The sequence below is a fragment of the Arthrobacter sp. Y3225209 genome (genome assembly GCF_059090685.1).
This window is the reverse complement of the sequence record NZ_JBNHFW010000026.1, coordinates 1-48,836: the sequence shown is the minus strand read 5'-3', so window position 1 is coordinate 48,836 and position 48,836 is coordinate 1. Positions and strand designations below refer to the sequence as shown.

The following is a 48,836-nucleotide window of genomic DNA, read 5'->3' as shown; positions in this document are numbered from 1 at the left end:
CCGCCGTCGCACCCGCGCCGGTCCCGGAGCTGCCTGCGGTTCCGGAACTGCCGGTGGCGGAACTCCCTGCGGCGCCCGTGGAGCCTGCTGCCGTGGCGCCGGTGGCGGCCCCGCCTGCCGCTGCCGGGCCGGCGGCGCCGGAGCTGTCTGTTCCGGCCGGACCCGGACCGAGCCCCAGCGCGCCGTCGACCAGTTCAACAACGTCGCCGGGGGTGGCCGCCGAACGTAGGGACGCGGTGAAATCCTTGCGGATCAGCGACCGGGCCAGCTTGGCCAGCAGCTGCAGGTGTTCCTGGTCGGCGCCTTCCGGAGCAGCAATGAAAAAGACAATATCCGCCGGTCCGTCCTTCGCTCCCCAGTCCACCGGCGGGTCGATTCGTGCCATAGCCAGGGTTGCCTTGGTGACGGCCGCGGAGCGGCAGTGCGGAATGGCGATGCCGCCGGGAACACCGGTGGCTGTTTTTCCTTCGCGGGCCATCGCGTCGGCGTACAAATCGTCGTAACTCTGCGCGCGGCCGGCTGAAACGACGGCGCGGGCCAGGTGGGCAATCACCGAGCCTTTGTCTGCGCCAAGGTTTTGGTCAAGGGTAACCAGCTCCGGGGTGATCAGATCCGACATCAGCGTTCCTCCTTCGAGGGCGAGGCAGTGCTTGTCCCGGAGGCGGCAGGGCCGCCGGGACCGTTCAGGGCGGTGACGGTCACGGCCGCGGGGTCGGTGTCCGCGAGGGCAGGAAGCCGGGTTCCGGGCAGTGAGGCCGCTGCGGCACCGTGCGCCACGGCCTGCCGCAGGCAATCGGACGGGGAAAGTCCTGCGACTTCCGCCAGGAGGTACCCCGCCAATGCTGAGTCACCGGCCCCCACCGTTGACCGGGCCTGGACCGGAGGGCGGGAGGCGAGCCAGCTTCCCTCCGCGGTGACGAGCAGCGCCCCCTTCGCGCCCAGCGTTGCAAGGACGGCCCCGACGCCGCGCTCGAGCAGCATGTGGGCAGCACGGACGGCCAGCAGCGGGTCTTCCTCGAGTGCCGCTTCCGATGAGAACCCGGTGGCTTCGGCGAGTTCCTCGGCATTGGGCTTCACCAGATCCGGTCCCGCACCGTGCAGCAGTGCACCGGTCAGGGGCGGGCCGGAGGAATCCAGGGCAATCCGCGGGGCCTCCGGCCCCAGCCGGTCCCGTACTGCCGAGGCGGTCACTGCGTAGAAGTCCGGTGGCACGCCGGGCGGCAGAGAGCCGGCCAAAACCACCCAGGCAGGGCTGCCACTGCCGTCCTTCACAGCGCAGGCCCCCACCAGCAGGGCAATCAGGGCTTCCTGCTCCACCGGGTTCAGGGGAGGTCCGGGGGCGTTGACCTTGGTGGTGGTTCCGTCCGGTTCCGTGAGGGTGATGTTGCTCCTCAGCGGTGCCTCAATCGGCAGGTTGACGTACTCCACGCCGGTTTTCCGCAGGCCGCCCATGACCGGGTCCGCGTCCGCTCCCGGGAGAACGGCGACCGCCCTTACCCCGGACACCGTCAGGGCACGCGCAACATTGACCCCTTTGCCGCCGGATTCCTCCTCTGAGGCGGAAGCCCGCTGTACGGCGCCCCTTACCAGTGCACCCGGAAGCCCGACGGTCCGGTCCAGGCTGGGATTGGCGGTGAGCGTGATGATCATGAAGGGAATCCATCCTCGCCGGATATCCACGGAACGGCCGGTGGAGCACACCGGACCGTCCGGCAGGGCGGTTTCCGGCGCTTATTCCGGTGGTTATGAGGGCTTCTGATCGGATCCATGCACACCCGCAATCTGTGGCAAATACCACTGTTTATGCGCTGATGCGACTTTACTTTTGGTGCACCGCCCGTGGCAATGGTGGCGGGGCGGGGGTGCCCGTCGGGGGCTGCAAACGCGGGCGCCGGCGCTAGGCTGGCCCGATGGAAAACGTGACATGGTCCGCACCGGCGGACCGGCGCCGGGGGCGGGAGCTGGTTGTCCTGCTGCACGGCTATGGATCCGGGGAAGAGGCCATGGAACCGTTGTTCGCGGCGCTGCCGGAGTCAGCCGTGGGTGCTGCCGTCCGCGGCGGGCTGGAGGTGGGCGGCGGCAGCGGGTGGTTCCTGCTTGACCCGCTGCTTACTTCGGATTCCTCGGAGGTGCTGGAAGCTGCCCTGAAACTCCTTTCCCAGCTTGACCGCCTGCGCAGCGAATATGCCTTCAGCGGGGTGTCGCTGGCAGGTTTCTCGCAGGGAATGGCCATGGCCGGCACCCTGCTCAGGCTGCGGCCCCAGGAGTTCCGCGCCGTCGTCGGCCTGTCCGGTTTCATTGCCCCAAACCCGCTCCTGGCAGCCAGTGAACCGCTGCCGGTGCGGGTGCCTTTTTTCTGGGGGCGGGACCGGCAGGACTGGGTCATCAATGCCGATGCCGTAAACCATACGCAGGACTGGCTGGAGGAAAACACGGCACTGACTGCACGGACCTATCCAGGCATGGGACATTCCATCGGAGCGCAGGAAATAGCCGATGTTGGCGTTTTCCTTCGCCGCTATCTGAATTCCGACACACGCCAGGAAAAACCGCCACACGCGCGGTAACTAACACAGTTTGCGCCTTAAGGGAATTCCTGTCCGACTACTGACTAAGCATGCTGATCAAGTAGGCTGGAGGAAAGCGCTGCTCACAAGGCGGCGCTGGAAATCACTGTCACTCACACAGCAAGGAGAATCAAATGGGTATCATTGCGTTCCTTATTCTGGGTCTCATCGCAGGTGCAATTGCAAAGCTGATCCTTCCGGGTCGTCAGGGCGGCGGCTGGCTCGCCACTCTGGTCCTCGGTGTTATTGGCGCTCTGCTCGGTAGCTGGCTCGGCAGCCTGGTCATGGGAGACGGCGGCGAGCTCTTCAGCCTGACGTCGCTCTGGACCTGGGTCCTGGCCATCGTAGGCTCGATCATCGTTCTGCTGATCTACGGCTTCGTTACCCGCAAGAGCGGCAGCCGCGCCTAAGTAGTGCGTGAACGCCGCTGACGCGGCGTGCTGATTTGGAGGGCGGGGCCCGGCTGGAATATTCCACCGGATCCCGCCCTTTAGCTTTAAACAGACGAAAGATCCACGCCGGCACCGGATTTCCCCAAGGAGAGTTCTAGTGAAGCGACGCAAGTTCAATCCCGCAGCCAAACTGGCCGGCCGGGCCGCCTTCGGGCCGGACGGACAGCCCAAACCGCACGTGGTCCGGGGTATCGAACGCGCGATCGAAGTGCAGCGGCCCCTGGTGCTCGCCAATATCCGCCGGCTGCAGCGCAGGCATCCCTCAGCCGATGCCGCGGAGCTGATTAGCATCCTGGACCGGCACTACCTCAATACGGTGATGGGTGGTGGCGCAGCAGTTGGTGCCACCGCGGTTATACCGGCCGTAGGAACTGCCGCCGCCCTGGGCCTCTCGGCCGCGGCAACGGTCGGGTTCCTCGAGGCCACCGCACTGTATGCCCAGTCAGTGGCTGAGCTGCACGGCGTGCGGCTGGCGGACCCGGAACGTTCCCGCACGATGGTGATGGCCATCATGCTGGGCGAGGAGGGCACTTCCATGATGCAGTCGCTTGCCGGGCGGGGCAGTGCCTCCACCTGGGGCAGCACCATCGGCAACATGCCCTCGGGTGTGCTCGGCTCCGTAGGCGCAGGCATCCGGAAGCAGTTCCTCAAGCGGGTGATGGCGCGCCAGGGTACTGCGCTGCTGGGACGTGCCCTGCCGCTTGGTGTGGGCGCCGTCGTCGGCGGCGTAGGCAACCGTGCCATGGGCAAGGGCGTTATCCGCGCCACCCGTGCAGCCTTCGGCGAACCGCCCGCAACCATTCCCGGGCAGCTCGCCGGCGAGCTGGACCGCCTGGACAAGCCCGCCTAGCCAACCGGACGGTTGGCTCCGCCGGCGGAGCGAGGCGGCTAGCCGAAAACGGCGGAGGCGACCGTGAAGATGGCCAGACCGGCCAGGGAACCCACCACGGTGCCGTTGATCCGGATGAACTGCAGGTCCTTGCCGACCTGCAGTTCAATCTTCTCCGAGGTTTCCTGCGCATCCCAGCGTTCCACCGTTTCGGTGATCACACCGGCGATGTCGCTGCGGTAGGTGCGGACCAGGTAACCGGCAGCGTCCGCAACGTAACCGTTCACCTTCGCCGCAAGCTCCGGATCATTGACCAGGCGCGTACCGAAGTCCTGCACAGCAGAGGTAAAGTTCCGGGTCAGTTCGCTCTCCGGGTCCTCCGCAGCAGTCATCAGTGCGTTCTTGATGGTGGTCCACGTCTGCGTCATCAGTTCGCGGACCCGGGGATCGTCGAGGACCTGCTCCTTCACGGCGTCGGCCTTGGCCATGGTCTTGGGATCTTCCTGCAGGTCCCTGGCCACCCCGGTGAGGTAGTTATCCAGCGCCACACGGAGCTGGTGGTTCGGATTCTCCTGCACATCGAGCAGGAATCGCTCGGCCTGGACCTGCACCCGTTCGCCCACCAGGTCATCCAGGAACGAAGGAACCCACGACGGCGAACGTTCGGCTACCAGCCGGCTGATCACCTCGGGGTTTGCCAGCACCCAGTCGGCAAGGCTGTCCACGATCAGGTTCACCAGCTGATGGTGGTGGCCCTCTTCAAACACCCGCTGGGCCATCCGCCCGGCCGGCGGGCCCCACTGGGGATCCACCACATGCCGGCGGAACATGGATTCGAGGACGTCGCGGACGGCGTCGTCATCCAGTACGCGCAGTGCACCGCGGATGGCGGCGGCGCCTTCGGTAGCCACCCGTTCGGCGCCCTCGGGCCGGGCCAGCCAGGTGCCTGCCTTCCGGGCCACCTGCATGGAGTCAAGTTTGGTCCGGATGATCTCCTCGGACAGGAAGTTCTGTTCCACGAACTGGCCCAGGGAGGCGCCGATTTGGTCCTTCTTTTCCGGGATGATGGCCGTATGCGGGATCTTGATGCCCATCGGATGCTTGAACAGCGCGGTCACGGCGAACCAGTCAGCAAGGGCGCCCACCATGCCGCCTTCGGCAGCGGCCCGGACGTACGCCAGCCACGGATACCGCTCCTGCAGGGCGAAGGCAAAAAGGAAAATCACCGCCAGGGCAATCAGCAACCCTGTCGCCAGCATTTTCATGCGGCGCAGGGCGAGGGCGCGCTCCTCGTCGGTGGGGGCTGCGACGGCGCTCACGCGCGGGCCTCCTTCACGGACAGTGCCATTGTTGACGCGAGTTTCAATACCGCTCCCTAATCCAGTGAGGGGTCCGCGGCCGGTAGCTGAACACCGGAACGGCCCTGACCCAATCTAATCAGTGATTGGCTCGGGTGCGCTACGAGCACGGGATCCGGCCGGAGCGGTGTGGTTGAGTAGTGCCATGGCATCCCCGGTAGAGTTTTCTGCGGCGTTCCCCCTCCCGGATACCGTCACGGCGGCCACCGTGCCGCCCCAGCTGCCCTGCCCCATCGAGGACTACGCGCTTGTCTCCGATTTGCACACCGGCGCACTGATCTCGCGTACCGGCAGCATGGACTGGCTGTGCCTGCCCCGGTTCGATTCGCCGTCCGTTTTCGGTGCGCTGCTGGGTACCAGCGAACACGGCCGCTGGCTGCTTGCCCCCAGCGATCCGGCGGCCACCGTGACGCACCGCGGCTACCTCGAGTCCACCTTCGTGCTGCGCACGCACTGGCAGGCACCCGGCGGGGCGGTGCGGGTTACCGACTACATGCCGGTGGGGGACCGGCGGGCTTCACTGGTACGCCGAATCGAAGGCATCAGCGGCACGGTTGCCATGCGGCAGGAGCTGAAAATCCGTTTCGGCTACGGAACCGTGATGCCCTGGGTCTTCCGCGGTACAGACAGCGGCGGGGAACACCTCTCAGCCATCGCCGGTCCCGGTGCATTGGTGCTGCGGAGCAAGCACCTGCCCGTGGCCAGCAACCACAGCCACATCGGAGAATTCGAGGTCTCCGCGGGCGAGTGCCTGGACCTGGAACTGACCTGGTACCCCTCGCACCGGCCGGTTCCGCCGCCGCAGGACCTGGACGCGGCGTTGAAGCGCACATCGGCTTACTGGCAGGAGTGGGGGCACCGGCGTCTGGAATCCAGCGGCTACGAGCAGGCGGTCCGCCGCTCACTGCTGGTGCTGCGGGCCCTGACGCATGAGGACACCGGCGGCATTGTTGCAGCCCCCACCACCTCACTGCCTGAAGAAGCAGGCGGCGAACGCAACTGGGACTACCGCTACTGCTGGCTCCGCGATGCCGCCCTGACCCTGGTGGCCATGATGACGCACGGTTATCAGGAAGAGGCGCTGCAGTGGCGCAGCTGGCTGCTGCGCGCAGTGGCGGGAGATCCCGAGGACCTGCAGATCCTCTACGCGGTGGACGGCGGCCGGGAATTGCCCGAACAGGTCCTTCCGCAGTTCCCCGGCTACGGGGGTGCGGCGCCGGTGCGGCTGGGCAACGGTGCCGTGGGACAGTACCAGGCGGACGTGGTGGGCCACGTTATGGTGGCGCTGGCCCGGCTGCGGGACCGGGGGGTGCCCGAGGACCACTTCTCCTGGCCCCTGCAGCGCGCGCTGCTGAACTACCTCGAAAAACATTTGGAGGAACCGGACCATGGGATCTGGGAGATGCGGGGGGAGCCCCGGCACTTCACGCACTCGCGGGTGATGATGTGGGCGGCGTTTGACCGGGCAGCGGATGCGGCCAGGGAACACGGGCTCGAGGGCCCGGTGGAAGTGTGGGAGGGGCTGCGGGACGGACTGCGGCGCGAAATCCTGGAACGCGGCTTCGACCGGGAGCTGAACTCCTTCACCCAGTACTACGGCGGCGCCGGGGTGGATGCCTCCCTGCTGCAGCTGCCGCAGGTAGGTTTCATCGGCTACAACGACGAACGGATGCTGGGCACGGTGGCGCAGTTGGAGAAGCAGCTGCGCCACCCCTCGGGCCTGCTGCTGCGCTATGCCACTGAAACCGGTGAGGACGGGCTGCCCGCCGGGGAGAACCCGTTCCTGGCCTGCAGCTTCTGGCTGGTGGAGCAGTACGCGTACACCGGGCGGCTGCCGGAAGCCCGCCGGCTGATGGACCAGCTGGTGGGATACTCCAATGAACTGGGACTGCTCAGCGAAGAATATGATGCATCCAACGGACATATGGCAGGGAATTTCCCGCAGGCGTTTTCGCACCTGGCCCTGGTCCGGGCCGCGGACGCGCTGGCCGGCGCTGCGGCGCTGCCGCCGTCCGGGTAACCGGAAGCATTCACCGACCAAAGGAAACCGATGAACCGCAAGAGCCTCTCGGCTGTGGCCATGGCTGCCCTGCTGACTACCAGCGCCGTAAACCACTTCCGTAACCCCCGTTTCTACAATGCCGTGGTGCCCCGGAGCATCAGCACCGACACCGACGGCAAATACGGTGTGATGACCCGGCGGCAGTGGACCCATGTCAGCGGTGTCCTGGAGTTCGCGGCGGCGGCCGCCCTGCTGCTGCCGGCAACCCGGCGCACGGCGGCCACCGGTACGGCTGCCATGTATGTTGCTTTTATCGCCGGCCATATCAGTGCCCTGCAGCGGTCCTTCGGACCGCGCGGCGGGGATCGGGAGAAGCTGATCCACAGCCTGCGCCTGCCGTTGCAGCTTCCGCTGATCCTCTGGGCCTGGAGCCTGCGGAAGTAAATGTCCACTAAGCTCCTGCTCCTCGCTGACACGCATCTGCCCAAGCGGGCCAAGGCCCTTCCGGAGGAAGTCTGGTCAGAAATAGACGCCGCGGACATTGTGGTCCATGCCGGTGACTGGGTAAGCGAGGAGCTGCTCGACCAGTTGGCGGAACGCTCACGGAAGCTGGTGGCCTGCTACGGCAACAACGACGGCGCCGGCCTGCGCGCCCGCCTGCCCCTGGTGGGGCGGGCCCTGGTTGAGGAGGTGCGGCTCGCCGTCGTGCATGAAACCGGGCCGGCGGCCGGGCGGGAAGAGCGCATGGATGAGCAGTTTCCGGACACCGACCTGCTGGTTTTTGGACACAGCCACATCCCCTGGGATTCGGTCACACCGGCGGGTATGCGCCTGCTGAATCCCGGCTCGCCCACGGACCGCCGCCGGCAGCCGTTCTGCACCTACCTGCGCCTGGAAATCAGCGGAAGCGCCCTCACGCCCGAGCTGCGGCGGCTTCCGCTGCGGGAGGTCCGGCGGCGCTAGCCGGCTAGGCAGGGAGCGGCCCGCAGCCTCCGGCTCCGGCCACCGGTGGGGACAACAAAAAACGCCGGGCCTGCCCCCGGGGGGGGGGGCAGGCCCGGCGCTTGGCCGTGCATGTGAAGCAGCCGCTAAGCGGCCGGCATTCAGTCGCGGACGCCCGGCTGGAAGACCACCTTGATGCAGCCGTCTTCCTTCTTCTGGAACTTTTCGTAAAGCTCGGGGGCATCTTCCAGGGACGCCTGGTGGGTGACCAGGTTGGTGACGCCCAGCGGATCCGCGGAATCCTCCACCAGCGGCATCAGGTCATCGGTCCAGCGCTTGACGTTGCACTGACCCATCCGCAGGTTCAGCTGCTTGTCGAACATGTTCATCAGCGGCATGGGGCTGGCCGTGCCGCCGTACACACCGCTGAGGGAGACGGTGCCGCCGCGGCGGACCGCGTCAAGGGCTCCGTGCAGGGCGGAGAGACGGTCCGTTCCCGCGGTTTCCATGGCCTTCTGCGCAAGCTTGTCCGGCAGCAGGCCGACGGCGGTCTGGGCGGCCTTGCCGGCCGGGGAGCCGTGGGCTTCCATGCCGACGGCGTCCACTACGGAGTCCGGGCCGCGGCCGTCGGTCAGGCTGCGCAGCTCATCGGCGACTTCCTTGTGCAGGTCCAGGGTCTCCACGCCGTACTGGGAGGCGAGCTTCCGCCGTTCCTCGACCGGATCCACGCCGATGACGCGGTAGCCCAGATGCGTGCCGATGCGGGCCGCGAACTGGCCCACCGGACCCAGGCCGTAAACGGCCAGGGTGCCACCGTCGGGCACGTTGGCGTACTGGACGCCCTGCCAGGCGGTGGGCAGGATGTCGGAGAGGAAGAGGTAGCGCTGGTCCGGGAGTTCGGAGCCCACCTTGATGGGGTTGTAGTCGGCCAGCGGCACCCGCAGGAACTCGGCCTGTCCGCCGGGAACGGAGCCGTACAGCTCGGAGAAGCCGAAGAGCGCGGCGCCCATTCCCTTCTCGCGGACCTGGGTGACCTCACACTGGGTCTGCAGGCCCTGGCGGCACATGTAGCAGTCGCCGCAGGCGATCTGGAAGGGGATAACCACGCGGTCACCCTTCTTCAGGTTGGTGACGGCGGAGCCGACCTCTTCCACGATGCCCATGGTTTCGTGGCCGAGAATGTCGCCCGGCTTCATGTAGGGCATCAGCACCCCGTAGAGGTGGAGGTCCGAACCGCAGACTGCGGTGGAGGTGACGCGGATGATGGCGTCAGTCGGTTCCTGAATCACCGGATCCGGAACCTGCTCGACGCTGACGGAGTTTTTTCCCTGCCAAGTAACTGCTTTCACGTGCGATCCTCCTGCTGGTTGCATGCTGAGTACGTTGAAAGAACTAAGGCCCATTCTGCCAATTGATAAGCGTACTGACAAAACGGCTGCGTTTCGGAACTACTCAACAGGGCCTGCCACAGGTTTGCCGCGGTGTCTGGATCGACCGGGAAGGCCGCTAGGAACCGGGGCTGTGTCCGGCAGCACGCCCGGCGGGGCGGGGGCGCCCGGCGCCGGGCTGAATGCGCGGTGCGGCGAGCACGCTCCGGTCCCGGGCCAGGATCATTTCAAGTGCACGGGCATTGTCCAGGGGATCGCGCTGCAGCGCACGGCTGTCCTGCGGGCTGCTGTCCTGCGGGTTGCTCTCCTGCGGCCTGCTGTCCAGGGAGTCGGTTCCGACGGGCGCCGGACCGTCCTCCGTTCCGCCCGGCCTTCTGGTGATTTCCACCGGTCCGTCGATTTCACGGACGGCTGCGGCGAGAACGGTGAAGGCGTCGGATTCAACCCGGACCGCGCGGGTGAGGTTGACGCAGATGCTGGCCCCCAGCGTGGCTGTGTGCCGGAGGATCCGGAGCAGGGTCTCGCAGTTGGAGCCCGTGAGCGATCCCCGTACTTCCACCGATGCGGTGGCATCTCTGGTATCCACGCGTACCAGTACGCGAAGCGGCTCTTCCATGTCATCTCCACGGAGACGCGGGTCCCGGCCACTGCTTAACCGGGTCTGCCACCGTACCAACGCGCCATGCGGCCTGTCAGCAGGTGCCCGGTCTTTGGCCTGCCCCGCAGGGCGGATCCGTTATCGGGAAACACCTTCCATTAGAAGACGGGTTCCTGTTCCAGGTTCCCGACGACGGCGGCGGTGGCTTCCGCGATCGCTTCCTCCTCGTCCGTGGGCACCACCAGGGCGGGGATCACTGAATCCTCCGTGCTGATCCGCCTGGCCTGCTTTCCCGTTACCAGGTTGGCTTCGGAATCGAGCCGGATACCCAGCGGGCCGAGCTGGTCCAGCACAAGCTGCCGGAATTTCCAGCCGTTCTCGCCAATTCCGGCCGTGAACACCACCGCCTGGGCGCCTCCCACGGCCACGTGGTACGCGCCGATGTATTTCGCGAGCCGGTAGGCGGCGACGTCCAGCGCCAGCCGGGAGCGCTCATCGCCCTGCTCCGCAGCTGTCTCGATGCTGCGCATGTCGGACTGTCCGGCCAGCGCGCGCAGGCCGGATTCGCGGTTCAGCAGGTCATCGAGGGTGTCCGCGTCGTAGCCCTGCCGGGCCAGGAAGATGAGGATTGAGGGATCCACATCGCCGCTGCGGGTGCCCATCACCAGTCCTTCAAGCGGGGTGAATCCCATGGAGGTATCAATGCTCTTTCCGTTCCGGATAGCCGCTACGGAAGCGCCGTTGCCCAGGTGCGCAATCACGGCGTTGAACCTGGCGGGATCGATGCCAAGGAACCGGGCGGCCGTCGGGGCTACGTAGCCGTAGCTGGTGCCGTGGAATCCGTAGCGGCGGATGCCGTAGCGGCGGTAAAGGGTGTTCGGCAGGGCGTAGTGCCAGGCCCGTTCGGGCAGGGTGCGGTGGAATGCGGTGTCGAAGACCGCCACCTGCGGGATTTTCGGCCACTTGTCATGCACTGCCCGGATGCCCATGGCACTGGCGGGGTTGTGCAGGGGCGCCAGCGGGCTCAGCCGTTCAATGGAGCGGACAATTTCATTGTTGATCAGCACGGGCTCGCTGAAGCGCTCGCCGCCGTGGACCACGCGGTGTCCCACGGCGTCGATGCTTCGCCCGTCCAGTTCCTCCCGGAGCCGGCCGGCCAGTTCTTCGAGGGCAGCCGCATGATCCGGAACCACATCCCCGATCCGGTCGATGATGCCCTTTGTCAGCAGCTCTTCCGTCTCCGTTTCCCGCACCTGGTACTTCAGTGACGACGAACCGGAATTGATTACCAGAACCAGCATCAGTCCTCCTGCGCCTGGACCGCGGTGATGGCCACGGTGTTGACGATGTCTTCAACGGTGCAGCCGCGGCTGAGGTCGTTGACGGGTTTGCGCAGTCCCTGCAGGATCGGCCCCACCGCCACGGCTCCCGCGGACTGCTGGACTGCCTTATAGGTGTTGTTGCCGGTGTTCAGGTCCGGGAAGATGAACACCGTGGCCTGGCCGGCCACCGAGGAGCCCGGCACCTTAGAGGCCGCCACGGAGGCGTCCACGGCGGCGTCGTACTGGATGGGCCCTTCCACCGGCAGGTCCGGGCGGGCGGCGCGGACAAGCTCAGTGGCCTGGCGCACGCGCTCCACGGAGCCGCCTTTGCCGGAGGATCCGGTGGAGTAGGACAGCATGGCCACGCGGGGCGTGACGCCGAACTGTGCGGCGGTGGCGGCGGATGCCAAGGCGATGTCCGCCAGCTGCTCCGCATCCGGGTCCGGATTCACCGCGCAGTCCCCGTACACCAGCACGCGGTCAGAGAGCAGCATCAGGAACACGGAGGACACGATCTTCACGCCCTCCCGTGTGCGGATGAACTCCAAGGCGGGGCGGATGGTGTTGGCCGTGGTGTGGGCCGCCCCGGAGACCATGCCGTCCATCCGGCCGAGCTGGACCATCATGGTTCCGAAGTATGCCCCGTGCAGCATACGTTCCGCGGCGTCTTCCAGCGTGACGCCCTTGTGTTTGCGCAAGGAGGCGTACTCCCGGGCAAATTCATCCCGCAGGGCACTGGTGGCGGGATTGATGACGCTGATGTTGGACAGGTCAATGCCCTCGCTGGCGGCCAGCTCCCGGATCTGCGCCTCCGGCCCCAGGACGGTCAGGGCGCATACGTCCCGGCGGCTGAGGATTTCCGCGGCCTGCAGGATCCGCACGTCCAGCCCTTCGGGCAGGACAATCCGCTGCCGGCTGGCGCGGGCACGCATGATCAGCTCATTCAGGAAGCGCAGCGGGGTGGTCGTGGCGGGGCGGGGGAGGGCGAGCCGCTCAAGCAGCTCAGCCTCATCCACATGCCTGGACCAGGCGCCCAGTGCCGCCGCGACCTTCCGCCGATTGCCGCTGGAGATTTCGCCGCGGACCTGGCTGACCCGGCGGGCCGTGGTGTAGGTGTCCGCGCCGACGTCGAACACCGGGAAGGGCGCGGAGGCCAGCAGTCCCAGGATGGCTGGTTCCACCGGCAGGCCGCCGGTGAGGATCATGCCGCTGGCCACCGGGAAGTCGGAGGAGATGGAGGAGGCGAGGGTGGCCACCATAACGTCGGCACGGTCCGCCGGGACAATGACCAGCGTGCCGTCCGTCAGCTGGGGAAGGAAGTTGCTCACGGTCATGGCGGCGACCTTCACTGCGGAGACGTCGCGTTCAAGGGAGGGACTGCCGGCCACCTGTCGCGCCTGCAGGGCCTTCTGCACCTCGGCTACGGACGGCTGGGAGATCTCGCTTTGTTCCGGCAGGACGTAGACCGGCCGTCCGCTGTTGCCCGGCCGCATGGCAGCACTGATGTCATCAAGCTCCGACGGCGCGGCACGGTTGACCATCATGGCCAGCAGGTCGCATTTCGCCTCGGCGAGCTGGCGGCGGGAAACATCCACGGCGTCCGCGGTTTCCGCCGCGGTCATTTCCTGGGCATTTACGACGGCGAGCACCACGGTCCCCAGGTCATTGGCCAGCCTGGCGTTGAGATCGAACTCCAGTGCAACGTCGTGCCCGGAAAGGTCCGTTCCCTCCACAATGACCACATCGCAGTGGGCGGCAATCTCGCTGTAAACCGCAAGGCAGCGGGCGTCCACTTCGCCCCGCTCACCTGCCACCAGCAGCGCGCGCAGCTGCGCGCGGGTCAAACCGCCGCGGCAGGTGGCCGGGCCAAGATTGAACCGGCGCTGCATCAGTTCCACCATCGGGTCTGCGGCGGGATTATCACCTTCAACAATCGGCCGGAAGAAGCCCACCCGGTCTGCATGGCGGCCCAGCATGTCCGCCAGCCCCAGGCTGATCAGGGACTTGCCGGAACCCGGCGTCATGGCACTGACATAGATTCCACGGGCCATAGCTGCGTTTCCGTTCGTTGCCGGGAGGGCACGCGCCCGGGCGCCTGAGGCGACCCGTGGCGTGCATCACATCAATAGTCGCAAAAGCATCCCGGACTTGCCAGCGGACACCGTGGAGGGACCCTGCCGGCCGGCTCTTCGTGGACTCTCCCGTCTCAGCATGTGAGACTGACATAAGTGCCGCAGAGCGCCGAGCCTACGATTAAATGGTTAGATTTCCTCAAAACCCAAGGCGAGGACCCCCGTGAGTCTCTTCCGTACCAAACCCATTGAGAACTCCCTGGCGGATGCCGATGAGCCGGGGCGCCGGCTAAAGCGTTCGCTCACCACGTGGGACCTGATGATCATGGGTGTCGCGGTCGCCGTCGGCGCCGGCATCTTCTCGGTGGGGGCTAAGGCCGCCGCCGAGTTTTCCGGACCCGCCGTGACGGTCTCCTTCATCCTGGCCGCCATCACCTGCGCGCTCGCCATCATGTGTTACGCCGAGTTCGCCACGGCCATTCCCGTGGCCGGTTCCGCCTATGTGTTCAGCTACGCGACCATGGGCGAGCTGGTGGCGTGGATCATCGGCTGGAACCTGATCCTTGAACTGTTCACCGCCGCGGCGGTGATCGCCAAGTACTGGGGCATCTACCTCAGCGAAGTGTTTGCGCTGATAGGGCTGGACGTTCCCGCGACCCTGCACTTCGGGCCGATTGACCTGACCTGGGGTCCGTTCCTGATTGTTACCGTGTTCACCATCCTGCTGGTCATGGGCACCAAGCTTTCCGCCCAGGTGGGCAACGTTTTCACCATCATCAAGGTGGGCGTGGTGCTGTTTGTGATCGTGGCCGGGTTCTTCTACGTGAAGGCGGAGAACTACACCCCGTTCATCCCGGACTCCGTTCCTACCTCCGGCAGCGGCAGCGAGGGTGTGCTGCAGCAGTCCCTGTTCTCCTTCGTCACCGGAGCTGCCCCGGCCCAGTACGGACTCCTGGGAGTGTTTGCCGGTGCCGCCGTCGTCTTCTTTGCCTTTATCGGCTTCGACGTTGTTGCCACCTCGGCCGAAGAGGTCAAGGATCCGGGTAAAACCCTCCCGCGGGGCATCTTCGCAGGCCTGGCCGTGGTGACCCTGCTGTACATCGGCGTGTCCCTCGCCCTGACCGGCATGGTCTCCTACACCGACCTGGCGTCGGTGGAGTCCCCGAACCTCGCCACCGCCTTCTCCCTGGTGGGCAACAACGGGGCGGCTGCGGTGATTGCCGTCGGTTCCCTGATTGGACTCACCACCGTGATCATGGTGCTGCTGATGGGCCTGGCCCGCGTGGTGCTGGCCATGAGCCGCGACGGACTGCTGCCGCGTGCCCTGTCCCGGACCAGTGACAAGCACGCCACGCCTGCCCGCCTGCAGATCCTGTGCGGCGCATTGGTAGCCCTGGTGGCGGGGTTCACGCAGGTGGACGTGCTGGAGGAAATGATCAACATCGGCACCCTGTCCGCCTTTGTGGTGGTCAGCCTGGGCATCCTGGTGCTGCGGAAGAAGCGCCCGGACCTCCGTCCGGCATTCCGGGTGCCGTTCGGGCCGGTAATCCCGGTGCTTTCCGCTCTGCTCTGCCTGTACCTCATGACCAACCTGGCCGTGGAAACCTGGATCTACTTTGCCGGCTGGCTGCTGATTGGCTTCCTGCTGTACTTCGCCTACGGCCAGCGCCACTCACGGTTGAATGAGAAGTTCAGCAGTGTTGCCGCTGCCGAATCCGCCACGGACACCTCCGGGGCCTGAGCCCTGCGCATGCGCCGGACCGGCTCCAGTGGCAGACTGGGCGCATGCTTGTTGCCTTTTCTGTTGCCCCGTCCGGTGCCGGCCCGCTCACGCGGCCCGGCGGACCTGCCCAAGATGCCTCGGTGCATGACGCCGTCGCCGCAGCCGTAAGGATTGTCCGGGATTCCGGCCTGCCCAATTCCACCGACGCCATGTTCACCACGGTGGAGGGGGAGTGGGATGAGGTCATGGACGTGATCCGGCGGGCCACAGAAGCAGTGGGACAGTACGGCAGCCGGGTCTCCCTGGTGCTGAAGGCGGACATCCGGCCGGGCCATACGGGCGAATTGGCCGGCAAGGTCCAGCGGCTGGAAAGCGCCCTCACAAAACTGGATGACCGGAGCGGGCACGCCTAACGCCGGATACGGCAGAGCGGGAGCGGCAGCGATGCAGGACTGGGAACAGGTGCAGGACTACCTGGACGGCCAAGTGGTCCAACCGGACGCCGCCCTCACCGGGATTGTCACTGCAACGGCGGACGCCGGGCTTCCGGCCATTGAGGTATCCGCCGCCCAGGGCAAGTTCCTGATGCTGCTGGCCGGTATCCGGGGTGCCCGGCGGATCCTTGAGATCGGCACCCTCGGCGGTTTCAGTACGACCTGGCTCGCCCGGGCACTGCCGCCCGACGGCGAGCTGGTCACCTGTGAATACGAACCCCGGCATGCCGAGGTTGCCCGCGCCAACCTGGAACGGGCCGGGCTCGGCGGCCTGGTCACCATCCGCGTGGGCGAGGCCCTTCACACGCTGCCCACGCTCGCCGGGCCGTTTGACCTGGTTTTCATCGATGCGGACAAGGTGAACAATCCCGTCTACCTTGACTGGGCGGTGCGGCTCTCCCGACCCGGCAGCGTCATAGTGGTGGACAACGTGGTTCGCGGCGGCAGCGTGCTGGATCCCGACGGCGACGCCGCGGTGCAGGGGACACGGGAAGTCCTGCATCTACTCGGCTCGGACCCGCGCCTGCAGGCGACCGCACTGCAGACGGTCGGGCCCAAGGGCTGGGACGGCTTCGCGCTGGCGGTAGTGCAGTGACGAAATCTGCCATGACACGGGATCCGCGGCGGTCAGCGAGCCGGAGCTACTGCTCTGCCCGCGGCCCCGGAAGCCCGCTGCGGGTGCTGGCAGCCCCGGCGCTTAAGCTGGAGGCATGAGCTTTAGCATCCGGCGTGCCACGCCAGACGACGCCGCGGACTTCGTCTCCGTACATCTGCAGTCCTGGCGCGAAAGCTATGCACACGTCCTCGGCGAGGAGGTCTTCCGGCGCCGGGAAGCGGACCGCAGCGCCGCCGTCGAACACCGGCGCGCAGCTCTGGCCGAGCAGGCCTCGGATCCCGCCATCCGGACCTGGCTGGCCCATGCCGGGGACGGCAGGCTTCTCGGCTTTGCCTCCGCGGGCCCGGCCCGGGACGAAGACATCCGTGCTGCCCTGCCGCTGGAGCTGTGGTCCATCTACATCCTGGCCGAGGCGTACGGCAGCGGAGTGGGCCAGGCCCTGCTGGAACACACCGTGGCAGACGCACCGGCCTATGTCTGGGTGCTGGAAGACAATGACCGGGCGCAGGCGTTCTACCGCCGGAACGGCTTTGTGCCGGACGGAACCGTCAAGGACCTGCCCCAGGTCTGGGCCGGGACCGGCATGGTGGAAATCCGCATGGTGAGGAACTGATGGGGCGCAAGCGGCCCGGTAAGAACCCCGTGGAAACGTCCGCGCCCGGAGCGGGGCCGGTGGCTGGAACCTACCCCATCGACACCGGAACCTGTGAGCTGGTGCCGGACTCCTTCGCCTCCGACAGCTGGATCCTCATGGTCAACGGGGTGCACAGCTCGCACATTGACCTGGCAGACCCGCGGCACCTGGATTTCGAGTACATGCGCTGGATTGCGGCCCTGGTGGAATCCCGCTGGCGCCCGGATGCCTCCCTGCGTGCCCTGCACCTGGGCGGTGCGGCATGTTCCCTGGCGCGGTATTTTGCCGCCGTGTATCCGGGTGCGCGGCAGGTCGCCGTCGAACTCGACGGGCGCCTGGCCGAGCTGGTCCGCGGCTGGTTTGATCTGCCCCGGGCGCCGCTGCTGCGGCTCCGGGTCGGTGAGGCCCGGGCCGTCACGGAGACCCTGCATGACGGAAGCCGGGACCTGGTAATCCGGGATGTGTTCGCCGGCGCGAAGACGCCGGTGCCGCTGACGACGGCGGAATTCACTGCGCATGCCCGGCGGGTGCTGGCGCCGGACGGGGTCTACGTAGTGAATTGCGGGGACACTCCGGACCTGCGCGGTGCGCGTGCGGAGGCGGCCACCATCTGTGCCGCCTTCCGGTACACCGCAGCCATAGCCGATCCGGCCATGCTGAAGGGCCGCCGCTACGGCAACATCATCCTGGCCGGCAGCGATGCACCGTTTGCCGAGGATCCCGGCCTGCCTCGTGCACTGCTCGGCGGCGGCGTGCCGGCGCATCTCTGGGATGACGCGAAACTGCGCAGCTTCGCCGCCGGTGCCCGGATCCTGCATGATCCGGTGAGTAGCTAACCTCACCTCAAGTGTCAGCCTGCTTACTAATTTAGTAGGGTGGAAAGACGCTGCCGTCTCCCGGCAGCCGGTCTGAACCACGATGGAGGCTACATGTCTGACAAGAGCACATCCGATCCCGACCTGCCCATTCCGGGCGCACCGGCAGCCTCGGCCCCGTCCCTGGCCGAGCCGATCGAACCCCGCGAGCCGTTGCCGCCCAAGCCGGACCAGGACGGACCGGAGACCGTGTCCCCCACCGGAGTTCCCACCGGCGCGCCGAAGTCCTCCAACGCCCAGAGCGGACGGTACCTGACCACCGCCCAGGGGGCACGGCTGCGGGATACCGACCATTCCCTCAAGGCCGGTCCTCGCGGGCCGGTACTCCTGCAGGACCACCACCTGCGCGAAAAGATCACCCACTTTGACCATGAACGCATCCCGGAGCGTGTAGTCCACGCCCGCGGTGCCGCAGCTCACGGCGTATTTGTGGCCAACGGCGCCGCAGAAGGGGTGACCCGCGCCGGTTTCCTGGCCAGGGGAACGGAAACACCGGTGTTTGTCCGCTTCTCCACGGTGTTGGGATCCCGCGGCTCCGCCGACACGGTCCGGGACACCCGGGGCTTCAGCACCAAGTTCTACACGGACGAGGGCAACTATGACCTGGTTGCCAACAACATTCCGGTCTTCTTCATCCAGGACGCCATCAAGTTCCCTGACGTGATCCACGCGGGCAAACCGCACCCGGACCGTGAAATCCCCCAGGCGCAAAGCGCCCATGACACTTTCTGGGACTTCGTCTCGCTCCACACCGAAGCGCAGCACCACACCATGTGGAATATGTCCGACCGCGGCATCCCGCGTTCCTACCGCACCATGGAAGGCTTCGGCGTCCATACCTTCCGCCTGGTCAACGCCAAGGGGGAAACCACCCTGGTGAAGTTCCACTGGAAGCCGCGTCAGGGCGTGCACTCCCTGGTCTGGGAGGAAGCACAGATCATCAACGGCATGGATCCTGATTTCCACCGCCGGGACCTGGCCGATGCCATCGAAGCAGGCGCCTTCCCGCAGTGGGATCTGGGCATCCAGGTGTTCCCGGACACCGAGGATGAAATGTTCGAGGGCATCGACCTGCTGGACCCGACGAAGCTGGTGCCCGAGGAACTGGCTCCGGTGCAGATCATCGGCACCATGACGCTCAACGCCAACCCCACCAACTTCTTCGCGGAAACCGAGCAGGTGGCCTTCCACCCCGGCCACCTCGTGCCGGGCATCGACGTCACCAATGATCCGCTGCTGCAGGGCCGGCTGTTCTCCTACATCGACACCCAGCTCACCCGGCTGGGCGGACCGAACTTCAGCCAGATCCCCATCAACCGCCCGCACGCCCCGGTGAACGACATGCTCCGCGACGGCTTCCACCAGGATGCCGACCATGCGGGTGTGGCCCCGTACCAGCCCAATTCCCTGGACGGCGGCTGCCCCTTTATGGCCGGCGCCGACATGGGTGCCTTCATTGACGTTCCGGCCGAAGTGCCGGCGTCCCGGAAGGTGCGGGAAAACCCGGCCAGCTTTGATGACCACTACAGCCAGGCACGGATGTTTTTCCGCTCGCTGACCCCGGTGGAGCAGGACCACGTGGTTCAGGCCTACACCTTTGAACTGGGCAAGTGCTACGAGGAGAACATCCGGCTGCGCCAGCTCCAGTCGCTCGCCAATATCGACGCACGGCTGGCCGCAGAGGTCGCCATGGGACTGGGCCTCGAAGCACCGGAACCGGAGCTTGCCGTGGAAGACACCGCACCCAGCCCTGCCCTGAGCCAGATCGGCGGCTCCTGGCCGGTGGCCGGCCGGATAGTCGGTGTGGTGGCGGATGACACCACCGACCTCGGTGCGCTTTCCGAGGTGCTTGCCACCCTGCAGGCGGAAGGAGTGGTTCCGCTGGTAGTGGCTCCCCACGGCGGGAAGCTGGGCGGAGAGATTACCGTCCAGCGGACCTACCTGACGGCCCGTTCCACTGAGTTCGACGCCGTGGTGGTGGCGGCCTCGGGTGCTCCGGCGACCGACGCCGTCGGCAGCCTGGACGCGAAGGCCGGCAATCCGGAGGGTCATCCCTCCCTCGACCCGAGGGTGACGCTGATGCTGGCCGAAGCCTTCCGCCATGCAAAGGCCATCGGCGCCTGGGGCGACGGCAGTTCCGTCCTGATGGCAGCAGGCATCCCCACTGACGCCCCCGGTGTTGTGACGGGGGAAGCTGCTGAGGTGACTGCCGGACTGACCGGCCTGCTGGCCGGCCACCGGGTCTGGGAGCGCACCGTCGCCGCCTAGCCTGCGGGCCTGCGTTTCCGTACGGGAAATAGAAGAGGGGATCCCCGGCTCACGCCGGGGATCCCCTCTTTGGCTATGGTCCGTGTCTAACGGCGGACCCGGATCAGGTCACTCAGACGCCGAGCAGCTCCGTGATCGGGCCTACGCCGAAGTACAGTGCGAAAGCTGCGGCGACCACGTACATCAGGGGATGCACTTCGCGGCCGCGGCCCTGGAAGAGGCGGATCACGGTGAAGGAGATAAACCCGGCGCCCAGGCCGTTGGCGATCGAGTAGGTGAACGGCATCAGCGCGAAGGTCAGGAAGGACGGCAGGGCCAGCCCGATGTCGTTCCAATCGATCTTGCCCACCTGCGAAACCATCAGGTAGCCCACAACCACCAGGGCGGGGGCCACGGCCTCAAACGGAACCAGGTAGATCAGCGGGGTGAGGAACATGGCCACGAGGAAGAGCAGGCCGGTCACCACGGAGGCCAGGCCGGTCCGCGCGCCTTCACCGATACCGGCACCGGATTCCACGAAGATCTGGTTGGAGGAAACACCGGCGCCGCCGCCTGCCACCGCACCCGCGGCATCAACCAGGAGTACACGCTCCACGTTGGGGATGTTGCCGTCCTTGTCGATGGATCCGGCGCCGGCGGCCAGGCCCACCATGGTGCCCATGGCGTCGAAGAAGATGCTGAGCAGGATCACGAAGACCAGCAGCGAGGCGGCGATGCCGCCCAGGGTCTGGAAGGATCCGACCAGGCTGACATCGCCGATCAGGGAAAGATCGGGGGCTCCCCATTCGGGTGCGCTGGGTGTTACCAGCGACCAGCCGGTGGCAACGCCGGCGCCCTGGCTGCCCGGGCTGGCCAGCCACTCGACGAGTACGGCGAAAACAGTGGAGGCCAGGATGCCGATCAGGATGGCGCCGCGGACCTTGCGTGCCATCAGCACAATGGTCAGCAGCAGGCCGAAGACGAACACCAGGGTAGGCCAGCCGAGCAGTTCCCCTCCGTTGCCCAGGCCCAACGGAACCGTGGTGCCGGCCTCGTCCAGGTTGCGCCGGACAAAACCGGCGTTGACCAGTCCCACGAGCGTTACGAAAAGACCAATGCCCACAACAATCGCGGTTTTCAGGCTGGGCGGCACGGCACGGAATACGGCTGTCCGGAAGCCGGTCAGCACCAGGATGACCATGGCGAGGCCCGCAATGACCACCAGCCCCATCACATCCGGCCAGGTCAGGCCGTCATTGGAAGCCACAGTCACGGCCACGAAGGCATTTACGCCCAGGCCGGTGGCGATAGCGAAGGGGTGCTTGGCCCAAATGCCCATAATCAGGGTGAGGATGCCCGCAACGAGGGCCGTTCCGGCGGCAATGGCCGGCCCGGGCATGGTGTTGCCCATGGAGTCTTCGCCGCCAAGGATCAGCGGGTTCAGTACCACTATGTAACTCATCGCGAAGAAGGTGGCCAGACCGCCGCGCACTTCGGTGGCAACGGATGAACCCCGTTTCGTGATCTCGAAGTAGCGGTCCAGCTTTGAACCTTTTTTGAGCATGACGCGTCCTCTGAACTGACGGTGGGATGAAGTGAGGGAAATCCTGCACTTTGATCTTATCGCGGCCCCGGAGGCGTCCCCGGCCGGGGGCGGCTAGGCTGAAACAGTGAGGAACTTCGTACGTAACAGACCGTCCCTGTCCGGTTTCACCGCGCTCGCCGCCTTGCTGTTCGCCGTATTCGCAGGGCTGCTGCTGTCCGCGCCGCCGGCGGCAGCACACGATGAGCTGACGGGCTCGGTTCCCGCCGACGGTGCGGTGCTGGACTCCGCACCCGAGGCGGTGGAGCTGACCTTCTCCAACACTCCGGCCGCAATCGGCTCCGAGGTCAGGGTACTGGCCGAAGACGGCACTGACTGGGCGGACGGTGATGTGCGGATCCTGGACAACACTGCCACCCAGCGGCTGCGCGACGGCGCGCCGGCGGGCACGTACACCGTGCAGTGGCGGGTAGTGTCCTCGGATGCCCATCCGATTGAGGGGACCTTCGGCTTCACCGCCGCGGGAGGCGAAGCTGAGACGGCCCCTGCTGCAGGCCCGTCCGTGCAGCCGTCCGAGCCGGGCGATTCCTCGCAGTCGCCGGTGCTGAACCAGGGGGAGGACACCGGTCTCTCCTGGCAGGTAGCCGTCCCCGCCGTCGTCGTGCTTATCGCCGTCGCCGTTTTGATCGCACTGATTGTCCGGCGGCGGTTGCGCGAGGACTGACTTTCGGCCCGTCCGTAGGCAGAATCACACCCGCGATGGCTTCGCCGGCGGCTTTGGCCTGACGCAGGAGTTCACTGACCGTGGGCAGCATGGTCCCGCCCACGCCCACAAAATAGACGCCGGCCTCCCGCAGGGCGGTTACCGTTTCGGGCCAGGTGGCCACCCCGGCGGCTTTGGTCATCTTCCGCAGATCGGAGCGGGAGCAGCTGGTGAGGACAATGGTGTCGGCCAGCAGCACCCCCCGTCCCGTACGCACCGCCCACCTCCCCGTGCCGGCCACGGGGGAGGGGCGTAGCCCTGAGGGTGCAGCCCGGCGCAGATCCCTCGCCGGGGAGTCGCCGCGGATATCCAGCTGGTGGCTGGCAGCGTAGCCCTGCAGAATCCGGCGCAGCTGGTCCCGCTTCGTGTAGGGTTCCGGCTCCGCCGCCGCTCCCCGGATGGCCTCCGCATCCGGAACCGGGCCGTGCACCACAATGGAGTCCACGCCCTGCCTGCTCAGTTCGGCCGCTACGGCCATCCCGCTGAGTCCGCAGCCAATCACCACTGTCCGGGTCCGTTCGGGAATCGGCGTTTGACGCCCCGCGCCGTTGCGATCAGGGTTCATGCCGGTGTTGTCCTTCCGTCGGGTCCGGAACCTCCCCACAGGCCGCTGGCTCTGGGAGCGAACCATATAGCGGACCTCGTCGCAGCGGTAGCGTGTTCTGTTGCCGCAGCGCGGTACGCTACTGCTAAGGACAGCCGGACGCTGATTGCCGGTTGGGTACCGGAAGGAGCAGCACGTGACTGATTCGACCTGGGGAACCGGACCCGGCGCAGACGGGCCCGCGGGCATCGTGGTGGGCATCGACGGATCCGATCAGAGCATGTGCGCCCTTTTCTGGGCCGCCCGTGAAGCCCGGCGCAGGCAGTGCCCCCTTCACGTGGTGACGGCATACACGGTGCCGATCTTTGCCGCCTCTTCCATGGACGCCGGATACACCACGGTGGATGACGAGATGATCCGCGACGGCGCCCGGCAGGTGCTGGATGACGCCGTGGCGCGGATCAGCCACTACAACCTGGAAATCATTCCCCGCGTGGAAACCGGCGACGCCGCCGCGGTCCTGCTGGAATTGTCCGAGGATGCGGACCTGATGGTGGTGGGTTCACGCGGACGCGGCGGATTTGTCGGCCGGCTGCTGGGTTCCGTGTCCAGCGCACTGCCCGCCCACGCAAAGTGCCCCACCGTCATTGTTCCCCTGCGCACCGCCGGGCGCCTGCCGGATTCGGGGGTGAAGCCGCCGGCCAACTCACCGGATCCTGATGCCGTGCACCAGGCCGTGGTGGTGGGCGTGGACGGCTCGGAGCAGGGCCGCGCGGCCTCGCTGGTCGCGGCCGAACAGGCCCTGCGCATGAACCTCCCGCTGCGCATCCTGTGCTCACTTCCGCCCTTCAGCGGCTCGCTGGCCTGGGTGCCCGCGCCGCTGGACATCGAGGCCCTGCATGCGGAACTGCACGAACAGCTCGACGCCGGCCGCGACTGGCTGCAGAGCCACTTCCCGTCATTGGAAATGACCGTGGAGCTGGTGGATGGGGCGCCGCCGGAGATTCTGGTGGAGCGGACCGCGAAGGTGGAACTGCTGGTGCTGGGTACCCGGGGCCGTGGCGGCTTCGCCGGAATGCTCCTGGGCTCCACCAGCCAGAGCGTGCTGCACCATGCCAAGGGACCGGTGATGGTGGTGCCTGATCATGAGGACCCGCGGCTGCTGGACCGGCGGGACTTCGGCCCCATGGTGATGGAGTAACCCGCAGCCCTAGGCGTGCTGCTGCCCTTCGTGGACCGCGTGGCTGGCGGGCTCCAGTTGGAAGGTGCAGTGGTCGGTATCGAAATGGCTGCTGAGGCACCGGGTCAGCCCGTCCAGCACCCGGTCCATGCCTTCCGGGGTGAGGTGCTCCTCGTCCACCACCACATGCGCGGAGAACACCGGGACCCCTGAGGTAATGGTCCAAATGTGGATGTCATGTGCATCCGCTACGCCGTCGACCGAGACGATATGGTCCCGGATCAGCGCAATATCCACGCCGGCCGGGGTGGCCTCAAGCAGCACGTCGATGACTTCCTTCAGCAGCGACCATGCCCGGGGCAGGATCATCAGGGCAATCAGGATGGAGGCCCAGGTGTCCGCCTGCTGGTAGCCGGTGAGCATAATAACGACGGCGGAAACCACCACTGCCGCCGAGCCCAGCAGGTCCCCGAGCACTTCCAGATAGGCCCCGCGTACGTTCAGGGACTCCTTGCGGCCCGAATGCAGCACCAGCAGGGAGGCCAGGTTGGCCAGCCCGCCCACGATCGCCGCGATGAGCATCAGCCCGGTGTGGACCTCCGTCTGGGACCCCAGCCGGCGCAGGGCCTCGATGAAGATGACCGACGCGATGACGATGAGCAGCACCGCATTGGCCAGCGCTGCCAGGACCTCGGCGCGCTGGTAGCCGTACGTCCGCCGGGCTGTGGGCGGGCGCGCCGCAATCCACGCAGCCACCAGGGCAATGGAGACACCGGCAGCGTCCGAGAGCATGTGCCCGGCGTCGGCAAGCAGCGCCAGTGAACCGGACAGCAGCGCGCCGGCCACCTGGATCAGCACCACGGACATAGTGATGATGAAAACAATCAGCAGGCGGCGGCGGTGCTTCCCGGTGGCGGTGACGGGGCTGAGGCCGTGGCTGTGGCCGGAATGGTCACTCATGGTTTAAGGCTAGCCCCAACCGAGTTCGTGCAGCCGCTCGTCATCGATGCCGAAGTGATGGGCCACCTCATGAATGACGGTGATGCGGACTTCATCTACTACTTCATCCCAGCTTTCGCACATGCGCAGCAGGGGTCCGCGGAACACCACGATGCGGTCCGGCAGCGAGCCGGCATCCCACCAGGAGTCCCGTTCGGTCAGAGGTGTGCCTTCGTACACGCCCAGCAGCTCGGTGTCCGGATCCTCGTGCGGGCCCGGTACGTACTCATCCTCAATGAAGATGGCCACGTTGTTCATGGCGCGGGAGAGATCTGCGGGAATGGTGTCGATGGCGGCTTCCACGCAGGCCTCGAACTCGTCGGCACTCATCTGAATTGGCACCCCTCCACTGTAGTGGCGTGTGCCTCACCGGAGGCGTTTTGTTTATTCCGGAAATAGGCCCTATAGTTTTAGAGTCCACAACGGAGCGAAACGACTGGTTCACCGGCCGCTTCAATCCATGTGTGTTCTGTTGGCCCCCATCGTCTAGCGGCCTAGGACACCGCCCTTTCACGGCGGCGGCACGGGTTCGAATCCCGTTGGGGGTACTCAGGAGTGGTAATTCAACCGGATTTCATCTGGTAGAGTTGACACTCGTGAAATGCAAGGCCCTGTAGCGCAGTTGGTTAGCGCGCCGCCCTGTCACGGCGGAGGTCGCGGGTTCAAGTCCCGTCAGGGTCGCTCGGATTTTCTGAAGCGATTTGGAAGATCTCGGTGATCATCGGTTGATGATGCCAGGCTCTGTAGCTCAGTTGGTAGAGCGTTCGACTGAAAATCGAAAGGTCACCGGATCGACGCCGGTCGGAGCCACCAGCTAAAACCCCGTAGCTGTCTCGGAAGAGGCAGGACGGGGTTTTTCTTTGTGCCCGGGCAGATGGCAGGCCCACCCGCCGCCCTGCATGGAGCAGCTGCCCACCCGCCGCCCTGCACAACCCGGGGCCGCCGGGATACGCTGAACCCATGGATGAGCTCCGGAACACACCAGCGCCCGTTGCCCCCGCGCACGCCGCCCCCGTCACCACACCCGCCTCCGCGGCTGCCGTGCCGCCGTCGGACACAGCCGGCCTCCCGGACGCCACCGGAATCGGCGGCCGTACGGCGATCAGTGAACAGGCCGTGGCCAAGGTCGCTGCGATAGCCGCCCGCTCCGTTTCCGGCGTGTATGCCCTCGGCAATACCACCGGACGCGCGCTGGGAGCCGTGCGGGACGCCGTCGGCGGCTCCAGTGCCACCCAGGGCGTGCATGTGGAGGTGGGTGAACGTGAAGTTGCCGTGGATATCAGCCTGGTGGCGGTCTATGGCACCGCCCTCACCACGGTGGCCAACAACGTCCGCGCTGCGGTCTACGGAGCGGTGGAGCAGCTGGTGGGCCTGCGCGTGGTGGAAGTGAATGTGGAAATCAATGACGTCCACCTGCCTGCCGAATCTGCTGACCCCGGCACCAAGCCTGTGACGGGCGCCAAAGCGGTATAGGGTCGAAAGCAGGTTCCTCGCAGGAGGCGCGGGTCGCGAGCGGATTATGAGGCAGGGGAAATGAAACCAACAGTGGTGGGAATGGCAACCGGGGCCGTACTGGCCTTCGCCGCGCTGATCTTCGATTTCTGGGGCTTTATGCTGACTGCCCTGTTCATAGCGGTGGGTGCGCTGCTGGGACGTGCAGCGGAAGGCAAAATCGACTTCCGCAGCGTCACTGATGCGCTCACGGGCCGCCGCTCCTCTTCGTGAGCACCGCCGTTATGACCGCAGCCGAGACCGGCGCGGTGCTATCCGGGCATAACCGGATCAGCACCCAGGCGCTGACCAGCACCGCTCAGGCAGCCGCCTCCGAATATTTCGGCGTCCCCGCGCAGCAGGTCCGCGTGCGCTGGGCTGATGACCGGGGGCTGCTGGCCCTGGCCGTGTCCCTGCCCATTGCCCTGCCCCCGCTCCAAGTCCTGCAACAGCACCCCGGCATGCTGCACCGTGCCGGAGGCACCGTGTGGGAACGGGCACATGCGGCCAAGCCCGTGTTGCTGCAGCGGATCTCCGAGCTCACCGGGTCCATGCTGTCCCGGGTTGATGTGCGCATCACCGGTGCGCTCCTGTCCGAAGGGCGGCGGGTGCAGTGAAGCGGGCGGACAGGGAACTGACCGGCCGGATCCTGCGGCGCGAAACCCATTCGGCGCGGACCCCCGCGGCCGTGGCTGCCGCTGTCCTCGGCATCCTCTTTTGTGGCTACGTGCTGCTTGAATCCGTGCTCCAGGCACTCGGCCAGCCGGCCTGGCTGATTGATCCGCCCACCTTCGGGCACTGGCTGGCGGGTCTGCCCGCCGGCACCGATCCGCTCATTCTGGGACTCTCCGGAGCACTCATCCTCTTCGCCGGCCTCCTGTTCTTCCTGCAGGCGGTGCTGCCCGGCCGCCGCGCCCGCTATGCCCTGCCGAACCCGCGCGCCGCCGTCGTAGTGGACGCCGAGGTGCTGGCCGCATCGCTGGCCCGGTGCGCGCGGCTGCAGGCGGGTGTGACCCCCCAGCAGGTGCTGGTGACGGTGGGACGGACAGCCGTTGATGTCCAGATCCGGCCAACCTCCGGCATCCCGGTGGACGATGAAGCCATCCGCGCGGCGGTGGAGGACGAATTGCTGCTCACCAAACTCGATCCGCAGCCGGCCGTCCGCGTACGCATTGCCCCGGTGGGGGTGATCGGCCAGTGAATGCGACACCGCGTGCCCTGAACCGGCTCCTGCTGGGACTGCTCGGGCTGATCATGCTCGGGGTTGGAGCCGGCCTGCTGCTGATTTCCGCCTGGCCGGCTGCGGCGCGGGCCTGGCAGGCCTATGCTCCGGATGCCATGGCATCCATTGGCGCCGTGCTGGGCAGGACCGCCATTCCGGGGCTCGGCGGCAGCTGGGTGTGGGTGGGGCTGGCGCTGCTCAGTTTCGTCGGGATTGTGCTGATGATCCTGTGGATTGCGGCCCAGGGCGGCGGGCGCACGTCAACACTGATTTCGGAGTACAACGACGACGGCGCTCCCGGCACCGTGGCCCTCAGCGGTAACGTGGCGGAACAGGCGCTGCGCAGTGCACTGCAGGAGGACCCGGACGTGGCCGGTGCCGCAGTCAGCACCTATTCCATGAAGGGCCGCACCGCCCTGCGCGTCCGGATCACCCCGCGGCAGGGCGCAGCTCCGCATCTTATTGCCGCAGATGCCACTGCCCTGGTGGAAACACTGGACACCGCCCTGGGCTGCCAGACCCCGGTCCTGCTGAGCCTGGAGTCCGGCCGCCGCCTGCGGTTCAGCCGCGAGGACCGGGTCCGCTAAACGCGGTGCCCGCCTAGGACGCCCGGGCGAGCTGGCGGATGGGGATCCACCGGGACGCCAGCCGGCGGTAGGCGGCAGCTGCCCCGCCCATGTCCCCTTCGGCCAGGGATTCAATGCCCAGCCGCACGTCGGACGGGGAATCGTCGGGGAAAACCAGGTCCGCCACCGGGCCGTAGTCCAGTTCCACGACCGCCTCCGGATCGAAGACCTCCAGCCACTCGGTCAGTGCTGCCAGCTCATCCAGCAGGTCCAGCTCCGGGGCGGCTAGGGCCAGGGCAGCAGAGGCAGCGCGTGCCCGTTCGATGGCCTGCGGCACGGGGGCGGACAGCCTGACCGTCTGGACCCGCCCGTCATCCTCCACCACTTCGGTGTGATCATCCTCGTGCAGCAGGACAAACCAGCCGAAGGGAACACCCCAGGTGGCGGAGCGGGTGTGCAGCTTCGCCAGCGAGTCCGCGAAGGAATCCGGGTCCAGCCGTGCTGCGTGGGCCTCGCGGGCCACCTCGGGAACCAGGACGTCCACCAGCGGGCCGCGGATGGACTCGCCCAGGGATTCGGCGGCCAGGGAGGCGCGGACCGCCAGCTGGTTGGGGCAGTACAGCCGGTTGGTGATGCCTTCCTCGGCCGGGAAGTGCAGCACCCGGACCAGATCGGTGGCATTGTGCGGGAACGGGTCCGAGACCACCCGGACCAGCCGCCGGACAGCGTCGGTGCGCTCCAGGATCTCGGTTTCGTGCCGGCCCCGGGCGCGCTGTTCCATGATGGCCAGCTGCGCGGCGTCGTCGAACGCATCCAGCGGCTCGTAGACCCGCAGGTAGGAGACGAACGGGAACGTCCGGTACAGGGACTGCTGCGGCGGCCGCGCCACGGCTAGTCCAGTTCCACAATCACGGGAGCGTGGTCCGAGGCGCCCTTGCCCTTGCGTTCTTCCCGGTCAATCACGGCACCGGTGACGCGCTTGGCCAGGGCGGGGGAGCCCAGGACAAAGTCGATGCGCATGCCCTGGCGCTTCGGGAAGCGAAGCTGGGTGTAATCCCAGTATGTGTATACGCCGGGCCCCGGGTTGAAGGGGCGGACGACGTCGGTGAAGCCGGCGTCCAGGAACTCGTTGAAGGCCTGCCGCTCGGGTTCGGTGATGTGCGTGGCGTTCTGGGCGCGGAACCAGTCGATGTCCCACACGTCGTCATCCTGCGGGGCAATGTTCCAGTCACCCATAAGCGCCAGGTTCAGGGACGGATCCGCAGTGATCCACTCGGCTGCATGGTTTTTGAGGGTTTTCAGCCACTGCAGCTTGTAGGGCATGTGGGGATCATCCACGGCACGGCCGTTGGGAACGTACAGGCTCCACACCCGTACCCCGCCGCAGGTGGCGCCGATGGCACGCGCCTCGGCCACCGTGGTTTCCTCGGTCTTGCCGAAGTGCGGCTGGTCCGGGAAGGTGCGTTCGACGTCGTCGAGCCCCACCCGGGACGCGATCGCCACACCGTTCCACTGGCTCAGCCCGAAGTGGGCCACCTCGTAGCCGTTCTTCTCGAACAGTTCCCAGGGGAAGTTCTCGTCCTTGGCCTTGGTTTCCTGGATGGCCAGGACGTCGACGTCGGAGCGCTGCAGCCACGCCTCGATGCGGTCGGCACGGGCGCGGATGGAGTTCACATTCCAAGTAGCTATCTTCACAACTGCTACGTTACCGAATCCGGCCAGCTCCCACACTGTGGCCGTGGCCGGCCGGGCCGTTCCGCCTGCTGCCCCGCAGCCGGGCAGCGGAGAGCTGCCCGGCCGGGTGCAACGGCGTTATTTCCACCAGGTGTCGCTCAGCATGACCGGTACGGTGCGCTTGTGCCGGGTCATCAGGAACCGCGCTTCGATCTTTTCGGCGTCCTCAGCCGGAACATCTTCGCCTTCGAGGTAGCCGTCGATGGTGTCGTAGCTCAGGCCCAGCTCGGTCTCATCCGTCTGGCCGGGCTTACCGTCCAGCAGGTCAGCGGTGGGTGCCTTCTTCACCAGCCGCTCCGGTGCGCCCAGCTCGGTGAGCAGGGCCCGGTTCTGCCGTTTGTTCAGGCCGGAGAGCGGCAGGACATCCGCACCGCCGTCGCCAAACTTGGTGAAGAATCCGGTGACGGACTCCGCGCCGTGATCGGTGCCGATAACGAGCAGGTTGTGCTGGCCCGCGACAGCATACTGGGCGGTCATGCGGACCCGGGCCTTGATGTTGCCCTTGTTGAAGTCGGTGATCTTCTCGCCGGTCATCTTCACGTACTCGTCTTCAAAGCCGTCCACGGCCGGGCCCACGTTGTAGACCAGGGACTCGGACGGGTTGATGAACGCCAGGGCTGCCTGGGCGTCCTCTTCGTCATGCTGGACCTTGTAGGGAAGGCGCAGGGCTATGAACCTGGCCTCGGTGCCCTCGGCCGTCAGTTCGTCCACGGCCAGCTGGGCGAGCTTCCCGGCCAGGGTGGAATCCAGGCCTCCGCTGATGCCCAGGACATAGCCCTTGGTATGTGAGGCCCGCAGGTACTCCTTGAGGAAGTCCACCCGGCGCCGGATTTCCCCGGCGGCGTCAATGGAGGGCTGAACTCCCAATTCGGCAATGATTTCCTTTTGTAGTTCACGCATGGACCTCAGCCTATATGCGACTCTTCTCCGGCGCCCGGGAAAATGACGGGATTGAGGTGCGGCACCTGCCCGGCGGGCGGCGTCGCAAAGCGGCTTAAATCGGGAGCCGCAGGGGCTGCCGGATAGGATTAAGGCATGACATCGCCCGCGATCGCCCCGGCCCGTACCCGCCTGCTCGACCTGATCATGGAACTGGCGGTGGTCCGTGGAAAAGTGGTGCTGTCCTCCGGTGCCGAAGCGGATTACTACATTGACCTGCGCCGCGTCACGCTGCAGCACGAGGCGTCCCCGCTGGTCGGCGACGTGATGCTGAACCTGCTCGATGAAGCGGGCATCGAGTTCACCAACGCCGGCGGCCTGACCATGGGGGCTGATCCCGTGGGTACGGCGGTCATGAACGCTGCTGCGCGCGCCGGCCGCGCCGTGGACGCCTTCGTGGTGCGCAAGGCACAGAAGTCCTACGGCATGGGCCGGCAGGTGGAAGGCCCCGACGTCGCCGGACGCAACGTGGTGGTCCTGGAAGACACGTCCACCACCGGCGGGTCCGCACTGACCGCCGTTGAGGGCGTGCGCCGGGCCGGCGGCAATGTGGTGGCCGTGGCAGTGATCGTGGACCGGGACACCGGAGCCAAGGAACGCATCGAGGCTGAAGCCGGAGTGCCTTACCTGTTCGCGTTCGGCAAGGATGAACTCGGACTCGACTAGCGCCGCACCGTTCGGCGCAGACCTTCCTGTTCCGGAACCCGCCCGGGAGGCAGCGGAAACCCTCCGCAAGGCTGCCGAGCTGCACCGGGTCTCGCGCCGCCGCTTTCTGGCCGGTTCCCTCGCCGGGCTTCTCCTCAGCGCCGATCTGGGCATCACGCACCGGATTCAGCGGTACCGCGAGGAACTGGAGATCCTCCGGGTCGCCGATGAAGACGCCGAGCGGAGCTTCCCGCGCGCCATGTGGTTCCTGTTCCCGGGATACAAAACCAGCTGGGAAGAAGCGCACTGGATCCTCGGATCGCTCCGCCCCGCCCTGACCACCCGCGGCCAGCTCGCGGGCATCGGCTACTCCAACCTCGGGCTGAAACCCGGAGACATCCTGGAGGCGGTCCACGCCTACATCCGGAAACACCGGCTCGAACGCATCTACTTCTACGGGCACAGCTTCGGCGGCATGCTGGCCGTGCAGGTGGCTGCCGGGCTGCGGGAACGCGGGATCGCCGTCGAACTGATCATTCTGGATTCCAGCCCGGCCGGAAAGAACGATGTGCGGGACCGGGCAATGTTTGAGGGCACCGTATTCCTGTACGACGCCGGCTACCGGATTCCCATGGGCATGCGCGGCGGATACGAGCTGGGGGAGCGGGTGATGCACAAGAACGAACGCTCCTGGCACACCATCGGGGAACAGACGCTGGCTCAGCTTTCCCCGCTGGCGCCCTCCACCACGCTCATCCAGTCCCAGGCGTCCTATATTTACCACTTCACCGCTCCGCGGTTCGGCGGATCCCTCGGGGACACCAAGGTGGCGTTCATTGGCAACCCCGAAGACAAAACAGTGAACTACTACTCCACCAGATCCGCGTGGAAGGCAGCCCTGGGCGCGAACCTGGTGTCCGACTCCACGGTCACGGAGGGGGCCAGCCCCGCCCACGCCAGCCCGCAGTGGAGTCCGGGGGTGTATCAGGATGCGCTGGCGGAAGTGTTCCGCATCGTTGACCCGCCCGAGCCGACGGATGGCCCGGAGCCGCTGGAATAGCCGGCCCCGGGTGCTCCCGGATGTCCGGCCTAGACGGTATTGATCAGATCGGCTACCGAATTCATGATCTGCGTGGGACGGAACGGGTACCGGTTCACATCCTCGCGCTGGGTAATGCCGCTGAGCACCAGCACGGTGTGCAGCCCGGCTTCGATGCCGGCGACGATGTCCGTGTCCATCCGGTCACCGATCATGGCGGTGGTCTCGGAATGCGCGTCGATCTTGCGCATCGCGGAGCGGAACATCATCGGGTTCGGCTTGCCCACAATGTAGGGCTCCATGTTGGTGGCCGCAGTGATCAAGGCCGCGATGGCGCCGGTGGCCGGCAGCACACCCTCCTGCGAGGGGCCGGTAACGTCAGGGTTGGTGGCAATAAACCGGGCGCCGCCCAGGATCAGCCGGATGGCCTTGGTGATGGTGCCGAAGGAGTACGTGCGGGTTTCACCGAGCACCACATAGTCCGGGTTGGTGTCCGTAAGGATCATGCCCGCCTCATGGAGCGCCGTCGTCAGCCCGGCCTCACCCACCACAAAGCAGCGGCCGGGCGCGCCGGCGTTCTTGACCTGGTCCTTGAGGAACTCGGCGGTGGCCAGGGCGGAGGTCCACAGGTTCTCCTCCGGCACCTCCAGGCCCGAGGCCCGCAACCGGGCGGCCAGGTCCCGCGGGGTGTAAATGGAGTTGTTGGTCAGCACCAGGAACCGCTTGGAGGTTGCCACCCAGCGGTCAATGAGCTCCGCGGCTCCGGGAATCGGATGGTTCTCATGGACCAGCACGCCGTCCATGTCCGTCAGCCAGCACTCAATGTTCTCGTTTTCGCCCACGGTCTCCCATTTCTCGCATACATCGTTGTTGCCTTGCTTACCTGCCGCCGCGCCAGGGACCGGAGTCAGAGGGGACGCGGCGGACCCTGCCAGTCTTTCACCTTAGGCTGGAAGGGTGATAGACAGCCCCGAAGAACTCCCCGTTGACGCCGCAGACCCGGCCGCCGTTCCCCTGCACCAAGTGGGCGTGGGCCCCTGGGAAGGTCCGCTGCCCGATGGCGGTCACTGGGACCCGGAACTGCTGGCCAACGGCGATGCCCGCAACGTGGTGGATGAGTACCGGTACTGGAAGCATGATGCGATCGTGGCGGACCTGGACACCCGCCGGCATCCGTTCCATGTAGCCATTGAAAACTGGCAGCACGACTTCAACATCGGCACCGTGGTCCGCACCGCCAACGCGTTCATGGCCAAGGAAGTGCACATCATCGGACGACGCCGGTGGAACCGCCGCGGCGCCATGGTCACCGACCGCTATCAGCACATCCGCAACCACCCGACGGTGGAGGACTTCGTCGAGTGGGCGCGCAGCGAGGGCCTGAGCATCATCGGGATCGACAACTTCCCCGATTCCGTGCCGCTGGAAACCTACGAACTGCCGGAAAACTGCGTGCTGGTCTTCGGCCAGGAGGGCCCGGGCCTCAGCCCGGAAGTCCACGCTGCGGCGGATGCGACGCTGTCCATTGCCCAGTTCGGTTCCACCCGCTCCATCAATGCCGGGTCCGCCGCCGCCATTGCCATGCACGGCTGGATCCGCCGCCATGTCTTCGGCCAGAAGGTGAACTAGGGGACGGGCACCGGTTCCGTCCGCCGCGGCACGTTATCCGGTGACATCACCTGCTGCCGGCAGGATACTTATGGCTAGGATGTAGGAAGCCAACGAGGGCGCCAGGCCCTGCCACAATCGACCTTGGAGTCAGCATGCCTATTGCAACCCCGGAGATTTATGCCGAGATGATTGACCGCGCCAAGGCAGGGGGCTTCGCCTACCCGGCCGTCAACGTCACCTCATCGCAGACACTCAACGCGGCACTGGCCGGTTTCGCCGAGGCCGGATCCGACGGCATTGTCCAGGTATCCACCGGCGGCGCAGCCTACTGGTCCGGCGCCTCCGTGAAGAACATGGTCACCGGCTCCCTCGCGTTCGCGGCCTACGCCAAGGAAGTAGCCAAGAGCTACAACGTGAACATTGCGCTGCATACCGACCACTGCCCCAAGGACAAGCTGGATGACTTTGTCCTGCCGCTGCTGGCCGCCTCGGAGGCCGCCGTGAAGCGCGGCGAAGACCCGATCTTCAACTCGCACATGTGGGACGGTTCCGCCGAAACCCTCGAGGACAACCTGCGCATCGCCCAGGACCTGCTGGCCCGCACCGCGGCCGCCAAGATGATCCTCGAGGTGGAGATCGGCACCGTGGGCGGCGAGGAAGACGGCGTGGAGAACGCCATCAACGACAAGCTTTACACCACGGTCGCAGACGGCATGGCAACCATCGAAGCCCTCGGTGACGGCAGCAAGGGCCGCTACATCACGGCCCTGACCTTCGGCAACGTACACGGCGTGTACAAGCCCGGCGGCGTGAAGCTGCGCCCGGAAATCCTGAAGGAAATCCAGGACGCGGTGGGCGAGTCCATCGGCAAGGAACGCCCGTTCGACCTGGTCTTCCACGGCGGCTCGGGTTCCTCCGCCCAGGAGATTGCCGACGCCGTCTCCTACGGCGTCATCAAGATGAACATCGACACCGACACCCAGTACGCCTACACCCGGCCGGTGGTAGACCACATGCTGCGCAACTATGACGGCGTGCTGAAGGTGGACGGCGAAGTGGGCAACAAGAAGCAGTACGATCCGCGCGTCTGGGGTGCCTCGGCAGAAAAGGGCATGGCCGCCCGTGTGGTGGAAGCTGCACAGAACCTCGGATCGGCAGGCAAGGCGCTCTAATGTCAGACGAATTCCGCAAGAACCTGCTCGGCCCGGACGCCACCTACCTGCCCGAGGAAACCGACGTCGTCGCCCGCCTGGAGGCAGGCGACGAAGCCGTGGACCTCGCCGCGAAATTCCCCACCTCCTCGCAGGTGTGGGCCACGCTGGCGGACGAGGCGTTCGAAGAGGGCCAGAATGTTGAGTCCTACGCCTACGCCCGCGTCGGCTACCACCGCGGACTGGATGCCCTGCGCCGTGCCGGCTGGCGCGGTGTCGGTCCCATCCCGTGGTCGCATGTCCCCAACCGCGGCTTCCTGCGCTCGCTGTACGCGCTGGGCCGTGCGGCGGCCGCCATCGGTGAAGCTGACGAAGTGGACCGGATCCGGAAGTTCCTGGATGACTCCGATCCGCAGGCCAAGGCTGCCATCGAGGGCCAGCTCGCCTAACTGCATTCCGTGAGAGCCGGCGGTCCCCATACCGGGGGCCGCCGGTTTTTTCATTTTCGGGGCTTGGGTGCTTCGGTTTTTAGGCGGTTCCGGTTTTTGGTGTGCTTCAGGTTTGCGATGCCGGACGCATGGAGGCGAGAGCCCGCAACAGGTCCGTGTACGCCGCCTCCGCCGCCCCATAGGTGCTGTGAATCAGGACTGCGTCCGGACGGGTGCGGAGCCCGGACGCCAGATTCTCGTACATGGATTCCAGCAGGGCAGATCCGCCTTGGCGCTCCACCAGGGCGGTGATTTGCGCGTGCCACGGGGTATGTTCATCTGCCCCACGGTTTGCGAACCGCTGGAGGGAGCCGGCTTTGGTGTCCGTCAGGACAATTTCGAGGAACCCGGCCCCGGACGTTTCGGCCGCCCCACGGAACACGGCAATTTCGGCGTCGTTGTCGAAAAACTGCGGCATGACGACGTCCCGGCCGGTGGACAGATGAGCCGCTGCCATGCCCACCGCAATCGGACGGACGATCTCTCCGGCCTCTTGGAAATCCTCCTGCCAGCCACCGATCAGGCAGCGCACCTGGTCAATGTCCAGGTTGAGGCACCCCGGATGCCGATCGGCGTACATCCGGGCGAGGGTGGACTTGCCGATCCCGGGCGGGCCATTCAGCAGAATCAGATCAGGCATGCCGTCCCCTTTGCCGGACAGGTTTTTCGGTTGCGCGCATGGGCACACCCTAGCGTCCCCTTGACTGAGCACAGTGACGGAGGCCTGCCGTAAGGTAGGGCGGGGTCTGCCCAAGCATGCGCGGAACGCCTACCCTGAAGTCCGGAGGGGAAGGGGTGCCGTTTTTATGGACACGTTCGAATTCCGGAAGACCTACCCGGAGCTCTACGCGCCCGGCCGCACGGATTTCACCCTGGTGCAGGTTCCGTCTCTGCAGTACCTGGCCGTGGACGGGCACGGGAATCCGAACACCTCGCCGGAGTACGCCCACGCCTTGGAATGCCTGTATCCGGTGGCCTATACGGTGAAGTTCCGGTCCAAAAAGGAACTGGATCAGAACTTCACCGTGGGTCCGTTGGAAGGACTCTGGCGGGCGGAGAACCCGGAGGCGTTTGTCCGCGGCGACAAGGACTCCTGGGACTGGACCATGCTGATCCCGCAGCCGGAGTGGATCACCGCGGAGATGGTCGAGCAGTCAGGGGCTGAGGTGGCAGCAAAGAAGGACCTTCCCGGGGCGGAACGGGTGCGGCTGCTGCGCCTGGAGGAAGGGCTGTCGGCACAGATCCTGTTTATCGGTCCTTACGACGACGAGGCGCCGGTCCTCGCGCGGCTGCACGACACCTGGATGCCCGAACGGAACTTGGCCTTCAACGGCGACCATCACGAGATCTACCTGAACGATCCCCGCCGCACCGCTCCGGAGAAGCTCCGCACCGTGCTGCGCCAGCCGGTCCGGCCTCTCTGAGCGGTGCCGGGACCTTTCAGCAACTGGTCTCAGAGCCCGGCAGATGGGGTTGGGACCTGCGGTACCCAGGACGCGTACACCACGTAATTGTCATCGAATGTCCCGGTTTTCGGGTCATAGCCGTCACAAGTGATGAGTCGTAGTTCCGGGCCTGTGGTGTTGCCGTAGACCTTCTGCGTTGGGAACGCGTCCTTGGCATACTGCTCGGCGGCCCGCACTGCGAATACGACGGTACTTCCGTCCTCACGAGCTATCTCGATCCGATCTCCGGACATGAGGCGGCGCAGGTCGGCGAAGATTCCCGGTCCGCCACCCTCCGCATTGACGTGGCCTAGAAAAACCGCGGGACCGAGCTCCCCCGGAGTCGGAGAATGTTCGTACCACCCGGCGGGAGAACCCGGTTCGCCGGGCGGAACCTCCAATGCGCCGTCGTTGTCCAGCCCCAGACGGATGACCTTGGACTGCGCACCGATCGAAGGGATGGACAGCGATGCCGGTGAGGACTCTGCCATGGGAGTCGGGCCCTGCGCAGCGGGTCCCGGGGAAGATGGGTTATCTGGAGCGGGAAGGGATGTCACCTGCGGGGAGGGCACGGGCGGGACCTGTATCTGCCGTCCCGTCCCCTGTTCGACGTCTTCCTGAGCGGTCCCACAAGCTCCGGACAGCAGCAGCGGTGGAAGCAGGAGTGCGGCCGCCGCAGTTACCTTCAGGCCCCTGCAGCGGCCGCGCTTGGCCGCACTCCTCATGCTGATTCGTTTTCGCTGGCCGAAGACGATGGCATGAGCTGTCCTACCTGTGGATAGAAGCTATGCAGCACGACGGCGGCGCACCACATATGCTCCGCCTGCAGCGGCGAGCACCAGGCCGCTGCCCAGGGCGAGGAATCCGGCGTTGGATTCCTCAGGTTCCTGCGTAATGCCGGTATTGGCCCCGCCGGCTGGAATCTGTCCAACCTGGCCCCCTGGAGTGCCAGGCGTAGTGGGAACCATCGTGGGTGGAACGGTGGTCGGGGAAGGAGTTGGAGTCGGGGAGGGGGTGGGCGGTTGCTCTTCTTCGCATCCGATCCCGTCACCGTCCCGGTCGAGACCTGGATTGAAGCGGGGATCGGAGGAGGGGATATTCGTTCTTCCGTCTGCTAAAGCCTCGTCGCAGTTTGCGTATGGGGGAAGGGTTGCCGTTGGGGGATGCATTGCCAGTGCCGGTGTGGCCGTCAGAATTCCGAATCCCGTAACGGCTGCCAGTGTGAGGCCTGCTGTCGTCTTTTTCATGTGATTCCCTGCTTTCTGAGTAAAGAAGGGCACCCAGGTCCTGGATGACTCTGAAAGCGTAAGGATCCGGGAAAGCAGCGCGCTTCCCCTAAGTACGAAATTGGGTCCGGCAACACCGAATTAGTTCGTGTAGGCAATGGTTGCCCTTGTACAACAGCTCGGGCACATGAAACCAGCGTAATCAGCGGAATTGTGCCCGTGATGCCGTCAATCTGTCGGGTACCCGGAATCACGATTCCTACGCAGTTTCCCGTCTCCCTGAATGTTGATAGTGCAGATAATGCGACCTTGGAGTACTGCTGGCAGCATTATCTGCACTATGAAACCTGCTGCACCAAGAAACCGGCCAAGCCGGGCCCTCAGGGAAGGATGGTGGTGGTGACCGCGACAATCTGAGGGGTGGCCGGCACGGAGCTGAAACCGAACTTCACCGGAGGATCAACCGGCCGCAGCGGACCCAGATCCGCCCCGTCCCATGCGGCGTCCACACCGGTAAGGGAACGGATGGACCGGACACCGTAGAACTCGCGCCGTCCGCCGCCCGCAGACCCTGCCGTCTGCACACCGGGCACCAGCAGGGCCGCCATCGGACTGATGATCCGCAGCCACCAGGGGGCGACGGCGAGCGGCGCCGGCACGTGCTCCAGCAGCCGGCCCAAAACCGTTACCGGCCCCAGCCGCACGTCCAGCCGCAGCGGCCCGGCGGCCACCCGCAAGGTGCCCGGCGCCAGCTCCGCGTGCACCGGTGCCACCACGGTCCGGTCAAAACGGTAGGTAGCGTTCACGTAGTCCGCCACGGTGTCGGAGGGGGCCAGCAGTGTGCGGAGGCCGGCGTCGTCCTCCACCATCACATCGGTGAACGCGCCCAGCGGGGAATCCTGCCAGTGCCCCACCACAAAACGGGTGCCGGAAGCGGTGCCCAGTCCGGCGATATAGCCGCGGAATCGGTCCATGACGCCCACGGTACCTGCGGGAGAGCGTATTTTCGGGTGAGCGAAAGCATGATCGGCTAAACTTGGCAGGTAAGAGCCCCGCAACTTGCGCTGAGGTAGGCCGTTACGGCAGCACCGGCAAGTTCAGGGGCGTTCTCATGCACGGTAGCGGATCTGCAACCAAGCAGGTTCCCGCCGTAACTAATGGGGGAGGATCCCATGCCAGCTATAGTCATCGTCGGCGCCCAGTGGGGCGACGAAGGTAAAGGTAAGGCCACCGACCTGCTCGGCGGCCGCGTCGACTACGTCGTCAAGCCCAACGGCGGCAACAATGCCGGCCACACCGTCGTCGTCGGCGGTGAAAAATACGAACTTAAGCTGCTGCCTGCGGGCATCCTCAGCCCCAATGCCATTCCCGTGATCGGCAACGGCTGCGTGGTGAACCTCGAAGCTCTCTTCACCGAGATCGACGGCCTGGAATCCCGCGGTGCGGACACCTCCAAGCTGCGCATCTCCGCCAACGCCCACCTGGTGGCGCCGTTCCACCAGGTCATGGACAAGGTCACGGAACGGTTCCTGGGCAAGCGTGCCATCGGCACCACCGGCCGCGGTATCGGCCCGGCCTACATGGACAAGGTGGCCCGTCTGGGCATCCGCGTGCAGGACATCTTTGACGAGTCCATCCTGCGCCAGAAGGTCGAAGGCTCCCTGAAGCAGAAGAACCAGCTGCTGCTGAAGGTCTACAACCGGCGCGACGTCGACGCCGAAGAGATGGTGCAGTACTTCCTCTCCTACGCGGACCGGCTGCGGCCCATGGTCATCGACTCCACGTACGAGCTGAACACCGCCCTGGACGAGGGCAAGGTCATCCTGATGGAGGGCGGCCAGGCCACCTTCCTGGACGTGGACCACGGCACCTACCCGTTTGTGACCTCCTCCAACCCGACCGCCGGCGGCGCGTCCGTGGGCTCGGGCATCGGCCCCACCCGGATCACCCGTTCCGTGGGCATCATCAAGGCGTACACCACCCGTGTGGGCGCCGGACCGTTCCCCACCGAGCTGTTCGATGACATGGGCCTGTACCTGCAGAAGACCGGCGGCGAATTCGGTGTCAACACCGGCCGTCCGCGCCGCTGCGGCTGGTACGACGCCGTGCTGGCCCGCCACGCGTCCCGCGTCAACGGTTTCACGGACTACTTCGTCACCAAGCTGGACGTGCTCACCGGCATCGAAAAGATCCCGGTATGCGTGGCCTACGACGTCGACGGCGTGCGCTTCGACGAAATGCCGATGACGCAGACCGACTTCCACCACGCGAAGCCCATCTTCGAATACTTCGACGGCTGGACCGAGGACATCACCGGCGCCAAGACCCTGGAGGACCTGCCGGAGAACGCCCGCAACTACGTGCTGGCGCTTGAAAAGATGTCCGGCACCCGGTTCTCCGCGATCGGCGTGGGCCCGGACCGGGACCAGACCATTGTGGTTCGGGACCTGATCAACGACTAGGTCCGCACGCTCCGTCCGAAAGCCCCGCAAAGCTGCGGGGCTTTCGCCGTTAACGGGCGGACGGTTAGCCCTGGGCGACTTCCTCGGCGGAACGGCTGAGCACGCAGAATTCGTTGCCCTCCGGATCGGCCAGCACCACCCAGTCCACCTCGGACCCCTGTCCGACGTCGATGCGGGCAGCACCGAGTGAGAGCAGCCGGTCCACTTCCTGGGCCTGCGTGCTGCCGTCGGAGGCGCGCAGGTCCAGGTGCAGCCGGTTCTTGACGGTCTTGCCCTCGGGTACGGGAATGATGTCGATGTCCGGTCCCACCCCGTCCGTTCCAACCAGGGAAATGACGTCGGCGTCGTTGGTTTCCTCGATCCGGTAGCCGAGCGCCTGGGTCCAAAACTCCGCCAGCCGCCGGGGATCGGCTGCGTCGAGGGCTATGGATGAGATGACACTGCTCATGGAGGGGCTCCTGACTTCGTATGATGGGTGGCCCGAAGCTAACAGCACGCAGGAGGCACCGTCAATGGAAACGCCGCTCGCGTCGGACGGGCACATCCGGGCCATGGCAGCCGCTGGGCTAGAGTTTTGGACCATGGACGGAATCAGTGAAGAACTCATTGCCAGCCTGCGGCGTGCCGTCACGGCAGCCCCGGAGGACACGGCGCTGCGGCTGCATCTGGCCCAGCTGCTGCTGGACGGCAACCGGGCCGTGGAAGCACTGGGACAGATCAACACCGTCCTGGGCTCCGAGCCCGCAAGTGCCTCCGCCCTGGCATTGCTCAACCGGGCAGCTGCCGCACTGAGTTCCACCGTGCCCGACGGCGCGGCTTCCGACGGCGCGGCTTCCGACGTCGCTCCCGCCCCCGAAACGCCCGCCCCCGACGCGGGAAGCGATGACCGGCCGGATTTCGACTGGGAGCGGGCGGAATCCGACATCGATTCCACCCTGCCGCCGCCCTTCGTGGAACCCGGGCGGATCAGCATGGGGGAGGACGGCGAGCCGGTCGCCATTACCGAACCCGAGGTGCCGGCCTTGACACTGGCCGACGTCGGCGGTCTTGAGCCGGTCAAGCAGCGGCTCAACGAATCCTTCCTGGTGCCCATGCGGCACGCCGACGTGGCCAAGGCGTTTAGGAAATCCCTGCGTGGCGGACTGCTGCTGTACGGGCCGCCCGGATGCGGCAAAACGTTCCTTGCCCGCGCCGTTGCCGGCGAGCTCGGCGCCGCGTTTATGTCCGTGTCCATTACGGACGTGGTTGACCCGCTGATCGGGCAGACAGAGAAGAACCTCAAAGCCATCTTCGACTCAGCACGTGCACACCAGCCGACCGTCCTGTTTATTGACGAGGTGGACGCCATCGGGCTCAAGCGCAGTTCCATGGTGGGAAGCTCGGTCTGGCTGCGCCAGATGGTCAACCAGCTGCTGCTGGAACTGGACTCCATGTCCGGAGACAATGACGGCCTCTACGTGCTGGCCGCCACCAACCATCCCTGGGACCTGGACGAGGCGCTGATGCGCCCCGGCCGGCTGGACCGCGCGGTGCTGGTGATTCCGCCGGATCCGGCGGCGCGCCGGGCCATCCTGAACCACAACCTCAAGGACCGGCCGCTTGCCGGGATCAACCTGGAGGAGATCGTTGTGCGCACGGACGGTTTCTCCGGCGCCGACCTTGCCCACCTGTGCACCACCGCCGCGGAGAAAGCGATGATGCGCTCCATCGAGGCAAACGAAATCCGGCCCGTCACCATGGAGCACATAAACCTCGCGTTTGCCGAGGTGCGGCCCTCCACCCTGCCGTGGCTCGAATCGGCGGTCAACGTAGTAAAGTTCAGCAACCGGCATGGCAGGTATAACGACCTCGCCGAATACCTGCGGGCGAGGCAGATGCTGTGAGCACCGGCGCTGACCTGGACCGGATGGGCGCCCGGTGGCAGGTCCTGACTGCAGCGGCCCGCCACCGGGATGCGCTGGAACTGATTCAGGCACACCTGGACGCCCACCGTGCGGAGCCGTATGTCTGGACCCTGCTGAGCCAGACGCTGAACAACCTGGGGGAGGGGACGGACGGGGAGTCCGCAGCCCGTGAGGCATTGGAACTGGAGCCGCGCAGCACCTCGGCACTGATCAACCTCTCCCGCGGACTGGCGCTGCAGGGCAGGTTCGCCGAGGCTGAAACGGCCGCCGCGCAGGCCCGGGACCTGGACGACCAGCAGGCCGGAACACACGCGTGGCTGGCGCTGGTGCACCACGAGCAGGGCCGCTACGAGGAGGCGCTGGAAGGCGTGCAGGAAGCCCTCCGCCTGCAGCCCTCGGGGGATAATTTCGCCCTGCTCGCCGAGATCCGGATCAGCATGGGCCAGCATGATCAGGCCCGCCGGGCGCTCGCGGACGGGCTGGCCGCGGACCCGCAGAACCGGCAGCTGCTGCTGCTCAGCGGACGCGTGTCCCACGGTGAAGAGGTGGTGGGGGACCAGGCTGAGCTGCTGAGCGGAATGCTGGCGGCGTCCCCGACGGACCGCGGGCCCCTGGACCAGCTGAAGCAGGAAGTCCTGGCCCGGGGGCGGCATCTGGCCCTGCTGCCCTGGCTGCAGGGAGTCCTCTTTTGTTTCCTGGCGCCGCTGATCACCCAGGTCCCGGCGGGCGGTGCCGCTGCGCTCGCGCTCTGGCTGGGATTGGCGGTGATCCTCCGGGCACGGTTCCTGCTTCGGCGCCTGTCCCGCGCCGTTCCGGCCGGGTTCCTCCGGGACGTGCTGCGGGAATCCCCGGACGCCCGAAAGGGCGTGGCGGCCCTGATCGCTGCGGAGGCATGGGTGCTCGCCGCCGGCTTTGGTGCCGGTCTCGCCGCTGCCGGCGACGGCCTTCGATGGTCCCTGGTTCTGCTGATGGGTGGAACGGTGCTCGTGCTGGCTGCCCGGTATCTGCTGCACCGGGCCGCCTACCGGGCATTGGAGGGTTTCACCGAGGAAGCGGCGCCCGAGTACGCGGCCGCCCGGGACCGGTACGCCGGAGACCGATCGGGCCGGGCCCTCTGGGCTGGTGTCCTGGGAACCCTGCTTGGCCTGCTGGCCCTGCTGCAGCAGACCTACACCGTGTTTGCGGGTGCCGCGAGTGCCTTTGCCGGGGCCTTCGTCCTGGCCGAAGCGGTGCATTTCAGCGTCGTGAAACTCTCGCTGCGCCGCCACCTGAACAGCCGCCACCTAAACCACCGGACTCCGCCGGAAGGTCATCCCGGTGATACGGACCGGCCGGGCAGGCTCGGAAAACCGCCGCCCCGTGTCCTGGTGCTGGGGGTGGCGGTGCTGCTTGTTCCGGCACTGATGCTGGCGGCCGGCACCTGGCTGCTGGCAGCGGGAAGCGTTCCGTAGGCCCGAGGGCCTACCAACGGTTCCGGGCTTCTTCGATCCAGCCGGTCAGCCCGTCCAGCGAATACTCCGTCCCGTCCGGTGTCCGGGCGGTGCCCGCCCAGGTGCCAAAGGCCTGCCAGACCTGCGCCTTGATCACGACGGCGTTGGTTGCCGAGGTGCGCCGGTGGAAGGGCGTCAGCACCGCATCGATCCAGGGCCCGCGCACCCGCCAGGTCGACGCCGGATCGGTGAGGTCGTATTCGAACTCCAGTTCGCCGTCGTAATGGTGCAGCCGGCCGTCCACAATGAGCGCATTTTCCGTCGCCGGGGTGCCGGCGGTCCATTTGCCGCCGAACTGCAGTCCCAGCCGTGTGCCGTCCACGGTGCCCGAACCCACGCCCCAGTTCCACCGGCGGGAGTACGGCCAGCGTCCGCGTCCGCGGTCCAGCACGGCAAAGGAATCCTCGCCGCCCACCGTGTATTCCCGGCCGTCCACCGTGACGCTTCCTGAGACGCGGCGTGCCACGTCCTTCAAGGTGTACTGGTAACGGCGCTCGGACCACGGGACCACCACACCAAGCACATCTCCGTCAGCAGCAGCGAACAGGTCCGCGGAAATCCGTGCGGAGGAGGCGTGCAGATGCGTGCCGCCGTCGGCGTCGTGGAAGCGGAGGGTGGCTCCGCCAAAGGAACCGAACGCGGTCAGCGGCGGAAGCGCATCAGGGACGGAGACATCCGCGAAGGAGGGCAGCAGCTTCAACGGTTCGGCACTGGTTTCCTTCCCGCTTGCGCGCTCCAGCACATAAAACTGCAGGGTCGAGGCGTAGTCCAGGTGTGCGATGGTCATGCCCAGCACCAGGTCCGGCGTCACAATGCCCCAGTATTCCCAGCGTTTGGTCCGCCAGCCGCCGGCCGCCCCGGAGGGAACCACCGGGCGGTGCAGCGCACTGCGGGCAAAGCCCACCGCAGCGGGATTCAGGGCTCCGGCAGGGGAGCCGAGATCAACGGGAGCAGTGATTTCATCCATGCGCCCCAAGTGTAGGGGAGCGTAGGGTGGGAACCGTGCCGGATTGCACCTCAGCGATGGCGTCGCTGCTGCCACGGGTGTCCCTGTCCGGCAGGAAAAGGAGAAAGCACATGGGTATCACCGCCACCGCCGCCGTCCTGCGCGGCACCAACCAGCCGTTCGAACTCACCGAGGTAACCCTGGACGATCCCCGGCCGGACGAGGTGCTGGTCCGTATAGTTGCCAGCGGAGTCTGCGGAACGGATCTGGGTGTGCAGGCCGGTCACATCCCCTTCCCGCTGCCCGGCGTCCTGGGCCATGAAGGGGCCGGCGTGGTGGAAGCAGTCGGTGCCGCGGTGACCTCCGTCAAGCCCGGGGACCACGTACTGCTCACCTTCACCAGCTGCGGCATCTGCCGCAACTGCCGCAGCGGGCACCCGGCGTACTGTGTGGAATTCCTGCCGCGGAACCTGCTGGGAGGAGAACGCGCAGACGGCAGTTCCACCCTCACGGAGGACGGAGCGGAACTGCACGGGCATTTCTTCGCGCAGTCCTCCTTCGCCAACCTGGTACTGGCGGACGAGCGGGGTGTCACCAAGGTTGATCCCACGGCGGACCTGTCCCTGCTGGCACCGCTGGGCTGCGGTATTCAGACCGGTGCCGGTGCGGTGCTGAACGTGCTTAAGCCTGAACCGGGCTCCGTTCTGGCCGTGTTCGGCGCCGGCCCCGTGGGCCTGGCCGCAGTGATGGCCGCTGCCCTGTCACCGGCCACCCGGATTGTGGTGATGGACCTCGTGGATTCCCGGCTCGAGCTGGCAAAGGAACTCGGGGCCACCGATGTGGTGAATTCGGGTACTGCCGATGCCGTGGAAGCCCTGATGGAACTGACCGGCGGTGAAGGGGTGACCCATGCCCTGGAAACCACCGGCAGCGTCCGGGTGGCCGAGACAGCGGCGTCGGTACTGGCACCGTTGGGCAAACTTGGCCTGATCGGTGCCCCCGCAGCCGGAAGCACCATGAGCCTGGACGTGAACTTCATGCTCAACGGCCGGCAGGTGCTCGGTATCACCGAGGGCGATTCCAACCCGCAGCTATTCCTGCCGGCACTGGTGGACCTGGTGCAGCAGGGGCGGTTCCCGCTGGAGAAGATGATCACCGGGTTCTCCTTCAGGGACATCAATGACGCCGCCGCGGCTGCGAAGAGCGGCAGCGTCCTGAAACCTGTGCTTCACTTCGATGACCTCGGCTAGGCTGGGCAGCAAACGTGCTTTAGCAAAGGTGGTTCTCCGGTGAAAGTCAGCGTCGGCCAGTTCAGCCCCTCAGGGGACGTCCGGGAGAATCTGGACGTCATGCGCACCCTCGCTGGGAAAGCCCGGGCGGAGGGCTCGGACCTGATCATTTTTCCCGAGGAATCCATGTTCAGCATCGGGAAAGTCGAAGGTGTGCTGGCCGAAGCCGTCGCCGCGTCCTGGTCGACCTTTGTCCAGCAGCTTTCCCTGCTGGCAGCTGAGCTTGGCATCGCGGTGATTGCCGGCGGGTACGAGTCAAGCGATGAGGAACGGCCCTACAACACCCTGGTCCTGATAGATGCCACCGGCCGGATCGCCGGCACATACCGCAAACTGCACCTGTATGACGCGTTCAGCTATGCCGAATCGGACCGGATCAAGCCCGGCGACGGCGGCGTCATGGTGATGCAGGTAGGGGACCTGCGGGTGGGGGTCATGACCTGCTATGACCTGCGCTTTCCGGAACTCGCCCGCGCGCTCGCGGACCTCGACGCGGACCTGCTGGCCGTCCCGGCCGCGTGGTTCAAGGGCGAACACAAGGTGGAGCATTGGGAAACCCTGCTCAAGGCCCGGGCAATTGAAAACACGCTCTGGGTTGCGGCGGCGGGAACATCAAGCCGGCATACGGTGGGACACTCCGCGATCCTGGACCCCATGGGAGTGCCGCAGGCCAGCCTGGCTGACGAACGGGAGGCAGTGGTGACAGCCGACGTCACCCGACGGCGGATTGACGATGTCCGCCAGTTCCTGCCGGTGCTGAAGAACCGCCGTTTCGCCGAAAACCCGCGGATTGTCGAGGCCCACTAGGCCCTGCAGTAAACAGGAAAAGTTTTTTTCACCGGTGCGTAACCTTTTCGTACCCGCCGGCGATTACCTATTTGTAACGGCCGCGCCGAGGCTTATCCCCCCAACGAGCATCGGTGCGGCCGTTGCACATGCGCTTACAGGCACGGGCACGGTAGCATTTGGACCACCCCGCACCCTACGAGAGTGATCCGCCGTGGCCGCCCCCATTACCGAGCAAACGCTCCGTGATGCGCGCGCCCGGAAACCGGTGGCCCTGCGGGAAATTTACGACGACTTCGCACCGGGCATCCTCGGCTATCTCCGGTCCAAGGGCTGCGAGGATCCGGAAGCGCTGACCCAGGATGTCTTCCTGACCCTGTTTTCCAAGCTGGACACTCTCGACGGCGGCCTCCGCGGCGCCCGCACCTTCGCTTTCTCCGTGGCGCATGCGCGGATGGTGGATGACACCCGCCGGCGCGAGCGTGAACCGGGGATGGCTGCTTTTGACCCGGGTGAGGATACACGGGCCGCGGAATCCGCTGAGGACAGCGTCCTGGGCGGTGCTGCCGGTGTTGCCTACCTGTTGGAGGGACTGCCGCCCCAGCAGAAGGAAGTCCTCCTGCTGCGCGTGGTTGCTGACCTTTCCATCGACGAATCGGCGAAGATCATGGGACGAACGCCGGGAGCGGTAAAGCAGCTTCAACGCCGGGCCCTGGGGACACTGAAGGAGCAACTGGAACGGAAGGAGGAGGCAGCGGATGAGCGGGCAAGCTGACGACGAACTCTATGTCCGCGGCCTCCTGACGGAAGCCGGGATCGAGGAATCCCCCGAGCTGGTTGCTGCCCTTCTGGCTCTGCGCAGCGAGTCGCACGGCAAAGCCCCCGAGACAACAGGGGAGCTGGGCGGACTGCTCGCCGGCACCCCGGTGCCGCTGGCACGCAAGTCCAAGCGCACCCGGGGAATCATCCTCAGCGCGGCCCTGGTAGGTGCCATGGCCGCCGGTGCCACCGGCGTGGCCGCGAACCCCGATTTCCTGATCCGGGCCGATCCGCTTCCCTCTGTCACCTTCACCCCGCAGGACGTCCCCACCGTGGAGAAGGCAGTGCAGGACCCCGAAGCCGAGTCCGCCGCCGAGGTCCAGGTTCCGGCCGCCCCGCTGCCGGAACAAACCGTGCCGCCGGTGGCGGAGGACGCGCCGGCGGACGCTGCCCCGGAGGAAGAGGTGACCGCGCCCGTCCCCGCACCCGCCGCAG

52 protein-coding genes, 3 tRNA genes and 1 pseudogene are annotated in these 48,836 nt (G+C 66.3%); 35 read left to right on the top strand and 21 right to left on the bottom strand.

The window, feature by feature from the left end; all coding sequences use genetic code 11:
- Together AC5RVB_RS13585 and AC5RVB_RS13580 are read right to left on the bottom strand one after the other, a co-directional pair.
- The coding region (locus AC5RVB_RS13585) for a PTS sugar transporter subunit IIA (RefSeq protein ID WP_494142918.1) at window positions 1-619 on the bottom strand (619 nt) is incomplete at its 3' end.
- Window positions 619-1,650 carry a 1-phosphofructokinase family hexose kinase gene (locus AC5RVB_RS13580; protein ID WP_227903236.1) on the bottom strand — a complete coding sequence of 344 codons (1,032 nt, stop codon included), beginning with the start codon at window positions 1,648-1,650 and terminating at the stop codon, window positions 619-621. The genes AC5RVB_RS13580 and AC5RVB_RS13585, both read right to left, overlap by 1 nt.
- A gap of 260 nt (window positions 1,651-1,910) precedes the next feature.
- Here AC5RVB_RS13580 and AC5RVB_RS13575 point away from each other — a divergent pair, with 260 nt between their 5' ends.
- From AC5RVB_RS13575 to AC5RVB_RS13565, 3 genes are all read left to right on the top strand, one after another.
- Window positions 1,911-2,567, top strand: a complete 657-nt coding sequence (locus tag AC5RVB_RS13575; RefSeq protein ID WP_227903237.1) for an alpha/beta hydrolase — start codon at window positions 1,911-1,913, stop codon at window positions 2,565-2,567.
- A gap of 134 nt (window positions 2,568-2,701) precedes the next feature.
- Window positions 2,702-2,977 carry a GlsB/YeaQ/YmgE family stress response membrane protein gene (locus tag AC5RVB_RS13570; RefSeq protein ID WP_227903238.1) on the top strand — a complete coding sequence of 92 codons (276 nt, stop codon included), beginning with the start codon at window positions 2,702-2,704 and terminating at the stop codon, window positions 2,975-2,977.
- 139 nt (window positions 2,978-3,116) lie between these two features.
- Window positions 3,117-3,869 carry a hypothetical protein gene (locus AC5RVB_RS13565; RefSeq protein ID WP_227903239.1) on the top strand — a complete coding sequence of 251 codons (753 nt, stop codon included), beginning with the start codon at window positions 3,117-3,119 and terminating at the stop codon, window positions 3,867-3,869.
- Window positions 3,870-3,907: 38 nt separating this feature from the next.
- Here AC5RVB_RS13565 and AC5RVB_RS13560 read toward each other — a convergent pair whose 3' ends face one another.
- Complete coding sequence (locus tag AC5RVB_RS13560) at window positions 3,908-5,167, bottom strand: DUF445 domain-containing protein (protein WP_423723745.1); 1,260 nt, start codon at window positions 5,165-5,167, stop codon at window positions 3,908-3,910.
- Between the two features lie 259 nt (window positions 5,168-5,426).
- Between AC5RVB_RS13560 and AC5RVB_RS13555 the strand changes: the two genes are divergently transcribed.
- From AC5RVB_RS13555 to AC5RVB_RS13545, 3 genes are read left to right on the top strand one after another with little or no spacing between them, the layout of a single operon-like run.
- Window positions 5,427-7,226 carry a glycoside hydrolase family 15 protein gene (locus AC5RVB_RS13555; protein ID WP_227903267.1) on the top strand — a complete coding sequence of 600 codons (1,800 nt, stop codon included), beginning with the start codon at window positions 5,427-5,429 and terminating at the stop codon, window positions 7,224-7,226.
- A 30-nt stretch (window positions 7,227-7,256) separates the two neighbouring features.
- The gene (locus tag AC5RVB_RS13550) at window positions 7,257-7,652 is read left to right on the top strand and encodes a DoxX family protein (RefSeq protein ID WP_227903240.1); all 396 of its coding nucleotides are present in this window, start codon (window positions 7,257-7,259) and stop codon (window positions 7,650-7,652) included.
- Entirely contained in the window at window positions 7,653-8,171 is a 519-nt protein-coding gene (locus tag AC5RVB_RS13545; protein ID WP_227903241.1) for a metallophosphoesterase family protein, read from the top strand.
- A gap of 140 nt (window positions 8,172-8,311) precedes the next feature.
- On the opposite strand, the gene AC5RVB_RS13540 is transcribed toward AC5RVB_RS13545, so the two are convergent.
- The 4 genes from AC5RVB_RS13540 to pta form a co-directional block, all read right to left on the bottom strand.
- Window positions 8,312-9,499 (bottom strand): zinc-dependent alcohol dehydrogenase, encoded by a 1,188-nt coding sequence (locus AC5RVB_RS13540; protein WP_227903242.1) that lies wholly within the window; start codon window positions 9,497-9,499, stop codon window positions 8,312-8,314.
- A gap of 157 nt (window positions 9,500-9,656) precedes the next feature.
- Entirely contained in the window at window positions 9,657-10,154 is a 498-nt protein-coding gene (locus AC5RVB_RS13535) for a hypothetical protein (protein ID WP_494142917.1), read from the bottom strand.
- A gap of 140 nt (window positions 10,155-10,294) precedes the next feature.
- Window positions 10,295-11,437: an acetate/propionate family kinase gene (locus tag AC5RVB_RS13530; protein ID WP_494142916.1), complete on the bottom strand. Its 1,143-nt coding sequence runs from the start codon at window positions 11,435-11,437 to the stop codon at window positions 10,295-10,297.
- Entirely contained in the window at window positions 11,437-13,509 is a 2,073-nt protein-coding gene (pta, locus tag AC5RVB_RS13525; RefSeq protein WP_227903245.1) for a phosphate acetyltransferase, read from the bottom strand. Before pta ends, AC5RVB_RS13530 begins: the two co-directional genes overlap by 1 nt.
- 244 nt (window positions 13,510-13,753) lie before the next feature.
- Here pta and AC5RVB_RS13520 point away from each other — a divergent pair, with 244 nt between their 5' ends.
- From AC5RVB_RS13520 to AC5RVB_RS13495, 6 genes are all read left to right on the top strand, one after another.
- Window positions 13,754-15,271, top strand: coding sequence for an APC family permease (locus AC5RVB_RS13520; RefSeq protein ID WP_227929689.1), 1,518 nt, complete (start codon window positions 13,754-13,756; stop codon window positions 15,269-15,271).
- 44 nt (window positions 15,272-15,315) lie between these two features.
- The gene (locus AC5RVB_RS13515) at window positions 15,316-15,666 is read left to right on the top strand and encodes a thiamine-binding protein (protein WP_227903247.1); all 351 of its coding nucleotides are present in this window, start codon (window positions 15,316-15,318) and stop codon (window positions 15,664-15,666) included.
- Between the two features lie 31 nt (window positions 15,667-15,697).
- A complete protein-coding gene (locus AC5RVB_RS13510; protein WP_494142915.1) occupies window positions 15,698-16,342 on the top strand; it encodes an O-methyltransferase in 645 nt (214 codons plus the stop codon).
- 115 nt (window positions 16,343-16,457) lie between these two features.
- The gene (locus tag AC5RVB_RS13505; protein ID WP_494142914.1) at window positions 16,458-16,976 is read left to right on the top strand and encodes a GNAT family N-acetyltransferase; all 519 of its coding nucleotides are present in this window, start codon (window positions 16,458-16,460) and stop codon (window positions 16,974-16,976) included.
- The gene (locus AC5RVB_RS13500) at window positions 16,976-17,833 is read left to right on the top strand and encodes a spermidine synthase (RefSeq protein ID WP_494142913.1); all 858 of its coding nucleotides are present in this window, start codon (window positions 16,976-16,978) and stop codon (window positions 17,831-17,833) included. The genes AC5RVB_RS13505 and AC5RVB_RS13500 overlap by 1 nt, the downstream gene beginning before the upstream one ends.
- A gap of 93 nt (window positions 17,834-17,926) precedes the next feature.
- On the top strand, window positions 17,927-20,140 hold the full coding sequence (locus AC5RVB_RS13495) for a catalase (protein ID WP_494142912.1): 2,214 nt from the start codon (window positions 17,927-17,929) through the stop codon (window positions 20,138-20,140).
- A gap of 112 nt (window positions 20,141-20,252) precedes the next feature.
- Here AC5RVB_RS13495 and AC5RVB_RS13490 read toward each other — a convergent pair whose 3' ends face one another.
- Window positions 20,253-21,683 (bottom strand): NCS2 family permease, encoded by a 1,431-nt coding sequence (locus tag AC5RVB_RS13490; RefSeq protein ID WP_227906019.1) that lies wholly within the window; start codon window positions 21,681-21,683, stop codon window positions 20,253-20,255.
- Between the two features lie 106 nt (window positions 21,684-21,789).
- Between AC5RVB_RS13490 and AC5RVB_RS13485 the strand changes: the two genes are divergently transcribed.
- Window positions 21,790-22,386 carry a copper resistance CopC family protein gene (locus AC5RVB_RS13485; protein ID WP_494142911.1) on the top strand — a complete coding sequence of 199 codons (597 nt, stop codon included), beginning with the start codon at window positions 21,790-21,792 and terminating at the stop codon, window positions 22,384-22,386.
- Here AC5RVB_RS13485 and AC5RVB_RS13480 read toward each other — a convergent pair.
- Window positions 22,328-22,990: an NAD(P)/FAD-dependent oxidoreductase gene (locus AC5RVB_RS13480; protein WP_290243253.1), complete on the bottom strand. Its 663-nt coding sequence runs from the start codon at window positions 22,988-22,990 to the stop codon at window positions 22,328-22,330. The genes AC5RVB_RS13485 and AC5RVB_RS13480 overlap by 59 nt on opposite strands.
- 175 nt (window positions 22,991-23,165) lie before the next feature.
- Between AC5RVB_RS13480 and AC5RVB_RS13475 the strand changes: the two genes are divergently transcribed.
- A complete protein-coding gene (locus AC5RVB_RS13475) occupies window positions 23,166-24,170 on the top strand; it encodes a universal stress protein (RefSeq protein ID WP_290243252.1) in 1,005 nt (334 codons plus the stop codon).
- A 9-nt stretch (window positions 24,171-24,179) separates the two neighbouring features.
- On the opposite strand, the gene AC5RVB_RS13470 is transcribed toward AC5RVB_RS13475, so the two are convergent.
- On the bottom strand, window positions 24,180-25,109 hold the full coding sequence (locus AC5RVB_RS13470; RefSeq protein ID WP_227929731.1) for a cation diffusion facilitator family transporter: 930 nt from the start codon (window positions 25,107-25,109) through the stop codon (window positions 24,180-24,182).
- A gap of 9 nt (window positions 25,110-25,118) precedes the next feature.
- The gene (locus AC5RVB_RS13465) at window positions 25,119-25,478 is read right to left on the bottom strand and encodes a metallopeptidase family protein (RefSeq protein WP_494142920.1); all 360 of its coding nucleotides are present in this window, start codon (window positions 25,476-25,478) and stop codon (window positions 25,119-25,121) included.
- A gap of 145 nt (window positions 25,479-25,623) precedes the next feature.
- Here AC5RVB_RS13465 and AC5RVB_RS13460 point away from each other — a divergent pair.
- The 8 genes from AC5RVB_RS13460 to AC5RVB_RS13425 all read left to right on the top strand — a co-directional run bounded on the left by AC5RVB_RS13460 (window position 25,624) and on the right by AC5RVB_RS13425 (window position 28,448).
- Window positions 25,624-25,696: transfer RNA gene (locus AC5RVB_RS13460), tRNA-Glu, on the top strand.
- 59 nt (window positions 25,697-25,755) lie between these two features.
- A tRNA-Asp gene (locus tag AC5RVB_RS13455) sits at window positions 25,756-25,829 on the top strand.
- Window positions 25,830-25,885: 56 nt separating this feature from the next.
- Window positions 25,886-25,961 (top strand) — tRNA-Phe (locus AC5RVB_RS13450).
- Between the two features lie 147 nt (window positions 25,962-26,108).
- Window positions 26,109-26,621: an Asp23/Gls24 family envelope stress response protein gene (locus AC5RVB_RS13445; RefSeq protein WP_227905945.1), complete on the top strand. Its 513-nt coding sequence runs from the start codon at window positions 26,109-26,111 to the stop codon at window positions 26,619-26,621.
- Between the two features lie 60 nt (window positions 26,622-26,681).
- Window positions 26,682-26,873, top strand: a complete 192-nt coding sequence (locus AC5RVB_RS13440) for a DUF2273 domain-containing protein (RefSeq protein ID WP_227905944.1) — start codon at window positions 26,682-26,684, stop codon at window positions 26,871-26,873.
- An 11-nt stretch (window positions 26,874-26,884) separates the two neighbouring features.
- Window positions 26,885-27,256 (top strand): hypothetical protein, encoded by a 372-nt coding sequence (locus AC5RVB_RS13435; protein WP_227905943.1) that lies wholly within the window; start codon window positions 26,885-26,887, stop codon window positions 27,254-27,256.
- On the top strand, window positions 27,253-27,840 hold the full coding sequence (locus tag AC5RVB_RS13430) for a DUF6286 domain-containing protein (RefSeq protein WP_227905942.1): 588 nt from the start codon (window positions 27,253-27,255) through the stop codon (window positions 27,838-27,840). Before AC5RVB_RS13435 ends, AC5RVB_RS13430 begins: the two co-directional genes overlap by 4 nt.
- Window positions 27,837-28,448: a hypothetical protein gene (locus AC5RVB_RS13425; RefSeq protein WP_227905941.1), complete on the top strand. Its 612-nt coding sequence runs from the start codon at window positions 27,837-27,839 to the stop codon at window positions 28,446-28,448. Before AC5RVB_RS13430 ends, AC5RVB_RS13425 begins: the two co-directional genes overlap by 4 nt.
- Before the next feature lie 13 nt (window positions 28,449-28,461).
- On the opposite strand, the gene AC5RVB_RS13420 is transcribed toward AC5RVB_RS13425, so the two are convergent.
- The 3 genes from AC5RVB_RS13420 to nadE all read right to left on the bottom strand — a co-directional run bounded on the left by AC5RVB_RS13420 (window position 28,462) and on the right by nadE (window position 31,061).
- Window positions 28,462-29,316 (bottom strand): DUF8083 family protein, encoded by an 855-nt coding sequence (locus tag AC5RVB_RS13420; RefSeq protein ID WP_290243243.1) that lies wholly within the window; start codon window positions 29,314-29,316, stop codon window positions 28,462-28,464.
- Between the two features lie 2 nt (window positions 29,317-29,318).
- Window positions 29,319-30,122, bottom strand: coding sequence for an exodeoxyribonuclease III (locus tag AC5RVB_RS13415; protein WP_227905938.1), 804 nt, complete (start codon window positions 30,120-30,122; stop codon window positions 29,319-29,321).
- 117 nt (window positions 30,123-30,239) lie between these two features.
- A complete protein-coding gene (gene nadE, locus AC5RVB_RS13410; RefSeq protein WP_290243240.1) occupies window positions 30,240-31,061 on the bottom strand; it encodes an NAD(+) synthase in 822 nt (273 codons plus the stop codon).
- 135 nt (window positions 31,062-31,196) lie between these two features.
- On the opposite strand from nadE, the gene pyrE reads away from it, so the two are divergent.
- Both pyrE and AC5RVB_RS13400 read left to right on the top strand, forming a co-directional pair.
- The gene (gene pyrE, locus AC5RVB_RS13405) at window positions 31,197-31,766 is read left to right on the top strand and encodes an orotate phosphoribosyltransferase (protein ID WP_227905933.1); all 570 of its coding nucleotides are present in this window, start codon (window positions 31,197-31,199) and stop codon (window positions 31,764-31,766) included.
- Window positions 31,747-32,805, top strand: a complete 1,059-nt coding sequence (locus tag AC5RVB_RS13400; RefSeq protein ID WP_227905931.1) for an alpha/beta fold hydrolase — start codon at window positions 31,747-31,749, stop codon at window positions 32,803-32,805. The genes pyrE and AC5RVB_RS13400 overlap by 20 nt, the downstream gene beginning before the upstream one ends.
- A 29-nt stretch (window positions 32,806-32,834) precedes the next feature.
- On the opposite strand, the gene AC5RVB_RS13395 is transcribed toward AC5RVB_RS13400, so the two are convergent.
- The gene (locus AC5RVB_RS13395) at window positions 32,835-33,587 is read right to left on the bottom strand and encodes an HAD-IIA family hydrolase (protein ID WP_227906026.1); all 753 of its coding nucleotides are present in this window, start codon (window positions 33,585-33,587) and stop codon (window positions 32,835-32,837) included.
- 157 nt (window positions 33,588-33,744) lie between these two features.
- On the opposite strand from AC5RVB_RS13395, the gene AC5RVB_RS13390 reads away from it, so the two are divergent.
- The 3 genes from AC5RVB_RS13390 (at window position 33,745) to AC5RVB_RS13380 (ending at window position 35,995) form a co-directional block, all read left to right on the top strand.
- Complete coding sequence (locus tag AC5RVB_RS13390; protein ID WP_227906025.1) at window positions 33,745-34,413, top strand: TrmH family RNA methyltransferase; 669 nt, start codon at window positions 33,745-33,747, stop codon at window positions 34,411-34,413.
- A 134-nt stretch (window positions 34,414-34,547) separates the two neighbouring features.
- Window positions 34,548-35,567: a class II fructose-bisphosphate aldolase gene (fbaA, locus tag AC5RVB_RS13385; protein ID WP_227905920.1), complete on the top strand. Its 1,020-nt coding sequence runs from the start codon at window positions 34,548-34,550 to the stop codon at window positions 35,565-35,567.
- The gene (locus AC5RVB_RS13380) at window positions 35,567-35,995 is read left to right on the top strand and encodes a DUF3151 domain-containing protein (RefSeq protein WP_227905918.1); all 429 of its coding nucleotides are present in this window, start codon (window positions 35,567-35,569) and stop codon (window positions 35,993-35,995) included. Before fbaA ends, AC5RVB_RS13380 begins: the two co-directional genes overlap by 1 nt.
- Window positions 35,996-36,101: 106 nt before the next feature.
- On the opposite strand, the gene AC5RVB_RS13375 is transcribed toward AC5RVB_RS13380, so the two are convergent.
- Window positions 36,102-36,674, bottom strand: a complete 573-nt coding sequence (locus AC5RVB_RS13375) for a P-loop nucleotide/nucleoside kinase family protein (protein WP_494142910.1) — start codon at window positions 36,672-36,674, stop codon at window positions 36,102-36,104.
- A gap of 166 nt (window positions 36,675-36,840) precedes the next feature.
- Between AC5RVB_RS13375 and AC5RVB_RS13370 the strand changes: the two genes are divergently transcribed.
- The gene (locus AC5RVB_RS13370; RefSeq protein ID WP_494142909.1) at window positions 36,841-37,458 is read left to right on the top strand and encodes a GyrI-like domain-containing protein; all 618 of its coding nucleotides are present in this window, start codon (window positions 36,841-36,843) and stop codon (window positions 37,456-37,458) included.
- 29 nt (window positions 37,459-37,487) lie between these two features.
- Here the strand turns inward: AC5RVB_RS13370 and AC5RVB_RS13365 are convergent, their stop codons facing one another.
- The 3 genes from AC5RVB_RS13365 to AC5RVB_RS13355 all read right to left on the bottom strand — a co-directional run bounded on the left by AC5RVB_RS13365 (window position 37,488) and on the right by AC5RVB_RS13355 (window position 39,679).
- Window positions 37,488-37,970 (bottom strand): class F sortase, encoded by a 483-nt coding sequence (locus AC5RVB_RS13365; protein WP_494142908.1) that lies wholly within the window; start codon window positions 37,968-37,970, stop codon window positions 37,488-37,490.
- Window positions 37,971-38,264: 294 nt separating this feature from the next.
- The gene (locus AC5RVB_RS13360) at window positions 38,265-38,648 is read right to left on the bottom strand and encodes an excalibur calcium-binding domain-containing protein (protein WP_494142919.1); all 384 of its coding nucleotides are present in this window, start codon (window positions 38,646-38,648) and stop codon (window positions 38,265-38,267) included.
- A 437-nt stretch (window positions 38,649-39,085) separates the two neighbouring features.
- Window positions 39,086-39,679, bottom strand: coding sequence for a hypothetical protein (locus AC5RVB_RS13355; protein ID WP_227929726.1), 594 nt, complete (start codon window positions 39,677-39,679; stop codon window positions 39,086-39,088).
- A gap of 198 nt (window positions 39,680-39,877) precedes the next feature.
- On the opposite strand from AC5RVB_RS13355, the gene AC5RVB_RS13350 reads away from it, so the two are divergent.
- A complete protein-coding gene (locus AC5RVB_RS13350; RefSeq protein WP_227905912.1) occupies window positions 39,878-41,167 on the top strand; it encodes an adenylosuccinate synthase in 1,290 nt (429 codons plus the stop codon).
- A gap of 64 nt (window positions 41,168-41,231) precedes the next feature.
- Here AC5RVB_RS13350 and AC5RVB_RS13345 read toward each other — a convergent pair whose 3' ends face one another.
- Window positions 41,232-41,615, bottom strand: coding sequence for a VOC family protein (locus AC5RVB_RS13345; RefSeq protein WP_494142907.1), 384 nt, complete (start codon window positions 41,613-41,615; stop codon window positions 41,232-41,234).
- Window positions 41,616-41,748: 133 nt separating this feature from the next.
- Here AC5RVB_RS13345 and AC5RVB_RS13340 point away from each other — a divergent pair, with 133 nt between their 5' ends.
- Both AC5RVB_RS13340 and AC5RVB_RS13335 read left to right on the top strand, forming a co-directional pair.
- On the top strand, window positions 41,749-43,050 hold the full coding sequence (locus AC5RVB_RS13340) for an ATP-binding protein (protein WP_494142906.1): 1,302 nt from the start codon (window positions 41,749-41,751) through the stop codon (window positions 43,048-43,050).
- Entirely contained in the window at window positions 43,047-44,522 is a 1,476-nt protein-coding gene (locus tag AC5RVB_RS13335) for a tetratricopeptide repeat protein (RefSeq protein ID WP_494142905.1), read from the top strand. Before AC5RVB_RS13340 ends, AC5RVB_RS13335 begins: the two co-directional genes overlap by 4 nt.
- Window positions 44,523-44,532: 10 nt before the next feature.
- On the opposite strand, the gene AC5RVB_RS13330 is transcribed toward AC5RVB_RS13335, so the two are convergent.
- Window positions 44,533-45,528, bottom strand: coding sequence for a DUF2804 domain-containing protein (locus AC5RVB_RS13330; protein ID WP_227905907.1), 996 nt, complete (start codon window positions 45,526-45,528; stop codon window positions 44,533-44,535).
- Between the two features lie 110 nt (window positions 45,529-45,638).
- On the opposite strand from AC5RVB_RS13330, the gene AC5RVB_RS13325 reads away from it, so the two are divergent.
- From AC5RVB_RS13325 to AC5RVB_RS13310, 4 genes and pseudogenes are all read left to right on the top strand, one after another.
- Window positions 45,639-46,757 carry an NAD(P)-dependent alcohol dehydrogenase gene (locus tag AC5RVB_RS13325; protein WP_494142904.1) on the top strand — a complete coding sequence of 373 codons (1,119 nt, stop codon included), beginning with the start codon at window positions 45,639-45,641 and terminating at the stop codon, window positions 46,755-46,757.
- Between the two features lie 39 nt (window positions 46,758-46,796).
- Window positions 46,797-47,603, top strand: coding sequence for a carbon-nitrogen hydrolase family protein (locus tag AC5RVB_RS13320; RefSeq protein WP_227905903.1), 807 nt, complete (start codon window positions 46,797-46,799; stop codon window positions 47,601-47,603).
- Window positions 47,604-47,796: 193 nt separating this feature from the next.
- Window positions 47,797-48,357, top strand: a complete 561-nt coding sequence (locus AC5RVB_RS13315) for an RNA polymerase sigma factor (protein ID WP_494142903.1) — start codon at window positions 47,797-47,799, stop codon at window positions 48,355-48,357.
- A pseudogene (locus AC5RVB_RS13310) lies at window positions 48,341-48,836 on the top strand (hypothetical protein); the annotation flags it as partial. The gene AC5RVB_RS13315 and the pseudogene AC5RVB_RS13310, both read left to right, overlap by 17 nt.

Excerpts from the sequence above, each read along its gene's own strand:
- AC5RVB_RS13580 (WP_227903236.1), bottom strand. The coding sequence starts at position 1,650 with ATGATCATCACGCTCACCGCCAATCCCAGCCTGGACCGGACCGTCGGG.
- AC5RVB_RS13575 (WP_227903237.1), top strand. The coding sequence starts at position 1,911 with ATGGAAAACGTGACATGGTCCGCACCGGCGGACCGGCGCCGGGGGCGG.
- AC5RVB_RS13570 (WP_227903238.1), top strand. The coding sequence starts at position 2,702 with ATGGGTATCATTGCGTTCCTTATTCTGGGTCTCATCGCAGGTGCAATT.
- AC5RVB_RS13550 (WP_227903240.1), top strand. The coding sequence starts at position 7,257 with ATGAACCGCAAGAGCCTCTCGGCTGTGGCCATGGCTGCCCTGCTGACT.
- AC5RVB_RS13545 (WP_227903241.1), top strand. The coding sequence starts at position 7,653 with ATGTCCACTAAGCTCCTGCTCCTCGCTGACACGCATCTGCCCAAGCGG.
- AC5RVB_RS13535 (WP_494142917.1), bottom strand. The coding sequence starts at position 10,154 with ATGGAAGAGCCGCTTCGCGTACTGGTACGCGTGGATACCAGAGATGCC.
- AC5RVB_RS13530 (WP_494142916.1), bottom strand. The coding sequence starts at position 11,437 with ATGCTGGTTCTGGTAATCAATTCCGGTTCGTCGTCACTGAAGTACCAG.
- pta (WP_227903245.1), bottom strand. The coding sequence starts at position 13,509 with ATGGCCCGTGGAATCTATGTCAGTGCCATGACGCCGGGTTCCGGCAAG.
- AC5RVB_RS13515 (WP_227903247.1), top strand. The coding sequence starts at position 15,316 with ATGCTTGTTGCCTTTTCTGTTGCCCCGTCCGGTGCCGGCCCGCTCACG.
- AC5RVB_RS13510 (WP_494142915.1), top strand. The coding sequence starts at position 15,698 with ATGCAGGACTGGGAACAGGTGCAGGACTACCTGGACGGCCAAGTGGTC.
- AC5RVB_RS13505 (WP_494142914.1), top strand. The coding sequence starts at position 16,458 with ATGAGCTTTAGCATCCGGCGTGCCACGCCAGACGACGCCGCGGACTTC.
- AC5RVB_RS13500 (WP_494142913.1), top strand. The coding sequence starts at position 16,976 with ATGGGGCGCAAGCGGCCCGGTAAGAACCCCGTGGAAACGTCCGCGCCC.
- AC5RVB_RS13495 (WP_494142912.1), top strand. The coding sequence starts at position 17,927 with ATGTCTGACAAGAGCACATCCGATCCCGACCTGCCCATTCCGGGCGCA.
- AC5RVB_RS13490 (WP_227906019.1), bottom strand. The coding sequence starts at position 21,683 with ATGCTCAAAAAAGGTTCAAAGCTGGACCGCTACTTCGAGATCACGAAA.
- AC5RVB_RS13480 (WP_290243253.1), bottom strand. The coding sequence starts at position 22,990 with ATGAACCCTGATCGCAACGGCGCGGGGCGTCAAACGCCGATTCCCGAA.
- AC5RVB_RS13470 (WP_227929731.1), bottom strand. The coding sequence starts at position 25,109 with ATGAGTGACCATTCCGGCCACAGCCACGGCCTCAGCCCCGTCACCGCC.
- AC5RVB_RS13465 (WP_494142920.1), bottom strand. The coding sequence starts at position 25,478 with ATGAGTGCCGACGAGTTCGAGGCCTGCGTGGAAGCCGCCATCGACACC.
- AC5RVB_RS13445 (WP_227905945.1), top strand. The coding sequence starts at position 26,109 with ATGGATGAGCTCCGGAACACACCAGCGCCCGTTGCCCCCGCGCACGCC.
- AC5RVB_RS13440 (WP_227905944.1), top strand. The coding sequence starts at position 26,682 with ATGAAACCAACAGTGGTGGGAATGGCAACCGGGGCCGTACTGGCCTTC.
- AC5RVB_RS13435 (WP_227905943.1), top strand. The coding sequence starts at position 26,885 with ATGACCGCAGCCGAGACCGGCGCGGTGCTATCCGGGCATAACCGGATC.
- nadE (WP_290243240.1), bottom strand. The coding sequence starts at position 31,061 with ATGCGTGAACTACAAAAGGAAATCATTGCCGAATTGGGAGTTCAGCCC.
- pyrE (WP_227905933.1), top strand. The coding sequence starts at position 31,197 with ATGACATCGCCCGCGATCGCCCCGGCCCGTACCCGCCTGCTCGACCTG.
- AC5RVB_RS13400 (WP_227905931.1), top strand. The coding sequence starts at position 31,747 with ATGAACTCGGACTCGACTAGCGCCGCACCGTTCGGCGCAGACCTTCCT.
- AC5RVB_RS13395 (WP_227906026.1), bottom strand. The coding sequence starts at position 33,587 with ATGGACGGCGTGCTGGTCCATGAGAACCATCCGATTCCCGGAGCCGCG.
- fbaA (WP_227905920.1), top strand. The coding sequence starts at position 34,548 with ATGCCTATTGCAACCCCGGAGATTTATGCCGAGATGATTGACCGCGCC.
- AC5RVB_RS13380 (WP_227905918.1), top strand. The coding sequence starts at position 35,567 with ATGTCAGACGAATTCCGCAAGAACCTGCTCGGCCCGGACGCCACCTAC.
- AC5RVB_RS13375 (WP_494142910.1), bottom strand. The coding sequence starts at position 36,674 with ATGCCTGATCTGATTCTGCTGAATGGCCCGCCCGGGATCGGCAAGTCC.
- AC5RVB_RS13370 (WP_494142909.1), top strand. The coding sequence starts at position 36,841 with ATGGACACGTTCGAATTCCGGAAGACCTACCCGGAGCTCTACGCGCCC.
- AC5RVB_RS13365 (WP_494142908.1), bottom strand. The coding sequence starts at position 37,970 with ATGGCAGAGTCCTCACCGGCATCGCTGTCCATCCCTTCGATCGGTGCG.
- AC5RVB_RS13360 (WP_494142919.1), bottom strand. The coding sequence starts at position 38,648 with ATGCATCCCCCAACGGCAACCCTTCCCCCATACGCAAACTGCGACGAG.
- AC5RVB_RS13355 (WP_227929726.1), bottom strand. The coding sequence starts at position 39,679 with ATGGACCGATTCCGCGGCTATATCGCCGGACTGGGCACCGCTTCCGGC.
- AC5RVB_RS13350 (WP_227905912.1), top strand. The coding sequence starts at position 39,878 with ATGCCAGCTATAGTCATCGTCGGCGCCCAGTGGGGCGACGAAGGTAAA.
- AC5RVB_RS13345 (WP_494142907.1), bottom strand. The coding sequence starts at position 41,615 with ATGAGCAGTGTCATCTCATCCATAGCCCTCGACGCAGCCGATCCCCGG.
- AC5RVB_RS13340 (WP_494142906.1), top strand. The coding sequence starts at position 41,749 with ATGGACGGAATCAGTGAAGAACTCATTGCCAGCCTGCGGCGTGCCGTC.
- AC5RVB_RS13330 (WP_227905907.1), bottom strand. The coding sequence starts at position 45,528 with ATGGATGAAATCACTGCTCCCGTTGATCTCGGCTCCCCTGCCGGAGCC.
- AC5RVB_RS13325 (WP_494142904.1), top strand. The coding sequence starts at position 45,639 with ATGGGTATCACCGCCACCGCCGCCGTCCTGCGCGGCACCAACCAGCCG.